Source organism: Klebsiella terrigena, assembly GCF_012029655.1.
Classification (GTDB): domain Bacteria; phylum Pseudomonadota; class Gammaproteobacteria; order Enterobacterales; family Enterobacteriaceae; genus Klebsiella; species Klebsiella terrigena.
Window position 1 is genome coordinate 1,191,245 of record NZ_CP050508.1, and the last position, 56,550, is coordinate 1,247,794.

Annotated in this window: 54 protein-coding genes and 1 pseudogene (2 of these 55 only partly in view); 16 read left to right on the forward strand and 39 right to left on the reverse strand. The window is 58.6% G+C overall.

What is annotated here, in order from left to right:
• The 10 genes from emrA to HCK03_RS05760 all read right to left on the reverse strand — a co-directional run.
• Positions 1–28, reverse strand: the 5' portion of a protein-coding gene (gene emrA / locus HCK03_RS05705) for a multidrug efflux MFS transporter periplasmic adaptor subunit EmrA (protein ID WP_167691258.1). It extends 1,145 nt beyond the left edge of the window; only the first 28 of its 1,173 coding nucleotides appear in the window; the start codon lies at positions 26–28; its stop codon lies off the left edge, out of view.
• Between the two features lie 129 nt (positions 29–157).
• A complete protein-coding gene (mprA, locus tag HCK03_RS05715) occupies positions 158–688 on the reverse strand; it encodes a transcriptional repressor MprA (protein WP_041146855.1) in 531 nt (176 codons plus the stop codon).
• 294 nt (positions 689–982) lie between these two features.
• Positions 983–1,978: a glycine betaine/L-proline ABC transporter substrate-binding protein ProX gene (gene proX, locus HCK03_RS05725; RefSeq protein ID WP_041146854.1), complete on the reverse strand. Its 996-nt coding sequence runs from the start codon at positions 1,976–1,978 to the stop codon at positions 983–985.
• A gap of 71 nt (positions 1,979–2,049) precedes the next feature.
• Entirely contained in the window at positions 2,050–3,114 is a 1,065-nt protein-coding gene (gene proW / locus HCK03_RS05730; RefSeq protein WP_076946065.1) for a glycine betaine/L-proline ABC transporter permease ProW, read from the reverse strand.
• A complete protein-coding gene (gene proV, locus HCK03_RS05735) occupies positions 3,107–4,309 on the reverse strand; it encodes a glycine betaine/L-proline ABC transporter ATP-binding protein ProV (RefSeq protein WP_167691259.1) in 1,203 nt (400 codons plus the stop codon). The genes proW and proV overlap by 8 nt, the downstream gene beginning before the upstream one ends.
• A 356-nt stretch (positions 4,310–4,665) precedes the next feature.
• Entirely contained in the window at positions 4,666–5,628 is a 963-nt protein-coding gene (nrdF, locus tag HCK03_RS05740; RefSeq protein ID WP_041146851.1) for a class 1b ribonucleoside-diphosphate reductase subunit beta, read from the reverse strand.
• 10 nt (positions 5,629–5,638) lie between these two features.
• On the reverse strand, positions 5,639–7,783 hold the full coding sequence (gene nrdE / locus HCK03_RS05745) for a class 1b ribonucleoside-diphosphate reductase subunit alpha (RefSeq protein ID WP_167691260.1): 2,145 nt from the start codon (positions 7,781–7,783) through the stop codon (positions 5,639–5,641).
• On the reverse strand, positions 7,756–8,166 hold the full coding sequence (gene nrdI / locus HCK03_RS05750) for a class Ib ribonucleoside-diphosphate reductase assembly flavoprotein NrdI (protein ID WP_167691261.1): 411 nt from the start codon (positions 8,164–8,166) through the stop codon (positions 7,756–7,758). The genes nrdE and nrdI overlap by 28 nt, the downstream gene beginning before the upstream one ends.
• Positions 8,163–8,405 (reverse strand): glutaredoxin-like protein NrdH, encoded by a 243-nt coding sequence (gene nrdH / locus HCK03_RS05755; RefSeq protein ID WP_041146848.1) that lies wholly within the window; start codon positions 8,403–8,405, stop codon positions 8,163–8,165. Before nrdH ends, nrdI begins: the two co-directional genes overlap by 4 nt.
• Positions 8,406–8,589: 184 nt before the next feature.
• Positions 8,590–9,021 (reverse strand): carboxymuconolactone decarboxylase family protein, encoded by a 432-nt coding sequence (locus tag HCK03_RS05760; RefSeq protein ID WP_041146847.1) that lies wholly within the window; start codon positions 9,019–9,021, stop codon positions 8,590–8,592.
• Positions 9,022–9,179: 158 nt separating this feature from the next.
• Between HCK03_RS05760 and pdxR the strand changes: the two genes are divergently transcribed.
• On the forward strand, positions 9,180–10,535 hold the full coding sequence (gene pdxR / locus HCK03_RS05765; RefSeq protein ID WP_167692395.1) for a MocR-like pyridoxine biosynthesis transcription factor PdxR: 1,356 nt from the start codon (positions 9,180–9,182) through the stop codon (positions 10,533–10,535).
• 67 nt (positions 10,536–10,602) lie between these two features.
• Here the strand turns inward: pdxR and HCK03_RS05770 are convergent, their stop codons facing one another.
• Positions 10,603–10,929: a DUF883 family protein gene (locus HCK03_RS05770; protein WP_041146846.1), complete on the reverse strand. Its 327-nt coding sequence runs from the start codon at positions 10,927–10,929 to the stop codon at positions 10,603–10,605.
• A gap of 215 nt (positions 10,930–11,144) precedes the next feature.
• Between HCK03_RS05770 and HCK03_RS05775 the strand changes: the two genes are divergently transcribed.
• Entirely contained in the window at positions 11,145–11,507 is a 363-nt protein-coding gene (locus tag HCK03_RS05775) for a DUF2002 family protein (RefSeq protein ID WP_041146845.1), read from the forward strand.
• Between the two features lie 109 nt (positions 11,508–11,616).
• On the opposite strand, the gene alaE is transcribed toward HCK03_RS05775, so the two are convergent.
• Positions 11,617–12,066: an L-alanine exporter AlaE gene (gene alaE, locus HCK03_RS05780; RefSeq protein ID WP_041146844.1), complete on the reverse strand. Its 450-nt coding sequence runs from the start codon at positions 12,064–12,066 to the stop codon at positions 11,617–11,619.
• Between the two features lie 789 nt (positions 12,067–12,855).
• On the opposite strand from alaE, the gene stpA reads away from it, so the two are divergent.
• Positions 12,856–13,251 carry a DNA-binding protein StpA gene (gene stpA / locus HCK03_RS05785; protein WP_167691262.1) on the forward strand — a complete coding sequence of 132 codons (396 nt, stop codon included), beginning with the start codon at positions 12,856–12,858 and terminating at the stop codon, positions 13,249–13,251.
• A 68-nt stretch (positions 13,252–13,319) separates the two neighbouring features.
• On the opposite strand, the gene HCK03_RS05790 is transcribed toward stpA, so the two are convergent.
• The 3 genes from HCK03_RS05790 to HCK03_RS05800 form a co-directional block, all read right to left on the reverse strand.
• Positions 13,320–13,499: a hypothetical protein gene (locus tag HCK03_RS05790; RefSeq protein ID WP_041146842.1), complete on the reverse strand. Its 180-nt coding sequence runs from the start codon at positions 13,497–13,499 to the stop codon at positions 13,320–13,322.
• Between the two features lie 129 nt (positions 13,500–13,628).
• Complete coding sequence (locus HCK03_RS05795; protein ID WP_115192073.1) at positions 13,629–14,150, reverse strand: rhodanese family protein; 522 nt, start codon at positions 14,148–14,150, stop codon at positions 13,629–13,631.
• 9 nt (positions 14,151–14,159) lie between these two features.
• Entirely contained in the window at positions 14,160–14,459 is a 300-nt protein-coding gene (locus HCK03_RS05800; protein ID WP_041146840.1) for an ArsR/SmtB family transcription factor, read from the reverse strand.
• 152 nt (positions 14,460–14,611) lie between these two features.
• On the opposite strand from HCK03_RS05800, the gene HCK03_RS05805 reads away from it, so the two are divergent.
• Complete coding sequence (locus HCK03_RS05805) at positions 14,612–15,211, forward strand: undecaprenyl-diphosphatase (protein ID WP_167692396.1); 600 nt, start codon at positions 14,612–14,614, stop codon at positions 15,209–15,211.
• 30 nt (positions 15,212–15,241) lie between these two features.
• On the opposite strand, the gene HCK03_RS05810 is transcribed toward HCK03_RS05805, so the two are convergent.
• On the reverse strand, positions 15,242–17,023 hold the full coding sequence (locus HCK03_RS05810) for a sigma-54-dependent Fis family transcriptional regulator (protein WP_041146838.1): 1,782 nt from the start codon (positions 17,021–17,023) through the stop codon (positions 15,242–15,244).
• A 262-nt stretch (positions 17,024–17,285) separates the two neighbouring features.
• Here HCK03_RS05810 and exaC point away from each other — a divergent pair, with 262 nt between their 5' ends.
• From exaC to HCK03_RS05835, 5 genes are all read left to right on the forward strand, one after another.
• Positions 17,286–18,806, forward strand: coding sequence for an acetaldehyde dehydrogenase ExaC (gene exaC, locus HCK03_RS05815; RefSeq protein WP_041146837.1), 1,521 nt, complete (start codon positions 17,286–17,288; stop codon positions 18,804–18,806).
• A gap of 738 nt (positions 18,807–19,544) precedes the next feature.
• Entirely contained in the window at positions 19,545–20,141 is a 597-nt protein-coding gene (locus tag HCK03_RS05820) for a fimbrial protein (RefSeq protein WP_148251236.1), read from the forward strand.
• Between the two features lie 71 nt (positions 20,142–20,212).
• Positions 20,213–20,878 (forward strand): fimbrial biogenesis chaperone, encoded by a 666-nt coding sequence (locus HCK03_RS05825; protein ID WP_167691263.1) that lies wholly within the window; start codon positions 20,213–20,215, stop codon positions 20,876–20,878.
• Positions 20,879–20,956: 78 nt separating this feature from the next.
• On the forward strand, positions 20,957–23,455 hold the full coding sequence (locus HCK03_RS05830) for a fimbria/pilus outer membrane usher protein (RefSeq protein WP_167692397.1): 2,499 nt from the start codon (positions 20,957–20,959) through the stop codon (positions 23,453–23,455).
• Positions 23,456–23,472: 17 nt separating this feature from the next.
• Positions 23,473–24,579, forward strand: coding sequence for a fimbrial protein (locus tag HCK03_RS05835; protein ID WP_115192075.1), 1,107 nt, complete (start codon positions 23,473–23,475; stop codon positions 24,577–24,579).
• A gap of 19 nt (positions 24,580–24,598) precedes the next feature.
• On the opposite strand, the gene HCK03_RS05840 is transcribed toward HCK03_RS05835, so the two are convergent.
• From HCK03_RS05840 to HCK03_RS05895, 12 genes are all read right to left on the reverse strand, one after another.
• The gene (locus HCK03_RS05840; RefSeq protein WP_167691264.1) at positions 24,599–25,618 is read right to left on the reverse strand and encodes a fimbrial protein; all 1,020 of its coding nucleotides are present in this window, start codon (positions 25,616–25,618) and stop codon (positions 24,599–24,601) included.
• Positions 25,618–28,161, reverse strand: coding sequence for a fimbria/pilus outer membrane usher protein (locus HCK03_RS05845; protein ID WP_167691265.1), 2,544 nt, complete (start codon positions 28,159–28,161; stop codon positions 25,618–25,620). Before HCK03_RS05845 ends, HCK03_RS05840 begins: the two co-directional genes overlap by 1 nt.
• Positions 28,162–28,193: 32 nt before the next feature.
• The gene (locus tag HCK03_RS05850) at positions 28,194–28,862 is read right to left on the reverse strand and encodes a fimbrial biogenesis chaperone (RefSeq protein ID WP_041146832.1); all 669 of its coding nucleotides are present in this window, start codon (positions 28,860–28,862) and stop codon (positions 28,194–28,196) included.
• Positions 28,863–28,902: 40 nt separating this feature from the next.
• Positions 28,903–29,454: a fimbrial protein gene (locus HCK03_RS05855; protein ID WP_134527342.1), complete on the reverse strand. Its 552-nt coding sequence runs from the start codon at positions 29,452–29,454 to the stop codon at positions 28,903–28,905.
• Positions 29,455–29,567: 113 nt separating this feature from the next.
• Complete coding sequence (locus tag HCK03_RS05860; RefSeq protein ID WP_143717382.1) at positions 29,568–30,179, reverse strand: LuxR C-terminal-related transcriptional regulator; 612 nt, start codon at positions 30,177–30,179, stop codon at positions 29,568–29,570.
• A 325-nt stretch (positions 30,180–30,504) separates the two neighbouring features.
• Complete coding sequence (locus HCK03_RS05865) at positions 30,505–31,470, reverse strand: oligopeptide/dipeptide ABC transporter ATP-binding protein (protein ID WP_167691266.1); 966 nt, start codon at positions 31,468–31,470, stop codon at positions 30,505–30,507.
• On the reverse strand, positions 31,463–32,449 hold the full coding sequence (locus HCK03_RS05870; protein ID WP_167691267.1) for an ABC transporter ATP-binding protein: 987 nt from the start codon (positions 32,447–32,449) through the stop codon (positions 31,463–31,465). Before HCK03_RS05870 ends, HCK03_RS05865 begins: the two co-directional genes overlap by 8 nt.
• Positions 32,449–33,342 carry a D,D-dipeptide ABC transporter permease gene (gene ddpC, locus HCK03_RS05875; RefSeq protein ID WP_167691268.1) on the reverse strand — a complete coding sequence of 298 codons (894 nt, stop codon included), beginning with the start codon at positions 33,340–33,342 and terminating at the stop codon, positions 32,449–32,451. The genes HCK03_RS05870 and ddpC overlap by 1 nt, the downstream gene beginning before the upstream one ends.
• Positions 33,343–34,362 (reverse strand): ABC transporter permease, encoded by a 1,020-nt coding sequence (locus tag HCK03_RS05880; protein WP_041146826.1) that lies wholly within the window; start codon positions 34,360–34,362, stop codon positions 33,343–33,345. It lies immediately after the preceding gene.
• Positions 34,363–34,421: 59 nt separating this feature from the next.
• Entirely contained in the window at positions 34,422–35,978 is a 1,557-nt protein-coding gene (locus tag HCK03_RS05885) for an ABC transporter substrate-binding protein (RefSeq protein ID WP_041147723.1), read from the reverse strand.
• Between the two features lie 2 nt (positions 35,979–35,980).
• Positions 35,981–36,565 carry a D-alanyl-D-alanine dipeptidase gene (gene ddpX / locus HCK03_RS05890; RefSeq protein ID WP_041146825.1) on the reverse strand — a complete coding sequence of 195 codons (585 nt, stop codon included), beginning with the start codon at positions 36,563–36,565 and terminating at the stop codon, positions 35,981–35,983.
• 37 nt (positions 36,566–36,602) lie between these two features.
• Positions 36,603–37,475 (reverse strand): MurR/RpiR family transcriptional regulator, encoded by an 873-nt coding sequence (locus HCK03_RS05895; protein WP_041146824.1) that lies wholly within the window; start codon positions 37,473–37,475, stop codon positions 36,603–36,605.
• 316 nt (positions 37,476–37,791) lie between these two features.
• Between HCK03_RS05895 and HCK03_RS05900 the strand changes: the two genes are divergently transcribed.
• Positions 37,792–38,553 (forward strand): transporter substrate-binding domain-containing protein, encoded by a 762-nt coding sequence (locus HCK03_RS05900; RefSeq protein WP_143966578.1) that lies wholly within the window; start codon positions 37,792–37,794, stop codon positions 38,551–38,553.
• An 83-nt stretch (positions 38,554–38,636) separates the two neighbouring features.
• On the forward strand, positions 38,637–39,830 hold the full coding sequence (locus HCK03_RS05905; protein ID WP_167691269.1) for an MFS transporter: 1,194 nt from the start codon (positions 38,637–38,639) through the stop codon (positions 39,828–39,830).
• Here HCK03_RS05905 and HCK03_RS05910 read toward each other — a convergent pair.
• The 9 genes from HCK03_RS05910 to speB form a co-directional block, all read right to left on the reverse strand.
• Entirely contained in the window at positions 39,827–39,979 is a 153-nt protein-coding gene (locus HCK03_RS05910; protein ID WP_167690983.1) for a hypothetical protein, read from the reverse strand. The two genes, HCK03_RS05905 and HCK03_RS05910, sit on opposite strands and share 4 nt — an antisense overlap.
• A 47-nt stretch (positions 39,980–40,026) precedes the next feature.
• Entirely contained in the window at positions 40,027–40,821 is a 795-nt protein-coding gene (locus HCK03_RS05915) for an SDR family NAD(P)-dependent oxidoreductase (protein WP_041146821.1), read from the reverse strand.
• Positions 40,822–40,905: 84 nt separating this feature from the next.
• Positions 40,906–41,838 (reverse strand): 2-hydroxyacid dehydrogenase, encoded by a 933-nt coding sequence (locus tag HCK03_RS05920; RefSeq protein ID WP_167691270.1) that lies wholly within the window; start codon positions 41,836–41,838, stop codon positions 40,906–40,908.
• A 5-nt stretch (positions 41,839–41,843) separates the two neighbouring features.
• The gene (locus HCK03_RS05925; RefSeq protein ID WP_167691271.1) at positions 41,844–42,572 is read right to left on the reverse strand and encodes a class II aldolase/adducin family protein; all 729 of its coding nucleotides are present in this window, start codon (positions 42,570–42,572) and stop codon (positions 41,844–41,846) included.
• Positions 42,573–44,093 carry an amino acid ABC transporter permease/ATP-binding protein gene (locus HCK03_RS05930; RefSeq protein ID WP_141335340.1) on the reverse strand — a complete coding sequence of 507 codons (1,521 nt, stop codon included), beginning with the start codon at positions 44,091–44,093 and terminating at the stop codon, positions 42,573–42,575.
• A gap of 33 nt (positions 44,094–44,126) precedes the next feature.
• Positions 44,127–44,930, reverse strand: coding sequence for an ABC transporter substrate-binding protein (locus tag HCK03_RS05935; protein ID WP_041146817.1), 804 nt, complete (start codon positions 44,928–44,930; stop codon positions 44,127–44,129).
• Between the two features lie 9 nt (positions 44,931–44,939).
• Complete coding sequence (locus HCK03_RS05940; protein WP_041146816.1) at positions 44,940–46,016, reverse strand: isopenicillin N synthase family dioxygenase; 1,077 nt, start codon at positions 46,014–46,016, stop codon at positions 44,940–44,942.
• Positions 46,013–46,876: a sugar phosphate isomerase/epimerase family protein gene (locus HCK03_RS05945; RefSeq protein ID WP_115193899.1), complete on the reverse strand. Its 864-nt coding sequence runs from the start codon at positions 46,874–46,876 to the stop codon at positions 46,013–46,015. The genes HCK03_RS05940 and HCK03_RS05945 overlap by 4 nt, the downstream gene beginning before the upstream one ends.
• Positions 46,877–46,910: 34 nt before the next feature.
• Positions 46,911–47,861 (reverse strand): agmatinase, encoded by a 951-nt coding sequence (gene speB, locus HCK03_RS05950; RefSeq protein ID WP_041146815.1) that lies wholly within the window; start codon positions 47,859–47,861, stop codon positions 46,911–46,913.
• 112 nt (positions 47,862–47,973) lie between these two features.
• On the opposite strand from speB, the gene HCK03_RS05955 reads away from it, so the two are divergent.
• Positions 47,974–48,885 carry a LysR family transcriptional regulator gene (locus HCK03_RS05955; RefSeq protein ID WP_041146814.1) on the forward strand — a complete coding sequence of 304 codons (912 nt, stop codon included), beginning with the start codon at positions 47,974–47,976 and terminating at the stop codon, positions 48,883–48,885.
• A gap of 214 nt (positions 48,886–49,099) precedes the next feature.
• On the opposite strand, the gene surE is transcribed toward HCK03_RS05955, so the two are convergent.
• Entirely contained in the window at positions 49,100–49,975 is an 876-nt protein-coding gene (gene surE, locus HCK03_RS05960; protein WP_148251241.1) for a 5'/3'-nucleotidase SurE, read from the reverse strand.
• Positions 49,976–50,491: 516 nt separating this feature from the next.
• Between surE and HCK03_RS26530 the strand changes: the two are divergent.
• Positions 50,492–51,281, forward strand: a pseudogene (locus HCK03_RS26530) (histidine phosphatase family protein).
• A gap of 182 nt (positions 51,282–51,463) precedes the next feature.
• The gene (locus HCK03_RS05970; RefSeq protein WP_407692385.1) at positions 51,464–52,714 is read left to right on the forward strand and encodes an OprD family outer membrane porin; all 1,251 of its coding nucleotides are present in this window, start codon (positions 51,464–51,466) and stop codon (positions 52,712–52,714) included.
• Positions 52,715–52,898: 184 nt separating this feature from the next.
• Here HCK03_RS05970 and HCK03_RS05975 read toward each other — a convergent pair whose 3' ends face one another.
• Positions 52,899–53,753 carry a PA4780 family RIO1-like protein kinase gene (locus HCK03_RS05975; RefSeq protein WP_045857838.1) on the reverse strand — a complete coding sequence of 285 codons (855 nt, stop codon included), beginning with the start codon at positions 53,751–53,753 and terminating at the stop codon, positions 52,899–52,901.
• Positions 53,754–54,303: 550 nt separating this feature from the next.
• Here HCK03_RS05975 and HCK03_RS05980 point away from each other — a divergent pair.
• Entirely contained in the window at positions 54,304–55,479 is a 1,176-nt protein-coding gene (locus HCK03_RS05980) for an efflux RND transporter periplasmic adaptor subunit (protein ID WP_041146809.1), read from the forward strand.
• Positions 55,480–55,502: 23 nt separating this feature from the next.
• Positions 55,503–56,550, forward strand: partial view of a multidrug efflux RND transporter permease subunit OqxB gene (gene oqxB, locus HCK03_RS05985; RefSeq protein ID WP_041146808.1) — the beginning only. Its footprint extends 2,105 nt past the window's final position; 1,048 of the gene's 3,153 nt are visible here — the first part of the coding sequence; the start codon lies at positions 55,503–55,505; its stop codon lies beyond the right edge, outside the window.

Sequence of the window (56,550 nt, forward strand, 5' to 3'; positions counted from 1 at the left end):
GGATTTGGCTCTCCGCATTTGCGCTCATGTTATTCTCCACGATCTTATTATTTTACATCGGCTGGGCCGACCTGTTTATCAGAAAGGCCAGCAGAAGATCTGCTGGCCTGGTCTGTTTTTCCTTGTCAATTCAGAAAGATTTCGAGCGGTTCCGCGCCTAGCGCAGTGACTCCGCAAGCACACCGTCTTCTTCCATCTGGTCAAGACGACCAAGCAGTTTACGGGTGATGTGCTCGAGCTGATCTTTTTCGCTGGTGCTTAAAGAAGACCAGAGCTGATGCAGGCAGTTGTGCTGCGGAGGCAGAACCTCGCGCAAAAACTGATGACCTTTGTCGGTAAGCTGCAGATGCAGACAGCGGCGATCGTTATCGCTTTCACGGCGTTCAATCCAGCCGCGTTTTTCCAGCTCGTCGGCAATGCGCGTGGCGTTGGTGCGTGATGACCCCAGGGCGCAGCTCAGCTCAGAGGGCTGAATGCTGTGGTTTTCCTGAGATTCCAGGGTTATCAACGCCATAAATAATGTCTCGTTAATTCCCTGCGCTTTCAGCATTTTATTGCGATTTTCCAGTAGCTTACCTTGCATGTGCATGCAGAGGCGAGTTAACAGAATCTCCTGGAAAGGGAAATCTTCGTGACGGCTGGCGCGGAATTTGAGCATTTGCTCAATGGGAGTAAACGAACTATCCATTTGGGTATGACCTCATTAATTACAGCCGATATAATAACTATTGTGACAAATAAATCAAATGAATTATTGACTAAAATTGATACGTTAAACCTATAGCCAGAAGAGAAATCTCTTTGCCGGTTCGTAGGTTAGCGCACATGGGTGACGGGAGATAGAGAGGCGGCGGGAGCGAAGAAGATTTGCTGGAACAACAGCAAAGGAGGCGGTACCCGGGCAGGGCGCAGAAGGCACAGCCCGGGAACCTCCGGCGGCGTGATGCGCGCCGGAGCTGCATGGCAATCTGATGAGGGCAGATTATTTCTGCGCCGCCAGCGCCTCTTTCAGCCAGCCGTCAAACTGCTGCTGGTGGGCTTTAATCCAGCCGTCAACGTGGCCCTGGATATCCGCTTCTGAAGCGTGACCTTCGTGCATCATCGCGTTCTCGGCGTTAATGTCGGCAATCGGCAGCTTCATGATGCTGAACAGCTTCGCCGCCGCCGGGTTTTTCTCGGCCCAGGCTTTGTTTGCCACAATGTGCATGGTGCTCACCGGGAAGCCGTAGTTGGCGCCGTTAGCCAGTTTGGTATCGATGTTCTTCTGCACGCCCGGCAGGGAGGAGAACGGCACCTGCAGCCAGACCACATCTTTACCCGGCTTCAGCACGTCGCTGACCCAGTACGGCGTCCAGGTGTAATAAATCACCGGCTTGCCTTCTTTATAGCGGGCGATGGTATCGGCCATCATCGCGGCATAGTTACCCTGGTTGTGCACCACGGTGTTGCTCAGGCCATAGGCATCAATCTGATGGTTAATCACCGCTTCACAGCCCCAGCCCGGCGTACAGCCGGTGAGATCGGCCTTGCCATCGCCGTTGGTATCAAACAGTTTGGCGATTTTCGGGTCTTTCAGCTGATCGATGGATTTAATGTGATACTGCTCGGCGGTTTTCTTATCAATCAGGTAGCCCTGCGCCGCGCCGTTCACAAAAACGCCTTCGCGGTAGAAGCTCTTGTCACCGCCTGCCGCGGCGTACATGTCGTCATGCAGCGGCTGCCAGTTAACGGCGGTAAAGGTGGCGTCGCCGGAGGCGAGCGAGGTGTAGCCGACGTTATAGTCAACTTCACTCGGCTTATCGACGGTGTAGCCCAGCTTCTCCAGCGCGCGGCTGACCAGCAGGGTCTGGAAAGTCTCTTCGGTGATGGTGCTCTGAATCGGTTTGACGGTGATGCCTTTACCCGGCAGGTCGGCGGCAACGGCGCCGGTAGAAATGAGAGCGGTGAACGCTGTGGCAAGAATCGCTGTATGTCGCATCGTTGTTCCTCATAAATAAGAAAGGATGACTGCTGGCCCGGCAGGCGCAATGCCGCCGGGCAATGAGATGATTATTTACTGAAGGGACGGGTGATTAGCCCCAGCGGGCCGGTGGTGTACCAGCGGCGGCTGCCGCGGCTGCGCGAGTCGCGCCCAACGGCCTGGGTCAGGCGGTCAAGAATGATGGCGAGGATAACAATCCCGACGCCGCCCACGCTTGCGAGGCCCATATCAAGGCGGCCGATCCCGCGCAGTACCATCTGGCCGAGACCGCCGACGGCGATCATCGAGGCGATTACCACCATCGACAGCGCCAGCATCAGCGTCTGGTTGACCCCGGCCATAATGGTCGGCATCGCCAGCGGCAGCTGAACTTTAAACAGCAGCTGGCGCGGGCTGGCGCCGAAGGAGCGCGAGGCTTCAATCAGATCCGCCGGCACCTGGTTAATCCCCAGAATGGTCAGACGCACGATGGGCGGCAGGGCAAAGATAATGGTCACCACCACGCCTGGAACGTTACCGATCCCGAACAGCATAACGATGGGCACCAGGTAGACGAACGCCGGCGTGGTCTGCATGGCATCGAGCAGCGGACGAATAATTTTGGCCGCGCGCGGGCTCCGCGCCAGCCAGATCCCAAGCGGCAGGCCGATCAGCATACAGAACAGCAGGGCGGTCAGCACCAGCGCCAGGGTGACCATCGCCTGCGACCAGGCGCCGATAGCGCCGATAGCCACCAGCGAGATCAGCGTGGCGACGCCCATGCCGACGCTGGAGATCTGCCAGGCGATCAGGGCGAATATCACAATCGCCACCGGCGCGGGCATCCCTAACAGCAGCTGCTGGAAGGCGCTGAGTATATAGTCAACCGGCACGCGGATCCCCTGGAACAGCGGACGGAAGTGCATCACTATCCAGTCGATACCGTGCGTCACCCAGCTGTCCAGCGGGATCAGCGTTTTATGGAACGGATCCATAATGTTGAAATGTTCCGGCTGCGGCGCCGGGGCGCTGGTCAGCCAGTCTGCACCGCCGCCGTCGGCAGGTGCGGCGGCCGGAGTGCCCCAGGCATCGGCAGATTGTGCGGCGCTATCCGCCGCCGGTGCGGTATCCCACGGGTTAGATTGATCAGCCATTGTTTGCCCCCTCGCGATCTAAAGCCTGCAGCAGCATTCGTTTAGAAATGATGCCGATATACTGTTGCCCTTCATCCACAACCGGCACCGCGCACGGTGCCTGGCCTACGTGGGAGAGCAGGTCGCTAAGCGACGTTTGCGCATCCACCGCCAACGGGGAGTCGAGTAACGCCGCGTCAATTCCCTGACCTTCGCTCAGCGCGGATTTCAGCGAATCAATGGAGACAATGCCGACAAACTTATTACCGCGCTCAATTACATAACCATATTCGCGGTCTTCATCCTGGAGTAATTTCAGCGCCGAACGGGGGCCAAAGCCCGGCGTTTTACGAATTAAGCCAACCGGGCTACGGCGGGCAATATCTTTGGCGCTGAATACCTGGCTAATATCGACGCCGCGGAAGAAGGTTTTCACATAATCATTGGCCGGATTATTGAGGATTTCATCGGGAGTACCGACCTGAATAACCTCGCCATTTTGCATGATGGCAATCCGGTCGCCGATGCGCATGGCTTCATCAAGATCGTGGGAAATAAAGACCACGGTGCGCTGATGTTTGGCCTGTAATTTGGTCAGCTCATCCTGCATTTCGGTGCGAATTAAGGGATCGAGGGCCGAGAAGGCTTCATCCATTAACAGGATATCGGGGTTAATCGCCAGCGCGCGGGCAAGCCCGACGCGTTGACGCATCCCGCCGGAGAGTTCATCCGGATAAGCGTGTGCGTAGTTTTCCAGACCGACCTGGCGCAGCGCCTCCAGCGCTTTCTCCTGGCGCTGCTGGGTGGAAAGACCCGCCAGCTCCATGCCAAAGGCGGCATTGTCCAGCACGGTCATGTGCGGCATGAGCGCAAATGATTGAAAAACCATTGCGATCTTTTTTCTGCGCACCTCGCGCAGCTCGGATTCTGAGATTTTGGCGATATCCACGCCGTCAATCAGCACCTGTCCGCGGGTGGGTTCAATCAGGCGATTGAGAAGGCGAACCATGGTGGATTTTCCCGAACCGGAAAGCCCCATGATGACGAATATCTCGCCTTCTTCAATGGTCAGACTGGCATCTTTGACGCCAAGTGAAAGCCCCGTTTTTTCCAGCAGTTGTTCTTTGGTAAATCCTTTTTCAATATATTTGAACGCTCGCTGTGGATGCTCGCCAAATATCTTATAGAGATTCTTAATTTCTAATTTAATTACCATGCAATAGAAAGTTTCCCGTTATTTGTATTATGTCGATATGGTACCTGGTGGAGATAATTACCTTTTTACACCCTAACATACTCAGATTCTGTGACAACCCTCAATGTCCACGAATGGCCGATATGGCGCGGGGCCAATGCCGGCGCACTCCCCGTGATATAAGGGCTGAGCGTTGATTGCGCAGCGGTAATATTTTTAACATTCACCGGGTAATTATTGCCAAAACTGTGGGGTTTGGGATGAATATGACAGGCAGATTTCGCGAGAATAGCAGAACGGATAATGGTGTGATGAATAGAAATAATGTGAAATAGATCACCAGGAATTGAGTGAATATATTCCTGGTGAAAGTAAGGTTAAAAGTCCCAGTCGGCGTCGGCGGTCTCTTCCGTTTTACCCATCACGTAGGACGATCCTGAGCCGGAGAAAAAGTCGTGGTTTTCATCGGCGTTCGGCGAGAGCGCGGCGAGGATCGCCGGATTGACCGCGGCCATTTCCGCCGGGAACAGCGCCTCATAGCCCAGGTTCATCAGCGCCTTGTTGGCGTTGTAGCACAGGAAGGCCGTGACCTCCTCAGCCCAGCCGCTGTCGGCGTACAGCTGCTGGGTATAGGCCAGCTCGTTATCGTAGAGATCCATCAGCAGGTCGAGGGCGAAATTCTTCAGCTCCTCCCGCTTTTCGGCGCTGACTTTTTCCAGCCCCTTTTGATATTTGTAGCCGATGTAATAGCCGTGCACCGCCTCGTCGCGGATGATCAGGCGAATCAGGTCGGCGGTGTTGGTCAACTTGCCGCGGCTGGAGAAGTACATCGGCAGCCAGAATCCGGAATAGAAGAGGAAGGATTCGAGGAAGACGCTGGCGATTTTCTTCTTCAGCGGCTCGTCCGCCCGGTAATACTCCAGCATCAGCTCGGCTTTGCGCTGAAGCGGGGCGTTCTCTTCACTCCAGGCGTAGGCAGCATCGACGTCTTTGGTCTGGCACAGGGTGGAGAAAATCGAGCTGTAGGAGCGGGCGTGCACCGCCTCCATAAAGCTGATATTCGACATCACCGCCTCCTCATGCGGAGTGAGGGCGTCGTTCATCAGCGCCGGCGCGCCGGCGGTGTTCTGAATGGTATCGAGCAGCGTCAGGCCGGTGAAAACGCGGATGGTCAGCTGCTGCTCCATCGGGCTGAGGGCCTGCCACGCGGGGATATCGTTGGACAGCGGCACCTTCTCCGGCAGCCAGAAGTTGCTGGTCAGGCGGTTCCACACCTCCAGGTCCTTGTCGTCCTGAATCTTATTCCAGTTAATGGCGCTAATGCGCGATAGATGGGTCATCGGGTTCTCCTTACAGCGCGCAGGACACGCAGCCCTCAATTTCGGTACCTTCCAGCGCCAGCTGGCGCAGGCGGATGTAGTAGAGCGTCTTAATGCCTTTTTTCCACGCGTAAATCTGCGCCCGGTTGATATCGCGGGTGGTGGCGGTATCGGGGAAAAAGAGCGTTAAAGAGAGCCCCTGATCGACATGTCGCGTGGCCTCGGCGTAGGTGTCGATAATTTTTTGCGGGCCAATCTCATAGGCGTCCTGGTACAGGGCCAGGTTGTCGTTGGTCATAAACGGCGCCGGATAGTAAACCCGCCCGGTCTTGCCCTCTTTGCGGATCTCTATCTTCGAGACGATCGGATGGATGCTCGACGTCGCGTGGTTGATATAGGAGATCGAGCCGGTGGGCGGCACCGCCTGCAGGTTGCGGTTATAGATCCCGTAACGCATCACGTCCTCGCGCAGCTGCTGCCACATTTGGCGGTCGGGCAGGGCGATACCGGCGCGGGCAAACAGCTCGCGGACTTTCGCCGTTTTCGGCTGCCAGTCGCCCTGCAGATACTGCTGGAAATAGTCGCCGCTGGCGTAGCGCGAGCGGGAGAAGCCGGCGAAACGCTCGCCGCGCTCGCGCGCCATCAGCATCGAGGTGCGCAGCGCATGCCAGGTCACGGTGTAAAAATAGAGGTTGGTGAAATCCAGCCCCTCCGGGCTGCCGTAGGCGATGCCTTCCCGCGCCAGATAGCCATGCAGATTCATCTGCCCCAGCCCGATGGCGTGAGAAGCCGCGTTACCCGCCGCCACCGAAGGTACCGAGCGAATGTCGCTCATATCGGACACCGCCGTCAGGCCGCGAATGGCGACTTCAACCGTGCGCGCAAAGTCGGGCGAATCCATGGTATGGGCAATATTTAACGAGCCGAGATTGCAGGAGATATCCTGGCCGACGCTGGCGTAATCGAGGTTTTCGTCAAAGGTCGAGGGGGTGTTGACCTGCAAAATTTCCGAGCACAGGTTGCTCATGTTGACCCGCCCGGCAATCGGGTTGGCGCGGTTGACGGTGTCTTCAAACATGATGTACGGGTAGCCGGATTCAAACTGAATCTCCGCCAGCCGCTGGAACAGATCGCGGGCGCGGATCCAGCGCTTGCTGACCCGCTCGTCGGCGACCAGCTGCGGGTACATCTCGCTGACGGCGATATCGCCAAACGCCTTACCGTACAGCCGCTCGACGTCGTAGGGCGAGAACAGCGCCATCTGCGCGTCGTCTTTCGCCAGCTGGAAGGTGACGTCCGGGATAACGACGCCGAGCGACAGGGTTTTGATGCGGATTTTCTCATCGGCGTTTTCGCGCTTGGTGTCGAGGAAGCGCAGGATATCCGGATGATGCGCATGCAGATAGACCGCCCCGGCTCCCTGGCGTGCGCCGAGCTGGTTGGCGTAGGAGAAGGCGTCTTCCAGCATTTTCATCACCGGGATCACCCCCGAGGACTGGTTCTCGATGCGCTTAATCGGCGCGCCGGCCTCGCGAAGGTTCGACAGCAGGAACGCCACGCCGCCGCCGCGTTTGGAGAGCTGCAGCGCCGAGTTAACCGCCCGGCCAATCGACTCCATGTTGTCTTCGATGCGCAGCAGGAAGCAGGAAACCAGCTCCCCGCGCTGCTGCTTGCCGGCGTTAAGGAAGGTCGGGGTCGCTGGCTGAAAGCGTCCGCTCAGGATCTCATCGGCCAGCTGGCGGGCCAGGGTTTCGTCGCCCTGCGCCAGGCTTAGGGCCACCATGCAGGTACGATCGGCGAAGTGCTCAAGGTAGCGTTTGCCGTCAAAGGTTTTCAGCGCATAGCTGGTGTAGAACTTCCAGGCGCCGAGAAAGGTCTGGAAGCGGAAACGGTAGCCGTGGGCCTGCTCAAACAGCGCGAGGACGAAACGGTGGTCGTAGCGGGCCAGCACGTCGGCGTCGTAATAGCCTTCGGCAACCAGCCACGCCAGCCTGTCGCTCTGCGTGGCGAAGCCGACGGTGTTGGCCTCGACGTGGGTCGCCATAAAGGCGTCCACCGCCTGGCGGTCCTTTTCAAACGGGATCCGCCCGCTGCTGTCGTACAGATTCAGCATGGCGTTGAGGGCGTGGAAATCCGGCGCCTCTGCGGTTAGACGTTCTGCGGTTGTTGTTGCCAAAATTCGCTTACTCCTTTGCGTACGTTAGCGACATCGTGTGGGGTACCCATCAGCTCAAAGCGATAGAGGTTCGGCACGCTGCATTTCTGCGCGACAACGTCGCCGGCCCGGCCGTAGGCGTCACCGAAGTTGCGGTTGCCTGCGGCGATGACGCCACGAATGAACTGACGATTGTGGGGATCGTTTAAAAAGCGGATCGCCTGGCGCGGCACGGCGCCTGCGGTACCGCCGCCGCCGTAGCTGGGGACGATGAGAATATAGGGTTCGTCTACCTGGATCCGCTCCCGCTCGTTAAGCGGAATGCGCACCGCGGGCAGCCCCAGACGCTGGACGAACCGATGCGTATTTTCGGAGCTGCTGGAGAAGTAGACGATGAGGCTCATGCGCTGGCCGCCGCGACGGGACGCAGGCGATTAATCATATCCGGACGGAAGCCGGACCAGCGGGTCTCGCCGGCAATCACCACCGGCAGCTGGCGAAATCCCTGCTCGCGCAGCATCTCTGCGGCGTCGGGATGCTGCTCGATGTTGACCATCTCGAAGGCAAACCCGCGGCTCTCCATGGCGCGCTTTGTTGCATGGCACTGAACGCAGTCATTTTTAGTGTAAATAGTAATGCGCATGATTCGTATTTCCATTTAAGATAACAGAACGGCGCCAAAAAGCGCAGCGGTTGGTATCGGTTAACTGTTCAGGAAATACTAGATGTAGTTGTCAAAAAGTTCAACCACGCAATATATAGCGTTTTTAAATAAGGATGACCCCCGCGGAGCGATCCTGCGAGGGCGGGGGAGGGCGGGCGTAAACCTACAGGCGCATGCTGACGGCAAGACGGTTAAAGGCGTTCATCAGGCTGATGGCGAAGGTTAAATCGCTTATCTGACGCGGGCTAAAATGATCCAGCAGCGGCAGATAAACGTCATCTTCAGCATGGCTGCTGGCGATGTGGGTTACCGACTCCGCCCACGCCAGCGCCGCGCGCTCTGCGGCATCAAAGTGGGCGCTTACCCGCCAGCCGGCCAGCGCGTCGAGGCGGCCCTGGGCGACGCCGGATTTTCTCAGCGCTTTACTGTGCATCTCGAGGCAGAAGGCGCAGCCGTTAATCTGCGAAACGCGCAGGTAAACCAGCTCCAGCAGCGTGCCGTCGAGCTCGCTTTTTTCCAGCGCAACTTTCGCCTGTACCAGCGCGTTATAGACTTCCGGACTCAGTTCGTTATAGGGCTGACGCAGTGTGTTCATTTTTCTCTCCACATGAAGAGCTATCCCTTAGGCTGCACGGGGTCCCGGGCTGACGTCAACGGCGACGTCGGGTGAGATAGTCTCTAAGACGGCAGTCAAAATAGCACTATAATGGACTGCAAAAGATAGCCATATTTTAATGGAAAAAGCAGACCATGATGGAAGCCAAAAAAGCGCCGCACTATCAGCGTATCGCCCGGCAGCTGAAATCCGCCATTGAGCGCGGCGAGCTGCCGCCGGGCAGCCGCCTGCCCGCCAGCCGGGTCTACGCTCAGGAGCTCGGCGTATCGCGGGCGACGGTGGAAAACGCCTGGGGTGAGCTGGTGGCTCAGGGATGGCTTGAGCGGCGCGGCCAGGCGGGAACCTTCGTCAGCGAGCGCCTCAGCCCGCAGCAGGCGGCGCCGACGCGCCTGGCGGCCGGCAGCGAGCCGGCCGTGCCCCTGCCGTTTAAAATGGGCCTGCCGGCGCTGGATCTTTTCCCGCGCGGCCTGTGGGCGCGGGTGATGGGCCGACGCCTGCGCACGCAAACCCGTTTCGATCTGGCGCCGGGAGAGCCCTGCGGTGAACCGATCCTTCGCCGGGCGATTGTCGATTATCTCCGCCTCTCGCGCAGCATTGAGTGCCAGCCGGAGCAGGTGCTGGTAACCGGCAGCTATGCCGCATCGATGACGCTGATCCTGCGCACTCTGGCACGGCCCGGGCAGACGATGTGGATGGAAGACCCCGGCTTTCCGCTGATCCGTCCGGTGGTCACGGGGCAAGGCGTGGTCATTAATCCGGTCCCGGTCGATGATGAAGGAATGGATGTGGCGCACGCGCTGCGCTGCTTTCCAAAGGCGCACTTCGCGCTGCTGACGCCCGCTCACCAAAGCCCGACCGGCGTTGCGCTCTCGCTTGAGAGGCGCAGGCAGCTGCTGGCCTGGGCGGCGCAAAACGCCGGCTGGATTATCGAAGATGATTACGATAGCGAATTTCGCTATCGGGGAAAGCCGCTGCCGCCGCTGAAAAGCCTCGATGCCCCGCAGCGCGTGATTTACTGCGGAACGTTCAGCAAATCACTCTTTCCCGCGCTGCGCGCCGCCTGGCTGGTGGTTCCCCCGCCGCAGGTTGACGCATTTCGTCGTCAGGCGGAGCTGATGAGCTGCAGCGTTCCGACGCTGTGGCAGCAGACGCTGGCCGATTTTATTCAGGAAGGTCATTTCTGGCGCCATCTGAAAAAAATGCGCGCCAGCTACGCCCTGCGCCGTCAGTGGCTGGAGTCGGCGCTGGCGGCCGCCGGCTTTGCGGTGATTCCGCAGCTGGGCGGCATTCAGCTGGTTATTGCGACGCGCGATGACGACCGGCTGCTGGCGCGGCGGGCAAGAGAGGCGGGGCTGGACGTTCAGGCGCTGAGCGACTGGCGGATGCAGAGCCGCGGTGAGGGAGGGCTGCTGGTGAGTTTTACCAATCTGACCTCCCCGGAGATGGCCGCTGACCTCGTGCGTCAGCTCAGGCAGGCTATCGGCGGGAAATAAAAAACCCCTGCATACCGACGGCATACAGGGGTTGACGCGTATTTGTTATCTTCGTCTTACGTTTATATTATCGACGTAAATTCAGCAATACGCCAATAAATAGCCCAACGGCGGCGGCGGCGCCGACGCTCTGCCAGGGTTTGTCACGCACGTAGGTATCGGCGCAGCCGGCGGCGTCACGGGCGGCCTGCTGTACGCGGTTGTTACCGTTAATGCGCGCGCGGGTCTCTTTCAGCAATGCCTGCGCCTTTTTGCGCGCAGCGTCCGCTTCGTCTTTTGCATCGCTGCCCCACGATTTCAGCACTTCTTCCAGCGTATCCGCTAATTGGCTGACATCGTTATGAATATCCTCAGCGCTTTCATCTACATTGTTGCGATTCACACGGTTGGCCATTGATTTCTCCCTTAATATCATCGATACCCGCCATACTTAAGGTTGTGCCTACGCTGCTGTCGTATTGCAACCAGAATTATTTAGGGTAGAGCCATTAAGTGTAGGACAAGATTTTGAATTATGCTTTAAATCGTGGTTTCTGGAATTTTCCGAAAGCCCTGCCAATCAAGAATAAGGTAAGGTAAATGTGCGGTAAAAGATAACGAGGAATGAGTATGTATTTAAGACCCGATGAGGTGGCGCGTGTTCTTGAAAAAGCCGGCTTCACCATGGATGTTGTGACGCAAAAAGCGTACGGCTATCGCCGTGGCGATAATTATGTTTATGTGAACCGCGAAGCGCGCATGGGGCGTACCGCTTTAATTATTCATCCGGCGCTGAAAGAGCGCAGCAATACGCTGGCGGACCCCGCTTCGGATATCAAGACCTGCGATCATTACGAGCAGTTCCCGCTCTATTTAGCCGGTGATGCGCAGCAGCATTATGGTATTCCACACGGATTCAGCTCTCGTATTGCGCTTGAGCGCTTTCTGAGTGGCTTATTTGGCGAAGCGCAGCCGACGATGTCCCATAGTTAACCGGCGGATTTCCGTATTAACGTGCGGGCAAATTACCGCTGAGGGATGATAACAAGGAAGTGGATACAGTGAGCGACTGGCGCGGGCCAGTCGCTGGTTGGTCACCGGCTCAGGCCTTGGCCTGGCGGTAGGCGCTGACGCGGAACAGACGGCGGCAGTAATCAAGAAAGTAGCCATACGCCGCGCCCATCAGCATTGAAACGACGATATTCGAACTCACCGCCGCGGCAATCTGATGCCAGTCGGCACCCACGACAAACAGAATCGCGACGTACACCGGCGACTGGAAGGTCACATAGGCGACAACGTCGGCAACATTCTTCATCCAGCCTGAAGGGCTGATATGGCGTGCCAGGCGCATCGCGCGGTCGCGGTAAAAACCGTAGGGCACCGCAATAATAATGTTTACCGGAATCGCCACCAGACGTGAAGATAACGACTGCTCAAAAGTCATTCCGGAGAGGAAAATCTCGATCATCATGTTTACGACGGTGCAGTACACGACCATCGCAAAGGTGTCTGCTACCGCATGACGCAAGCGGGACTGCGCAGAGAACATCGGTATGCTCCTCGAAAATAAAGTCTGTTACGCCAAAAAATGCGCGCTGTTATAGCGTTTTTGGGCTGCCTGTAATGATGCGAGTAGGTTATATCTCTGGCTTGAAGGTGGCAACTAGCTGCAAATTTTTATTTAATGGCTTTTTGTCTATAAAATACTCTGTGGAAGGCTGTTCGCTGAGCGTTTCGTTAGTTTTATGCTGGTTATTGTTTTTGTTGTTAATTATCAATAGTTTAATATTGTTGTGGTTGTGTTGCGAAAAAGATAATGCCGATGGGGTAGCCCTTAGTCAGCGCGATCTTCGCAGAGAAGCGTGATGCTCATCACTTTTAGATTTATTTGGCTATTTCTGGCGCATAACTCAGCATAAGATGCTGTTGTGAACGTTTTTTTTCATTCGTCATTAATGAATGCTTATGCAGGCCCCGGCCGACGCAGCGCGCTTCGCCCATGGCGATATTATGCTAAGGCTTTGCGCATCCCCACTATATACGCATGACGGAGCAGGCGCGCGGCTCAGGGATATTCCTGTTGCGCATCGTCGCGCCCTGAAGAGTAATTTCTGCGGGCGGTTTTCCGTTACGCTAATCTGAATAACTCGCAGCGACTGGTGCTATATTGAACCCAGCCCGTAAAAGCCTGCCGCCTGGGTTGTGTATAAATGAATTCACAACGGGATTATCTTTCTATATTTATACGGGGATATTAAAGGTGGTAATAAATAATCTCAGCTATTAAGATGGTCACGTAATTTTGTTTTATTGGTTATCCGGAGTTTTTTGAAAATTTATGTCTTTAATGTTACAGAAACTGAATAATATCCGCTCGCTGCGGACCATCACGCGTGAATTCTCCATTGACGCTCTTGACGATATGCTGGAAAAACTCAGGATCGTCACTGAAGAAAAACGTACCCAGCAGCAGGCTGAGCATGCGCAGAAAGCTGAATATCAGGAAAAAATTAGCACCTGGCTGGAGCTGATGATAGCCGATGGCATTACGCCTGATGAGCTGCTGGGCCAGAAGACATCGCCGGGAACGAAAGCGCGGCGGCCGCGTCCGGCAAAATATCGTTTTATCGATTTTAACGGTCTGGAAAAAACCTGGACGGGCCAGGGCCGCATGCCGAAGCCGATCGCCCGGGCCATCTCTGCGGGTAAAACCCTCGAGAGCTTCCTGATTTAATATTTATCCCCGCAGCGACAGGCTCTCTGCGCCAGGGGAAATAACGGTGGGGTGGCCCACCGTAAATATCAGCAAACGCCGAAATCGCCGTCTTCGGTATAGGGCGTAACGTCGATCGCTTTGAGAGTAAATTTCTCGCCCTGCTCGTTGCTGGCCTGCACGGCGACAATTTGATCGTCGTTGACGGCCACCACTTTAAGCTTTGGACCGCCCGTTCGCGGCTGTACCAGATCGCCAGGTGAATACATTATCTCTCTCCTCTGCATGAATAATCCGACGCCTCATCCTGCTACCTGCCATGACCCTGCGTCGCGATTGCGGATATTAACCATAGCTCAGCCGAACGGCAGGAGACAACTGACCTGAGGGAGTAGATATCAGCGTCGGTTCCACGGCATCACCGCCAGCAGCCGCGCCATACCGCAAAAGCCGGTGATACCGGCGAAGGTCAGCCCGGCACCGACCAACGCGCTCAGCAGGAAAAAGCCGCTGCTGAAGCCGTATCCCAGCACCACGCCGAGAAGTATTAGCCCGCCGGCGGCGATCTGCACCTGACGCATCAGCGGCAGCGGCTGCGATTTATCTTCTGTGACCGGCAGGCCCGCCGCTTTCCAGGCCTGGATGCCGCCGGCCAGCAGCCTGACCTGCGCCGGAGCGGCGGCCGCCAGCAGGCGAATGGCGTTATTTTGCGTCCGCGAGCCGGCCTGGCAGTGGAAAATAATCGTCTCATCGGCGGTGGTGTGCAGCGTCGCGCCGCCGTTCAGGGCGCTGAGCGGGACCAGCTCGGCGTTGGCAATGTGCTCGCGGGCATACTCATCGGCGTCGCGGATATCAATTAATCTGGCGCCCCGGGCGATTTGCGTCCGGGCTTCTTCTGGAGAAAGGGCGGTGATAGTCATGACGGCTCCTTAAGGGCAATAGATGGCCTTCAGCGTGGCGATAATCTGCTGGACGGCGGGATCGGTGATGAAGTAATGGATGCGCTGCGCCTCGCGCCTGCTGTCGATGAGGCCTTCGTCGCGCATACGCGCCAGATGCTGTGAGGTGGCGGAGGGGCTCAGGCCGGTGATCCGCGCCAGCTCGCCGGCGCTGGCGTGCGGTGCGTCGCAAAGCATGCACAGAATCATCAGCCTGTTGGGGTTGCTCATTGCTTTTAACAGGGCCGCGGCTTCCCCGGCGCTGACCTGCAGCTGCTGTGGTGTGTTCATCTCTTTACTTTAGCATGCTCTAAGTTTAGGTAATGCTAAAGTATATGCCCGCGATGCGCCAGCAAAATCAGAATAATTTCCCGACGGTGGTTAAGCGTAACTTAAGCCCCGGTGGTGATAATGACGACAATATTACCGTGATGAGCTATCCCATGAACTTTTTGGAAATCGTAAACCAGCGTATCTTTTTAGCGCTCAATGCTGCGCCGGGAACCTCGGCCAGCATTTTGTCGCTGGCAGACTTCTTAGCCAACGGGGTTATTTTTGTCGTCCCGGTCATTCTGCTGTGTCAGTGGTTTCTCGGTGGCCGCGGCGGCGGCCACAGGCAGGCGCTGTTTTGCACGCTGAGTATTGTGGCAGCGCTGACGATCGGCGCGCTCTGCGGCTCGCTGTGGTTCCACCCGCGACCGTTTATGATCCCGCTTGGCCATACCTGGATCGATCATCCGGCGGATAACTCCTTCCCAAGCGATCACGGCAGCGTGATGTTCAGCGCGGCGTTTGCGCTGCTCTCGCTGCGCTTACGGGCGCTCGGGTTGGCCGTCCTGCTGATGGCGCTGTCCGTCGCCTGGGCGCGGATTTTCCTCGGCGTGCACTTTCCGCTGGATATGGTGGGCTCCGTGCTGGTCTCCGCTGCGGGCGTTTACGTGGCGAGAGCGGTCTGGCAGGTCTGCGGTTTGCGGCTGGTGCAGATTTGTGAGGCCGTCGATCGCAAAGTATTCGGCTGGCTGCTGGCACGCTTCAGGTCGTAGCGGCGGCGGGGCGCGAGGCCCCGCAGAGGATTAATTTCGTCCCGATCGCGCGGCCCGGCGATAGAGCGTGCTGCGCGCCACGCCCAGCGCCTGCGCCGCCTTACTGACGTTACCGTTGTAGGTGGTCAGGGTATCGGCAATCAGCTGGCTATCGTGCTGCTGCAGCCCGCGCGGCGCGGCAGGTGCCGGCGCTGCCCGGTACTCTGCGGGCAAATCGTCAACCTCGAGGCGGGCGCCGTCGTCGGCCAGCGCCAGCAGGACCTTCATCAGGCTTTGCAGCTGGCGCACGTTGCCCGGCCAGGGCTGGCGGGCGAGGTTGTCCAGCAGGTCCGGCGACAGCTGCACCCGACGCTGCCCCGCGCCGAGCGCCTGCCATAGCCGCTGGATAAACGCCGGCAGCGCCGGCCAGCCGCGCAGCGGCGGAATGGCCAGGGCAAATTCCCGCAGGCGATAGAACAGATCCTCGCGAAACTCGCCGTCGGCGACGCGCTGGGCCAGGTTACGGTGGGTTGCGCAGATCACCGCGAAGTTGACCGGGGTACTCTGGCTGGCGCCGAGCGGAGTGACCTCTTTTTCCTGCAGCACCCGCAGCAGCCGCGTCTGCAGCAGCATCGGCATATCGCCAATCTCATCCAGGAACAGCACGCCGCCATCGGCCTCGCGGATTTTACCGATATAGCCGTTTTTACTGGCGCCGGTGAAGGCCCCCGGCTGATAGCCAAAGAGCTCTGACTCAATCAGCGATTCGGGAATGGCGGCGCAGTTGATGGCAACAAACTTACCGCTGCGCCAGCGGCTATGCTGGTGCAGCGTACGGCTGACGTACTCTTTCCCACACCCCGTTTCTCCTTCAATGCACAGCGCAATGCCGGCGTTGAGCAGGCGCACCATTTTTTCCCCTTCGCGAGGTCCGGCGAAGGGAAGGTCGACGGTGGGCGGGGCCGACACCGCCACGGCGCTGCGGGTGGGGGCGCGTAGCCGATAGTAGTAGCTTTGTCGGCGAACGGTGAGCGGCAGCGGAACGGTGACCGCGGTTTGCGTCAGCAGCGGAAAGAGCTGCTGGAAGGTGATATGGCCCAGCTGCTCGCTGCCGAGCCCCAGCTCGCGCATCGCCAGCCGGTTGCCGGCGGTGAGAACGTTATCGGAAAAGACCAGCAGCAGCTCCTCAACGCTGTCGAGCTTTTGCGGCTGCGAGTGCAGGCTCATCAGCCACTGCTGCGGGTGCAGGCTCTGTTTTACCCATAAATACTCGATCTGTTTAGCCGCCTCTTTCACCCATCCCAGGGTATGCGGGTGGGGGAAATGCGCCGGCCCGGAAATATCCAGCACGCCGGCAATTTGCCCGTCAGGGCTCTGAATGGGGATGGCCGCGCAGTAGAGATCCTGGTTGCTGGTGAGAAAATGCTGGCGGCCGTCAATTTCGCAGCTGTCGTCAATCGCCAGCGCGGTGCCGATGGCGTTAGTCCCGCGGCCGCTCTCGCTCCATAAATTTCCCGGCGCGAGGGCAAAGCTCTGCGCCTTCTGCATGGCGTGCATATTGCCGAAGGTTTGCAGCACCAGGCCGCTGGCATCGGAGAGGATCACCACCGACTGCAGGTCGGCGACTTTACGCGACAGGGCGCCAACCACCGGCTGCGTGAGCTGCTGCAGCCCGCTATGGCTGGCCAGCAGATCCGCCAGCTCGCCGGAGCGCAGGCGCGGGAACTCATCCGTCGTCGGCTGCAGGCCATACAGCTGGCTGCGAAACCACGAATCGCTGAGCAACGGATTAGCTGTTTCCTCCGGGGCGAGGGTAAACGGGTTTCCTTGCACGGAGCACCTCATGGTCGGTTGAGTTATGTTGCAACATTGTAGCTTTGCGGTTTCTTATGTGTTGCGATTTGCGACACAGAAGCAAACATCGCTGACGCAGAAGGAGACACGTCGACGAAGGTTAAGGGTTAATAAACTGATTTTATTATTTATTTTAAAGTGCGATAAAACTGGCATAACCCCTGCAATAGCCTTGTTGCAGCAGGCAAGAGCAAAAAACCAATACGCCGCTGCGCCTCAACCCTACAAGAAGGAGATTGCAATGCGTTATGCTCATCCTGGCACCCCGGGCGCGTTAGTGACGCTCAAATCCGCCTACGGCAACTATATTGACGGCAAGTTTGTCGAGCCGCTCGGCGGCGAATTCTTTATGAATACCTCCCCCGTGAACGGAAGCGACATTGCGCAATTTCCCCGCTCCGATGCCAAAGATATCGATTTTGCCCTCGATGCTGCGCACCGCGCCGCAGAGGCATGGGGAAAAACGTCGGTGCAGCAGCGCTCCAACCTGCTCCTGGAGGTTGCCGATCGCATCCAGAAAAACCTCGAGTACCTGGCGGTAGCGGAGAGCTGGGATAACGGCAAGCCGATTCGCGAAACCCTCAACGCCGATCTGCCGCTGGCGGTCGATCACTTCCGCTATTTTGCCGGCTGCCTGCGCGCGCAGGAGGGCAGCACCGCCGAGATCGACGAAACCACTGTGGCCTATCACTTCCACGAGCCGCTGGGCGTGGTGGGGCAGATCATCCCGTGGAACTTCCCGCTGCTGATGGCGGCGTGGAAGCTGGCGCCGGCGCTGGCGGCAGGCAACTGCGTGGTGCTCAAGCCGGCAGAGCAGACGCCGCTCAGCATTACGCTGCTGCTGGAGATTATCGGCGATATCTTCCCGCCGGGCGTGCTGAACGTGGTGCAGGGATTCGGCAAGGAGGCCGGCGAAGCGCTGGCGACCAGCAAGCGGATCGCGAAAATTGCCTTCACCGGCTCCACGCCGGTAGGCCGGCATATTATGGCCTGCGCCGCGGAGAATATTATTCCCTGCACCGTTGAGCTCGGCGGCAAGTCGCCAAATATCTACTTTGCCGACGTGATGGACGGTGAAGACGAATTTATTGAGAAGGCGGTGGAGGGGCTGGTGCTGGGCTTCTTCAACCAGGGCGAAGTCTGCACCTGCCCATCGCGGGCGCTTATTCATGAATCGATCTACGAGCCGTTTATGGAGCGGGTGATGGCGAAAGTGGCGCAAATTCGCCGCGGCGACCCGTTTGATACCGATACGATGATCGGCGCCCAGGCCTCGCGCCAGCAGTTCGACAAGATCCTGTCGTACATTAAGATTGCCCGCGACGAGGGCGGCCAGATCCTCACCGGCGGCGAGCGCGCCAGCATCACCGCGGAGCTGGATAACGGTTACTATATTCAGCCCACCCTGATCAAGGGGCGCAACGATATGCGCAGCTTCCAGGAGGAGATTTTTGGCCCGGTCATTGGCATCACCACCTTTAAAGATGAAGCGGAAGCGCTGGCGATCGCCAATGAGACCCAGTTTGGCCTCGGGGCCGGCGTCTGGACGCGCGATACTAACCTGGCCTATCGCATGGGGCGCGGGATTAAAGCCGGCCGCGTGTGGACAAACTGCTACCACGTCTACCCGGCCCACGCGGCGTTTGGCGGCTATAAGCAGTCCGGCGTTGGGCGCGAAACCCACAAAATGGCGCTGAACGCCTACCAGCAGACGAAAAACCTGCTGGTGAGCTACGGTACCGCGCCGTTAGGACTGTTTTAACTGAGCGACTAAGCCCACGCTGATTTATATCTGCTAAAAACCGCGCCTGCTTTTGAGGCGCGGTTTTTTTTATTAAATCGTTTACCCACGTTATTAGTGTGTGTTTGCCGCGAAGGCGCGGGATTTAATGCACCGCAGCGAGCGGGATGGCAACATGAAAGATATTCACGGGCAGGCTTTCATTTGAAATATATTCCGCTACAGGAACAGTAATTGTTATTTATTAGCATGGTTATGATTTATGTGGTGACAAAAAAATGAAGGAAATGGTTACTAAGATAATTCTTAATTTAGTCCGATACCCCTTGTGCCGGTATGGAAAAAGCAGGAGGGAGATAGGGTTATTTGATTAAATTTGTTAATTAATTCCCGCTCTTGTTGTGATTTATTGACGCGGCAGCGGATTTTTTGCGTGAAAAATTAACAAGAGAAATAATATCTTTAATCTTTATTTTATGTGTAAAGTAAAATGCCATTTCATTAACATAACAAGATATTGCGTTTTGTTTTTTGGCAGAATATGATTTAGTGCATGTTAAATACACATTTATAAATTTTACTTAATGGCTTTTCTTTTTTGAGTAAATCAGCTGAGGTGGAATTCGTCTTTGTATATTTGATAACCTGCGGATGGAACGAACGCATTATTAACAAGGAGACCCGGTAAACAGATTTTCACAGGCCAGGCTGGTGCTGTGCTTTATCTGTATTAAATCTATATTAGCAATGAGATAAATAATGAAAACCCAAGCACGCATTATGGCAATTTTTGTCGGTACTCTGGTGTCCGGCGCAGTATTCGCAAGCCCTTCTCAGCCTTCCAGCTCCGCAATTACCGTCAACCCCGGCGCTGGCGCCGGCACGCAGAACACCGGCGGTCAGGTTGAGTTCACCGGTGAAATTACCGATACCTCCTGCAATGTTGATAGCACCAGCGCTAATCAGGTCGTCGATCTGGGTAAATGGGCAAGCAGCTATTTCACCGGCGCGGGCTCAGAGACCACCAAAACCGGCTTCCATATCAAAGTGAAAGATTGCCCTGCTTCGGTAACCACCGTGGCGGTGATATTTGACGGCACTCGTGATACCAACAACAGCAACCTGCTGGCGGTAAACGGCGGCGCTCAGGGCGTGGCGATTAAGCTGTATGAAGATGATAAATCGACGGCCATCAACCTCGGCTCGGTCTCGCACCAGCAGGCGGTGACTGCCGGCACTTCCGGGGCCGCCTCCGGGACCGCCGATCTGCAATTCTTCGCCGACTATATTTCGACCAGCGCCGTGTCCGTCGGCCCGGCAAATGGTACGGCCAACTTCAATATGGTTTACAACTAATACGCTCATGAGCAGGCAACGGGCCTGCTCATTCCCTCCGGCATTCCGACTTTGGTTTAATGGTTATCAATATGAAGCAGTTTATCACTGCGGTTGCGGCCGCCTTTTTCCTGTTCTCCGCCGTGGCTCAGGCCGGCATTGTTATGGGCGGCACCCGGGTTATTTATCATGAAGGGAAGCGCGAAGCCTCCATTTCTGTGACCAACGCTGATAACCATTCTCCCTATCTGGTGCAGTCGTGGGTGGAGAATTATGCCGAAGCGGATAAAGGCCCGGTACCATTTATTGTTACGCCGCCGCTATTTCGCCTCGACCCGGAGCAGGAAAACGTATTGCGTATTAATTTCATTGGCTCACCGCTGCCCGGCGATCGCGAGTCGGTATATTGGCTGAACGTGAAAAGTATTTCCCCGACGCAAAAAGGGGAGGCCAATAAATTACAGGTCAATATTAAATCCAAATTTAAGATTTTTTATCGGCCAAACGGTTTGCACGGCGATCCGGAGAGCGCATGGCAGCAGCTGAAATTTAAACAGGCCGCTCATCGCTTAACCGTTCACAACCCGACGCCCTATTTTGTTTCATTTTTCACGGTTGCCGTTGGCGGCAAAGAAATTACAGAACCCGGAATGGTGGGGCCTTTCGCCGATAAAACGTGGCCGGCCGAAGATAGCGGAACGGTTAAATGGCGTGCCATTAACGATTTTGGCGGTATTACCGATTACGCCCAGCAGTAGCCCATCACGCTTAATAGATCGCCTGGTCAGGATATTGTGAAAAAGAAGCTCCCGATTATCCCTCATGCTCGTAGCGTGATGAAGGCCCCCAGCGGGGGGATGTTAGCGCTGGCAACCGTTCCGACGCTGCTTTTTACCCTCTGTCAAAGCGGCGCGGCGCGGGCGGACGACTACTTCGACCCGGCAGCCTTAGAGTTTGCCAATCCGCAGCAAAAGACCGCAGACCTGCGCTATTTTGCCAAATCCGGCGGCCAGCAGCCCGGCACCTACCCGGTGAGCATCTGGCTCAACGACCAGCAGGTAGGCCAGGCGCCGGTGGAGTTTGTCGAAGATAGCGGGACGCTACGCCCGGTATTAACCGCCGCGCAGCTGGCGGAGTTCGGGGTCAACGTCAGCGCTTTTTCATCCTTCAACACCCTGCGGGACGGGGAGACCTTTACCCGGATTGAGCGCTATATTCCCGACGCCAGCAGCGGCTTTGACTTTGCCAGCCAGCGCCTGAACCTGAGCATTCCGCAGGCGGCAATGAACGCGCAGAGCCGCGGCTACGTTGACCCGGCGCGCTGGGATGACGGTATTGCGGCGGCGTTTGTTAACTACAACCTGACGGGGGCGCAAACGCAGCAGTCTGAGGACCGCAGCCGCTCAAGCTATTTGAATTTACGCAGCGGCGTTAACCTTGGCGCCTGGCGCCTGCGTAATATCTCGGCGATGCAGTATGACCAGCACTATCGCTGGAGTAGCCAAAGCACCTATTTGCAGCGCGATGTAAAATCCCTCAAAAGCCTGCTGCGAATTGGCGATACCTTCACCACCGGCGAGGTCTTCGATAGCGTGCAGTTTCGCGGCGTTCAGCTGATGTCCGACGATGAAATGCTGCCGGACAGCATGCGCGGCTTTGCTCCGACGATCCGCGGTATGGCGCACAGCAACGCCAGGGTGACCATTTCACAGCATGGCTACGTTATCTACGAAACCTTCGTTGCTCCCGGAGCCTTTGCGATTAAAGATCTCTATCCCACGGCGCAAAGCGGCGATCTTGAGGTGCAGGTAAAGGAGAGCGACGGGTCGGTGCGCACCTTCACCCAGCCCTACTCCGCGGTGCCTTTTATGCTGCGCGAAGGGCGGAGCAAATTTAGCCTCAGCGGCGGCCGCTATCACGCGGGCACGAATTCGGCCCAGTCGCCGGAGTTTTTACAGGGCACCCTGTTTTACGGTCTTCCCGCCCAGTTCACCCTCTACGGCGGCAGCCAGCTGGCGCAGAAGTATCAGGCGTGGGCGCTGGGCGTGGGGCGCGGGTTCGGCGAGCTGGGATCGCTGGGGGCCGACGTCACCTGGGCCACTACCGCCACCGTCAGCGATAAACGCTACGTGGGGCACTCGATTCGCGCGCAGTACCAGAAGGATTTTACCCTCACCGGCACCTCCTTTAACCTCGCCAGCTACCGCTACTCCTCGAGCGGATACTATGACTTCAGCGAAGCCAACGCCCTCGACGACCCGAGCGAGCGGGTGGACAACAAGCGCAGCCGCGAAGAGCTGTCGATTTCTCAATCCGTTGGTGCGGCGAGCAGCCTGGCGATATCCGCCTGGTCGCAGGAGTACTGGCACAATAAAAGCAGCGATAAGACGGTCCACGTTGGTTTTTACAGCGCGTGGAAGGGCATCTCCTGGGGCGTGGGCTACTACTACACCCGCTCGTCCGACGACGAAAAGGTGGACCGCTCCTGGTCGCTGAACCTCAACGTTCCGCTGGGCGGCTGGCTGAAGGAGAGCGCGGTGAGCTACAGCACCACCACCGACAGCAACGGCCGCTCCTCGCAGCAGGTCGCGATGTACGGTGCGCTGCCGCAGCGGCCCAATCTCTACTACTCGCTGCAGCAGGGCTATGCGAACGGCGGACAGGGCAGCAACAGCAGCGCCGGGCTGGATTATCACGGCGGCTACGGCAGCGCCCAGCTGGGCTATCGGCACGACAGCGCCAGCAACCAGCTGACGTGGGGAGCGTCAGGTTCGGTGGTTGCACACCCGCATGGCGTCACTCTCGGGCAAACCGTGGGCGACAGTTTTGCCATCGTGCGGGCGCCGGGCGCGGCGGACGTGGCGATCCAGAACGGCACCAACGTGCATACCGACGGGCGTGGATACGCGGTTGTGCCGACGCTCACGGTCTATCGCAAAAACGTAATTACCCTTGATACCGCCTCGATGGCCAACGATACCGACGTGGAGCTGCAGGGACAAACCGTGATCCCCGGCGGCGGCTCCGTGGTGCTGGCTAACTATCAAACCCATATTGGCAACCGCGTGCTGTTCACCCTACGCGATAGCCGCGGGCCGATCCCCTTTGGCGCCAGCGCGCATCTGCGCCAGCAAGAAGAGGCGGAGGGCGCCGCGCCGACAGGAATGGTCGCCGACGGCGGGCAGGCCTATCTGAGTGGGATCCCGGATGACGGCACGCTTGACGTCAGCTGGGACGACCGTAATACCTCGCGAAAATGCGCGCTGCATTTTCATCTGGCTGACCACCAGGCACGGCAAAGCGCGGTAAAAACCGTCAGCGGCCTGTGCCGATAAACCGAAGAGAGATCGCCATGTATAGCGGCTATCGTACGCTGCAGTTTTTGTTCCTGCTGGCTACGGGAATTTACACGCATTACGGATGGGCCGAGAGCTGCGGCGGCAGCGTCGGTCAGATGACCATTAACGTGCAGAATATTAAGTATCTGCCCACGCTGCCGGCCAACACGCAAATGACCAGCGCCATGGCGGACAACGGCGGCGGGATCCACTTTGTCTGCGATCTGCAGCTGCCGACGGCGAGCATGAAGCGCATTATCTATAAACAGCGCAATACCGCCGGCTCGCCGCGGGTGATTAACGGCCAGCACGTCTATGACTCGGCGCTGAGCGGCATGGGTTATTCGCTGGGTTTTCAGTGCGAAGGCGGCGCGATTCGCTACATCGATGGCGGCAGCGCGCCGGCAGGAGGCGAGTCGATGACGGTTTGCGATAGCGCGCAGATGTCGACGCTGCTCGCCCAGCGCGAGACGGTGGTCAAAGCCTATATCACCTTTTATAAAACCGGCGATATTCCGCTGGTCAGCGGTAACCACACCAGCGTTGCCGCCCAGCCGCAGGTGGGTAATTTATATATTGAGAAACAGGATAGCGGGAGCGCGGGCCACACGCAGAGCTCGCCGGTCAGCATCGACCTCTCCGCCCTTAACGTGGATATTGGCGCCAACGGCAGTTGCCAGGTGACCCGCTCCTCGATTGGCGTCAATCTGGGTACGGTCAATAAGGCGGAGTTCAAAGGCAAAACGACCGTCGCCGGCGCGGCGCAGACGTTTAGCATTCCGGTATTTTGCAGCACCCCGGCCGATATCAGGATTGGCTTTTTCGGCGTCACCGCCGATCCCGGCATCGGCGACGCTTTAGCCCTCGCCCAGGTCGTCGGCGCGGCGAGCGGCGTCGGAATCAAGCTGAGCTACGGCAATAACTCCGCTCCGGCGCCCTCTGCCGGAACCCCGATAAAGATTAACGAGGCCAGCAATCTGCCGGTGCTGAAACATATCACGGCGAGCAGCGCCGCCACCGCCGAGAATATCAACTTCAGTGCCCGCTACGTGCAGACGGGAGACCGGGTGACGCCAGGGCGGGCCAATGGCCTGGCGACCTTTGCCCTGGAATATAACTAAGGGAGGGCCGTGCGCCCGGCTACTGAAAGGTGACGGTAATGGTGGCCGTCGCCGAAAATGCGCCTGTTTTGGGGGCGGTAGTGGTCCACAGCACCCCGGCGAAGTAGGGCTGGGTCAGAGGGACGCCGACTTTTATCGGGATTTTTTCCGGGGCGTTCATTTCAATGCGCGGCGTCATAGTGGTGCTTTTGGACAAGATAATGCCAAAACCGCTGTCGCTTTCGGGAAGAACGATCGCCGCATCCTGAATTTTGTTCACCGAGCTGAAGGTGGCAAACAGGTCTTCCGTACCGCAGGCGATACCTGAACCCTTCTGGCTCAGGCCATAGGTCACGGTAAAGGATCTGATTCTCTCCAGCTGGCCCGGTCGGGCGTTGCCGGTGGAAAGCGTGCCAAAATCTATTTCACTTGGGGAGATGGCCACCGTCGGCACGCAGGCCATGGCGTTAATCTGGTTAAGGCCGGTAATCAACAGGTTATAGTTATCCCCGACCCTGCCATTGCGTAACCCCCCTTCGCCGTCTACCTGGAACAGCGAGAGCTTCAGATCTTTGGCGATAACGCCGCCGTTGGTTATCGCGCTGCCCGTCGCGATGATATAAACCTGATAGTTCAAATCGAAGGTCACCGGGATCGCGGTCTGCGTGCAGTCTCCCCGGCAAATTGTCGCCGGACCGATTTCAACCTTTTGCCCGTTTTGCAGCAAATAGTCGGCGCCGTTATAGGTGATACCAATTTTGATAAAGGCGGGCAGGGTGCCGGCCTTGTTGCCCGGATCCAGCCAAAAATAGGCGCTCTCCCCCTTCGGGTGCTTGTCGGTATCGCTGCAGGTAAAGCGGGCGCTTATCGTCGGCGAGACCCATATTTTTTGCCCCGCGATCAGCTCGCTGCTCGACACCTTAATAATATTGCCGATATCAACGGTTTCGCTGATGGTCGAGGTTGTCGTGGCGCAGGTAAGCGCCCGCGCGGGGAGCGCGCTCAGGCCCAGGGCCGCGGCCGCGAAGATGAAAAGTAGATGGCGGATGAAATGCTGCATTATGGCCTCGGTAGGTTATCTGCGCAGACTAAGGTTAATTCGCGATAGGCGATCGGGGTTGGCTCATCGGGCCCGGCCGCCGGCAGCGTGATGGTGCAGCTCTCCTCCGGCAGTTCGCCCCACTTAACCCGCAGGATATCGCCCGGATTGACGCCAGAGACAAACATCTCCCCGCCGGGGCCGACCAGCCCGTTGTTACGGCCGTCGGCGGTATAGAGCAGCGCGCCCGGCGGCGGATAGTCGCCATTGGCTCGCGAACCGTGGATCAGCACGCTCTGGCCGCGGTAGGCCTCAAACTTCACGAGGGCGATCGCCCCTCGGGTCGGAACCGTGCTGCTGACGGCGTTCGGGACGTCGAGCCATTCATCGAAGTCCTGGGTATTGAGCTCAACGGCGTTTGGCCGCCAGGGCAGGGTTTGCGGGACCACCGCGTAGCCGTAGCGATTAATTTTGACGCCGGTCTGGTTACTGATGCCCACGCCCTCTGCGCCCCTGGCCTCTACCAGGCTAAAGGTGGTGCCCAGCGGCTGGCTGAGGGTAATGCCGCCGCGATGGGCAACCATGCCGCCGGCCAGGTTGGCGCTGACCTGCCTGCTGGCGTTGTTATAGGCGTAGCCGGCGTAAACATTGCCATACTGTCCCTGATAGCCCAGGCTGGCGCTGTTGGTTGATTTTGTCGCCTGGTCATAGGCGGTTGATAAGGCGTAGCTCAGGCGGCCGTCGTCGAGGAGTGAACCGTTGAGCCCGGCCTGCTCGGTCGTCCCCGCGGATTTGCTATGGCTGAGGCTCATCGAGGCAGTGATGCTGTTGCTATCGGCGAAATTAAACGGCACGGAGAGCCTGAGGTTGAGGCTGTTGTCATTCCGGGTGTAGTGATTACGGCTGTTTTGGTAATAGATACCGTAATTTATTTTGCCGATGCTGGAGCTAAACCCGCTCTGCAGGGAGAGATCGCTGCTGGCGCTGTTCCAGTACTTTTGCTGGCTGAAGTTAAGATAGAACGAGCTGTGCTTACCGATTTTCTGGCTGGCCGAGATATCCAGACGATTCTTTTTGTTATACAGCGACGTGCTGTAGTAGGTGTCGGGGCGGTCGTTTTGCCACCGGTAGGGGTCATCGTCGGCAGGCCAGCGATAGTTCGTATAGCTGCCATCGTGCCATCTGCGTCTTTCGATAACGGCATCGGAAAAGCTGTAGTAACCGGCGGTTGAGTAGCGGTAGCCCGCAACCTGGAAATCGGTGCTGGTGGCGAGAAAGGATTTGGCATACAGAAAACGGATGCTCCCTCCGTCCCGACGGCGGCCGTCCGCCAGAAGCGTAGAGGCGAAGGTATAGTCCGCCGAAACTGCGCCCGCGTTCCCCATATTGATACCGACGCCCGCAGCGCCCGCGCGATAGTTTTCTGCCGCCAGCCCGCCGCCGTACAGCGTAAAAGCGTTGTTGAGTCCAAAGGAGAGGGTGCTTTGCATAAAGTCCGGGGCGTAGCCGTCTACGCCGTCGTGGTAGCGGCCGGCGGAGATCTGATAGTTCCACATCCCGGATCGCACCAGCTTTGGCAGCGTGGTATAGGCGACGGTAAAGGTATTGTGGCTACCGTCCGCTTCGATAACCGTGACGGTGAAGTCGCCGCTGCGATTGACGGCGCTGATGTCGCTAATCTCAAAGGGCCCCGGCGGAACGTTCTCGGAGAAGATGACGTACTTGTTCTGGCGGACTTCGACCCGGGCGTTGCTATTGGCTACGCCTCTGATGACCGGCGCGTAGCCGGTCTGGCTGCCGGGCAGCATTTCGCTATCGCTACCGAGCTGCGCGCCGCGAAACTGGATGCTGTCAAAGACGCTCGCGTCGGTGCTGGTCTGGCCGATTTCCAGGCGGCTGCGCCACGCAATAATGCTGGTTTCGAGGGTGCTGGAAAGACTTTTCCAGCGATCGGTCTGGTCGCTGGTTTTATTCCAGTAGGCGCTGTTGCGCAGGCGCCAGGCGCCAAGATTGAGCCCGCTGTTTAGCGACAGGTACTGATATCTATCGCTTCCCCAATCGCCGTGAGTCTCATCGTGGGTATAGTTATAGTTAATAAAAGCGGCGTTAATTCCGTCATCAAACAGCGCTGGCGACACGTAATCATACGGGCGGGTGAGGACAAACTGCTGTGGGAGGGTGATTGCCAGGCGGTGGCTGGCGATATCGACCTCCAGCCGAGCCTGCGTCAGGTTGTCGACGAGCGGATAGCAGCGTTGGCTATCATCATTAATTTTTACGCCGTAGCGAATATATTCCTCGGCGCTGATACAGGGCGCCAGGCGGCCATTTATCGCGTCCGCCGAGAAGGTTATCTCCCTGCTGTCGACGAGCTTTTCGTTAATATAAATATTAACGTAATAGCGTCCCGGCAGGACGTCGCTTTCGCTGGCGGCAAAATCACGCAGCGCATTCTGATCTATTCCGTTAAGAAAGCGGGCATTATAACGTTCGGCACTCTCAGCGGCGGCGGTGATGGTCATCAGGAGGGCGCTAAACAGATAGCGTAATTTCACTATATCCATCACTCTATCATCCTTAAAGTGAGCGAGACGTTTTAACGCTTAACCGGAATAGCTATTGAAGCGCCGTGGTCATTAATATATTTCATGCTTTTAAGGTGCGCGCCGGCGGGTAGCGTGAGCGACTGGTGGCTATAGGGAGAGAGCATGATGCCGTTAATCGGCACCGTTTTTCCTTTATTATCCGCCAGCTCCATTTTGCTGAGAGTAATATGCAGCGGGCCGTTATTGTTAAAGGTCAGCGTCGTTGCAGAGGATGTCCACTGCATTTTTCGCACTTCATCAGCCAGCGTGGTTTTTATCTCCTGCGGTCGGTAAAAAAGCTTTAGCCGGGTGCGGATTGCGATTTGCAGGACGTTCTCCCCGGCCGCGCTCGGGGGAACTTCCTGAACGTTGACCCAGTACAGGGTCTCGCGGTCGGTCGGCAGCCCGCTGCCTGAGTAAATAAATCTCAGCAGCGCCGACTGCTCGGGGCGCAGTTTGACCAGAGGCGGCGTGACGATAATTGGACGACTCCCGTTGGGGCTCTCTGTTCCGTTATCCAGCCAGGTCTGGACGATATAGTTCCTGCTGCTGGGGTTATTTATTTTCAGGCTTGCCGAACGCTCTTTTCCGGAGTAGATGACTCGCGAAGCTTCCACCTGAATAGCGCCCTGGGCCTGAAATACAAAGGTGGCGAATAGTACTGGCAGCAGAATTTTCATCGTTTTCCCTTTTGAATATGCCGTCCCTGGCCGGTGAATATTATTGCTGAATAACGGTAAATCTCGCGGTGGCGTCAGCGATGCCCGACTTAATGTTTGCAGCCTGACCCCAGGCGTAATATGACGCTTTCAGATAAAAGGTACCGCCGCCGTTAGCCGAGGTAACGTGGACTACCGGGTCATTATCTTTATTGAGCGGCTGGTCCAGGGTGACCGGGTTATCATTACGGTCGGTCAGAATAATGCCGACATTCTGCGCGGTGCCTGGGGCGTCGGCATCATCTAAGGCCAGGACGTTAACTTTATTGGCTTCCGTGGCTGAGGTACCGTCAAGCACCAGGTAATAATCCCCCTCCTCGCAGCCGGTAATGGTAATGGTGACCCCCACTTCCGGCCCCTTGAAATCCTGGGTCAGCTTGCTGAGAGGAATTTTCCCCATCGCGACGTCAAGCTCCTGGTTATTCATGCCGTTTACCGTGCAGCTGGAGTTAACCACTTCGCCTTTAAACTTCAGCGTGCCGTCGGCCGCGTTAACGTACTGGCAGGTCGCGCCAATCAGCGCCATTGCGAGGCACAGAGATTTCATTTTCATATACAATTCCTTATGTTATATCGACATGCGTGAAGAACGGTTGTTAGCGATAGCCGGGGGCAGCGCTGCCGGCACGCTATTTTTTTATGCTGATGCTGCGTTGTTTATTTCAGTTATAAAGAGTGCAGATAGTTATACAGCCCGGTAATATTTCTGACCTTGAGCTTTTGATAAATATTTCGTCGGTAGTGGCTGATTGTCATATTGCTGATGTCGGTTGCCTGAGCGATTCTTTTATTGTTAAGCCCACAGATAATATAGGGCAGCAGCGTATCCTCCTGACGACTCAGCTTTAAATGAATATTGCGATCGACGGACCTAATGGTTTGTTTAAACGTATGGCTGACGGTATGCGGGTAAGTATGCCTGAAATAAGCGCGCAGGCGCTGCGTGGCGCTGGCATACTCCAATACCAGGCTTGACAGCGCGTTAATAACAATATTCTCAATGGGATCGAGAAGTAAATCCTCTTTGACGACAAAAATAATATCCCCGGTAATATATTTATTCTTTTGCGCAAGCAGGGATGCAAGATGCTGAATGTTGGGATAACTGTAATCAATAACGATCGTTTTGGCCGAATGCAGGTAGTCCTCAGCGGTGGCGCCGAGGTCAGGGAAAACCGCAACGGCGGTGGCGCCGGAATACGCTGATGCAGCGGAGAGTGCCGCAAGGGAGGTAATTCCGCTGGCGAAGTAACTGTTGGCTGTAATAATAACGATCATAATGTATATCCTTATACATCCTGGCTGGTAAAGAGTATGGCGATTTTCATCCGGGGTTGTAAATAGGATGATGAGCGTGATTGTAAGAATAATCTCAATGGGCGTTGTGGTGTTTTGTGCCTTATGGCAGGAAGACTTCGTGCGGGCAGAGAAATAAATAAAGATACAGGCGAGGATGTATCTTATTTATTATTCACGCCGTTTATATTGTGGTGGTTATTATAGATGAACCGCATTCTTTCACCGGGAAAACAGCGCTGTGAAAGAATGCGGCATCATCGATGCGGCTATAAGAACCGCTGCGATCTGCGGGTGATATCCGCGTTCAGCTCATCACCGCCGTGACGGCAAGGCTTTCCGCCTTCCAGCAGCGGGCGGCGCTGCCGTTGGCCAGCGGGCGTAGGGGCTGCGGTTGTTCACAGCCGGTGCTGGCGAAGGGGCAGCGCTCGCGAAAATAACAGCCCTCCGGCAGATGCCGGTTGCCGGGCAGCTCGGTGTTGCGCGGGGCGTCGCCCAGCGGCGCGCCAATCCGCGGCACCGAATCCATCAGCAGACGGGTATAGGGATGAGACGGCGCGTCGAGGACCCGGCGCGCTTCGCCCATCTCGACGATTTGCCCGAGATACATCACCGCCACGCGGTCGCTCATATGACGCACCACCGAGACGTTATGCGAGATCAGCACGAAGGTCAGGTTCTGCTGTTTTTGCAGCTCAACCAGCAGATTGAGGATCTGCGCCTGCACTGAAATATCCAGCGCCGAGGTGGGCTCATCCAGCACGATAATATCCGGCTTCGCCGACAGCGCGCGGGCGATCGCAATGCGCTGGCGCTGGCCGCCGGAAAAGGCGTGCGGCAGGCGGTCGAGATACTCCGGACGCAGCCCAACCTGCAGCGCCAGCCGCTCGGCGAGCGCGCGCCGCGCCTTCTCGCCGGGCCGGGACTGGATCCACACCGGCTCGGTGATGGTGCGCCAGACGGGCAGGCGCGGATCCAGCGAGGAGAGCGGGTCCTGGAAGACCATCTGCATGCTGCCGGCGTCGCGCCCGGCCGCGGAGTCCCCGCCGCGATCGAAGCGGCCGGACGAAGGTTTGAGCATGCCCATCAGCAGCCTGGCGAGGGTGCTTTTTCCGCAGCCGGATTCGCCAACGATACCCAGGGTTTCGCCGCGATAGGCCGTCATATCCAGGCCGTTTAGCGCATAGACGCGCTCGACGACCTTACCGCGCCAGTTCTTGCGCGCCGGGAAGTTAAGATGAACATCGCTCAGCGTTAATAATCTGTCAGACATGGGCGTTCTCCCGTTGCGGATACCAGCAGGCCGCCTGCTGTTCGGTGTGTTCTATCGGCCGCAGCAGCGGGACCGTCCCGCAGCCCTCGCCGGCGGCGAAGCAGCGTTCGCGAAAGGCGCAGCCGCCGGGCAGGCGCGCGAGATTGGGCACCGTGCCGGGAATCGATTGCAGCGGCGATCGCGGCTCACCGTTATCCGGGGCGCTGTTCAGCAGGCCAACGGAGTAGGGATGCAGCGGATGATGCAGCACCTGCGGGGTCGAACCGCTTTCGATTACCGCCCCGGCGTACATGACGTACAGCCGATCGCAAACCTGGGAAACGACCGCCATATCGTGGCTGATAAACAGCACCGCGGTTCCCGTGGCCTGCGCCTTCTGTTTTAGCAGGCGCAGAACCTGGCGCTGGACGGTCACGTCCAGGGCGGTGGTGGGCTCATCGGCAATCAGCAGGTCAGGCTCGCAGGAGAAGGCGATGGCGATCATCACCCGCTGGCGCATTCCGCCGGAGAGCTCAAACGGGTAGCGATCCATCACCCGCTGCGGGTCGGCTATCTGCATATCTGCCAGCAGCGCCACCGCCCTGGTGCGGGCCTCGCGGGCGGAGAGCGGACGGTGCTGGCGGATAACGTCCACCATCTGTTTGCCAATCCGCCGCGTCGGGTTCAGGGCGGTCATCGGCTCCTGGAAAATCATCGCCACCCTGCGGCCGCGAATAGCGCGCATCTCTTTTTCCGTTGCGCCGAGGATATCGTTGCCCATCAGGGTCACCTGGCCGCTGTGGATCTGATAGCTCTCCGGCGGCAGCAGGCGCATCGCCAGCATTGCGGTGACGGATTTTCCCGAACCCGACTCGCCCACCACGCCAACAATTTCGCCGCGGTCGATATGCATGGAAACGGCGTTCAGGACGTGCACCGCGCCCTGGTAGACGGGGAAGCTTAAGCGGACGTTATCGATAGTTAAAACCCGGTTATTCATTAGCTGCGTCCTCCGGACTTCGGATCCAGTAAGTCCTGAATCCCGTCACCAAACAGATTAAAACCGACGGCGGTGATCAGGATGGCGGCGCCGGGGAAGGCGCAGTACCACCACTGGTCGAGAACATAGTTACGGCCGTTGGCCACCATCGCTCCCCATTCGGCGGTCGGTTGCTGGGCGCCGAGGCCGATAAAGCCTAACGTCGCCGCCATCAGAATGGCGCTGCCGATATCGAGCGAAGCCTGCACCACCAGCGGCGGCAGCGCATTGCGCAGAATATGCCAGCTGATCAGATGCCAGCGGGAGGCGCCGAAGGTGACGGAGGCCTCAACGAAGCTGTGCTGGCGCACGATCAGCGTTTGTCCGCGCGCCAGGCGCACGTAAAAGGGGATCCGCACGATAGCGATCGCCAGCATGGCGTTGAACAGGCTGGGGCCTAACGCGGCGGCCAGCGCCATCGTCAGCACCAGCGAGGGGATCGACAGCATGATATCCATCAGCCGCATGATCAGCGCGTCGCTGCGCCCGCCGAGGATGCCGGAGAGGCAGCCGAGCAGCGAGCCGCCGATCCCGGCGATCAGCACCACCGCCAGCCCGGTGGCGATCGACTGCTGGCTGCCGATCAGCACCCGGCTAAACAGATCCCGACCCACTTCGTCGGTGCCAAACCAGTGGATCGCCGACGGCGCCTGCAGGCGGGCGGTGAGATCGATGGCGTTAGGATCGTGCGGCACCAGCCACGGAGAGAAGATCATCAGGAACAGCATGATCAGCATAATGCCGCCGCCGATCAGCGTCAGCGGGCTTTTACGTACCAGCCACAGGCGGCGTTTCCACGCGTGGCTGCGGCTGATTTTCACGCCGACGGCGGGGCTTTCCTGGGTCATCATCACTTAGCTTTCTCCCCGACCCATACGCGGGTCTATCCACAAATAGAGCAGGTCAACGAGCAGGTTGACCAGCACGTAGGCAAACGACACCACCACGGCGAACCCCATTACCGCCGGGAAATCGAGCGCCTGAATGGAGGAGACCACGTAGGCGCCCATCCCGGGCCAGGCGAAGACGGTTTCGGTCAGCACCGCGCCGTACAGCAGGTCCCCCAGCGCGAGGCCGAGCACGGTGACCGAGGGGATCAGCGCGTTGGGCAGGGCGTAGCGCATCACGATGGTCCACTTCGGCAGCCCGCTGGCCAGCGCGGTGCGGATATAATCTTCGCTAAGCTGCTCCAGCATCGCCGATCGAATCTGCCGGGCGACGATCCCCAGGTGGACGAAGGCCAGAGTGGTGGCCGGTAAAATCAGGTGCTGAAGGGCGTTAAAGAACACCTCGAGGTTGCCTTCCAGCAGCGAGTCGATCAGGTAGAAACCGGTCACGTGGGTTGGCGGGTCAAACCAGTCGTCAAGTCGTCCGCTGCCCGGCAGCCAGTTCAGCTTGCCGTAGAACAGAACGATCGCCCCCAGCCCCAGCCAGAACGCCGGGGTAGAAATGCCGGTCAGCGCCATCAGGCGCACCAGATGATCGGTCCAGCGGTTGCGGTACACCGCCGAGAGCACGCCGAGCGGAATGCCGACCACCAGCGCGATGAACAGCGCGCATATCGCCAGCTCCAGCGTCGCGGGGAAAAAGGTTTTAAGATCTTCCAGCACCGGGCGCCCGGTACGGATAGAGGTGCCGAGATCGCCGTGCAGCAGGGCGTTGACGTAGTGTAAAAACTGCTGCCAGAGGGGGAGATCCAGCCCCAGCTGCTGGCGAATATGGCGCACGATCTCATCGCTCGCGCGATCGCCCGCCAGCAGCCGCGCGGGGTCGCCGGGAATGAGGTGCGAAATAATAAAGGTGATTGCGCATACGCCGGCGACGACGAGGATCAGTCCCCAGCTGCGTTGTCGTAGTAAACCCCAGAAACTCATCATGGCGTCCTCTGCCGGGCCGATGGCTGCCCGGCATCACAAGGTTAAGGTGCGGCCCGCTATTTGTGCATCTCGGCAATATTGAAGATCTGCTCGAGCATCGGGTTAAAGACGAAGCCTTTGACCTCTTTGTTCATCGCCACCTGATAGTTCTTCTGGAACAGATAGACGTAGGCGGCCTCATCGATAACCGTTTTCTGCGCCGCCTGATAATCCGCGGTTCGCTGCCCCTGATCGGCGGTGGAGACCGCCTTCTTGAGCAGGGCGTCAACCTGCGGGTTCTCGTAGAATGAACGGTTGCCCGGCAGCCCTTTCTTATCCGACTCAAACCAGTAGTTCATGAACATATAGGGGTCGGCGAAATCCGGGCTCCAGTTGCCGATGGCGATGTCGTAATCCCCTTTGCCAATCCGCTCGCGCATGGTGGCGTTAGCCAGCTTTTCGAGCTTCACCGGGATGCCCAGCGCCTGCAGATTCGCCTGGGTGGAGAGGGCGATAGGTTCCCAGTTAGGGTCATTATCGGAGTAGAGGAACGACAGGGTTTTGGGCTTATCCGCCACTTTTTCCAGCGCGGCTTTGGCTTTGTCCATATCGAGGGAGTACTGCATGGCGCTGGCGTCATAGCCCCACATGCCGTCCGGGATCGGGCCGCGCATCTGCTTGCCGTTGCCGCCGAGGATGCCGTTGACCATCCCTTTATAGTCGGTGGCCCAGGAGACGGCGCGGCGGAGATCGACCTGATTCATCGGCGCCTTGCTGTTGTTGAGGTACAGGTAGGTCACCCGCAGCGCCGGATAGTCATACACCGTGACGCGATCCTCTTTCTTCAGCGCCGCGAACTGGTCTACCGGCAGCGCATCGGCAATATCCAGATCGCCCTTGGTCAGCTGCAGGCGGCGGGCGGAGCTTTCGCCGATAATCTTCACCGTGACCCGCTTAAAGACCGGCTTAATGCCGCTGTAGTGCGGGTTGGGCACCAGCACCAGCTGCTGGCCTTTCTGCCAGCGCTGCAGCATATAGGCGCCGGATCCGGCGGTATGCTCCGCCAGCCAGCCGCGGGCGTCGTCGGCGGCGTTGGCCTTCAGCACCGCCGGGTTGACGATCGACGCGCCGTCGTTGGCGAGAGTGTGCAGGAACGGGGCGAAAGGCTCCGGCAGGGTGAAGCGGACCGTAGTGGGATCGACGGCATCAATTTTCAGCCCGGTCGGGAAGGCTTCCGAAGGACCTTGCTTAATGCGCATCAGGCGTTCGAAAGAGAGCTTGACCGCCTCGGCCGTCACCGGCGAGCCGTCGGCAAACTGCATGCTTTTGTGCAGCGTAAAGGTCCAGGTTTTACCGTCATCGGAGACCTGCCAGCTCTCCGCCAGCTCGCCCTCGACGTCCGTCGAGCCTTTCCCGTCATCGGTTTTATATTTCACCAGCCGCTGATAGGCCGGGTAGGTGACCGTCCAGTCGTTGTTATCGATGGTCACGGCCGGATCGAGGGTCTGCGGGTCGGCGGCTTTACCGATCACCAGCATATCTTTGGGGACCGCGGCATAGGCCGGCGCAACGGCGGCAGCCAGCGCGACGGCCAGCAGCAGCGGACGAAAACCGGTTAAGGGGGTACGAATCATTTTCATGGAATTACTCCGTCAGTCTTAGCGGGAGCCAGGCAGGCAAAAACATCATCAAGGAGCGGATAACCGGCCGCGTCCGGTAGTTCGAAGTGCCACCATTCCGTGGAAATACCCTTAAAGCCGCCGCCAAACATCACGGCGTTCAGCAGCAGGCGATGACGCTGAGCGGCGGGGGGAACCGCCGGGTGGTAAGGGTGAGAGAGATCGTCCATCTCATCGAAGGCGGTGCCCATATCCAGCGGCTGGCCGCTTTCGTCGAGCAGCGTCACGTCGATAGCGGTGCCGCGGCTGTGGTTCGACCCCAGCGCTATCGGTACCACGTAATCCTGATTCGGACAGGCGTTCCACAGCAGCTGCTGAGCCTGCTGCGGACGATAGGCATCGAGAACCTGCAGATGCAGGCCTGCCAGCCGGGCGATGCGCAGAGACTTCTCCAGCGCCGCCGCCGCGTCCGGGTGCAGCAGGCAGCGGGCTTCGGCATAGATCGGCTGGCCGGTAATGTTATCGGCGCTGGCGTACTTGAGATCGATAGCCAGCGCCGGAAACCGCGCGCGGATATCGACCAGGGTGACTTGCTGATTCATCTGTTATTTCCTGTCCTGAAGCCTGGCGAGCAGGCGCTTATTCACGTTCAAATTGACCAAACTCCTGCTGCAGCGCCCGGTTCTCGGCCAGGCGCTGCGACAGCGACGGGCCGAGTCGCTCGACGACCGCCGAGAGCAGCAGGTTGAAAAGGCAGCCGATCGGTGCGAGCGAATCCCAAAAGTGGCCGGTATCGGTTTTAACCTGCAGCAGATCGAGCGGATAGTCGCGGGCCCACGGGCACCAGATATCGGTGACCAGCGCGGTGGCGATGCGCCGTTCGGCGGCCACCCGGCAGAACTGCCTGGCGGTGCTGGAGTAGGCGCGGGTATCGGTGATCACCACGTAGGGATGCTCATATTCAGAGTTCAGCGCCTCCAGCCAGCTGCCGGAGCTGCCGTCGGCGTAGGTCACCCGCGGACGCAGATATTCGAGGTGGCTAAAAAAGGCGTTGGCAAGACCGCGCGTGGACTGGATGCCGATCACAATCACCGCGTCGGCTCGCGCAATCCGCTCGCTGATGCGGGCGAAGGTCTCCTCCTGCGCCAGCTGGTAGACGTAGCGGATAGCGTCGAGCTCCATCTGCAGCGACAGGCTGGCGCGGTCGGGCTGCGCCTGCTGCTGCGCCCAGGAGTCGAGGCGATCGATGACGCCCCAGTGTCTATAGGGCACCGGCGCGCGATCCTTCAGGCTGTTTTTAACATCATCGAGGTTGCGGTAGCCCAGCTTGCGCAGATAGCGTCCGACGGTGATCCCGCTGGTGCCGGTTGCCTGAGCAATGCTGTCCGCGGTCTCAAAGGGGATATGCTGGCGATGGCTCAGCAGCCAGCTGCCGATGCGCTTTTCGCTAGGCGTAAGCTGGCTAAAGGTCGCCTCAATGGTGCGAAACAGCTCGTCGCTACTCTCGTTCATCCTGACCCCCGGTGATATTTGGCTCTCATAAACCATTCCGCTGTTACTCAGCTAACAAAGCACGATGCATGCCATCTATTACGGAACACCGTCGTTCCGCGGTATGACGGGGAAAAGGCTGGAGGCAGGCGAACTATGAGCGTAGATTTTCGCCAAAACATGCACAAAGAAGGTGCAACGTTTCCTGGTTGTGCATCACAAAAATAAAACATATGGTTAACAAAGTTGTCATTAATGCCGGCGACCGAAAAGAGAAAAACGGCGGGCATCGGGCGCGCACAATTAACATAACTGACTAATTAATAAGGATGATGGTATGAAGGTTAAGGTTTGTATTGCTCTGGCGCTGGCAAGCATTGCCTGCAGCAGCCTGGCACGTGATATGCAAACAATTCAGCACAGCGGCGAGCTGAAGGTCGGCGTGCCGGGAGATTACGCCCCGCTGGCGTTTCATAATGGCGTCGGCGAGCTGCTCGGTTATGACGTTGATATGGCAAAGGATCTTGGCGAGAAGCTGGGGCTGAAGGTGACGTTTGTGCAGACCAGCTGGCCGACGCTGTCGGGCGATCTGCAGGCCGATAAGTTTGATATCGCCATGGGCGGCGTCACCGAGACGCCGGAGCGGGCGAAAGATTTCGCCCTCAGCCATCCGGTGGTTGCCAACGGCAAAATTGCCCTCGCCAGCTGCATGGCGGCGCCGGCGCTGGGGAGCCTTGAAAAAATCGATCGCCCGAACGTGAAGGTGATCGTCAATCCAGGCGGCACCAACCAAAGCTACGTCGATGCGCATATTAAACATGCGCAGATTATCCGGGTGAAAAACAACGTCGATAACCTCGAAGCGCTGCGGCAGAAAACCGCCGACATGATGGTGACCGACCTGATTGAGGGCATCTATTATCAGAACAAAGAGCCCGGGGTCTTTTGCGTCGCCAACGAGCAGCCCTTCCCGGGAACCGCCAGCTTTAAGGTCTACATGATGAAAAAGGATAATCAGCCGCTGCTGGATAAGGTCAACCGCTGGCTGGATAGCCAGGATAAAAATGTGCTCAAGCAGAAGTGGAAAATTCACGAATAGGCGGTGGCGATTGTCTCGTTGCCGGGTAAAGTGGCTGTTTACACGCCGCGCAGGCGCGCAGCGAAACCGGATAACGAGAATTGATGAACGCTGAGATAACCCTGCCTGTCAGGCAACAGAACAACAATATTATCCGCCTGGCGACCGCCCAGGCGCTGGCGGGGGCCAACTCGGTGGTCTTTTACGCCACCGGGGCGATTGTCGGCAACGCCATTGCCCCGGATCGCGCCCTTGCCACGCTGCCGATCGCCATTTTCGTCCTCGGCATGGCGGCCTGTATTTTACCCTTTGGCGCCCTGGCCAGAAGGCGCGGGCGCCGGGCGGTATTTATGCTGGGCACCGGCGCCGGCGTTCTCACCGGCCTGCTGGCCGCTCTGGCGGTGGTGACCGGCTCCTTCTGGCTCTTCTGCGTGGCGGCATTTTTGGGCGGTGCCTACGCGGCGGTGGCGGTCTCGTTTCGCTTTGCCGCCACGGATGGCGTTGGCGCCGAGCGTCGCGCCCGGGCGCTGTCGCTGGTGATGGGCGGCGGCGTGGCCGCCGGGGTGATTGGCCCGATGCTGGTGACCGGGACGATGAACCTGTGGCCGGCGCATACCTTCGCCATGACCTTTCTTGCCCAGGGCGCGGTGGCGGCGGTTTCGGCGCTGGTGCTGCTGGGGGTCACGTCCGCAGAGCCGGTGGCCCAGGCGAAGAGCGGCGGCCGTCCGCTCGGGGAGATCGTGCGCCAGCCGGGTTTTGCCCGCACGGTATTCAGCGGGGCGGTGGCCTATATGGTGATGAACTTCCTGATGACCGCCGCGCCGCTCTCCATGCATCTGCACGGTATTTCTCAGCAGGCGTCGAACCTTGGCATTCAGTGGCACGTGGTGGCGATGTACGGCCCCGGCTTTTTTACCGGCAGGCTTATCACCCGCTTCGGCGCCAGGCGTATTAACGCGGCGGGGCTAGCGCTACTCGCGCTGTCGGTGCTGGTCGGGCTGGCCGGCACCGAGGTGATGCACTACTGGGTATCGCTCATTCTGCTGGGCATCGGCTGGAACTTCGGCTTCACCGGCGCTTCGACGCAGATTATGGATTTCCACCGTCCGGAAGAGAAAACCCAGGTGCAGTCGCTGAACGACTTTATCGTCTTCGGCGTGATGATGGTGGGGGCGTTCGCCTCTGGCGCGCTGATGAACCTCTTCGGCTGGAACGCCGTGCTCTGGGGCTCGCTGGTGCCGGTGATGGTCGCCCTGGCGGCACTATTGTTCGGCGTGCGCGCTCGGCGCCAACGCTAAAGCGGGGCGGTCAGGGCGATGCGCCCCGGCTCCAGCTTGATAATGCGGTCAGCGAGGTGAAAGTTGCGATCGTCGTGGGTGAGGGCGACGATGGTTTTGCCCTCGGCCTTCAGCATCGGCAGGCGCTCAAGATAAAACAGCGCCAACAATAGCGGGCGATCGCCCTCCTGCCGATCGGCGGAAGGGCGTCGCGCTATCAGACGATATCGTCCACCACGCCGCCGTCAACGCGCAGCGCCGCACCCGAGGTCGCCGAGGCCTGGGTCGAGCAGACGTACACCACCATATTCGCCACCTCTTCCACCGACGCCGCGCGCTGAATCACCGACGCGGGGCGGTGGGCCATGACAAACTCTTTCGCCAGCTGCTCCAGCGGTTTTCCGGTCCTGGCGACCTCGTCCTTCATCATTTCGGCAAAGCCGTCGGACAGGGTGGGGCCCGGCAGCACGCTGTTGACGGTGACGCCGCTGCCGGCGACGTATTTCGCCAGCCCGCGCGCCAGCGACAGCTGGGCGGTTTTGGTCACCCCGTAGTGGATCATGTCCGCCGGCACGTTGCGCGCCGATTCGGAAGAGATAAACACCACCCGACCCCAGCCTTTTTGCACCATCCCCGGCAGCAGCGCCCGCGATAAGCGCACGCCGGACATCACGTTGGTCTGCCAGTAGTTTTCCCAGGTTTCGTCATCGGTTTCATAGAAATCCTGCGGGCCATAGATGCCGGCGTTGTTGACCAGAATATCGATGCCGACCAGCGCCTGCAGCAGCTGATTCACGCCCTGGGCGCCGCTCAGATCGGCCACCGCCGGACGCGCGCTGGCGCCCGGGACTTCATTTTGCAACCGGGCGATGGCCTCGTTAACGCTGCGCTCGCTGCGTCCGTTAATCACCACCTCCGCGCCGCTCTCCGCCAGCCCTTTGGCGATGGCAAAGCCAATCCCCGCGGTTGATGCGGTCACCAGCGCGACCTTCCCCGATAAATCAATCTTCATAACCCTGGCCTTAATGTGTAAGCAACAGACCATTAAGCGTAGCAGCTGACGCCGGCGCAGGGCGGGGAGAGAGGTTGCAAGGTGTTAATAGCCCATCTGCTTATCGACCAGATTTTTCAGCGGCAGCGCCTGCTGCTGGCGCTGAATATTTTCCAGCAGCTGGCGGGCGATCACCTGCGCCGGGGCGATGGAGGCGATATGCGGGGTGATGACCACCCGCGGATGCGACCACAGCGGGTCGGCGTCCGGCAGCGGTTCGACCGGGAAGACGTCCAGCAGCGCGCCCGCCAGCCGGCCGCTGTCCAGCGCCTGCAGCACGTCGTGATTCACCATATGCTCGCCGCGCCCGCAGTTGATCAGCACCGTGCCTTCCGGGAGCTGGTCGAGCAGGGGCCGCGCGAGGATGCCGCGAGTCTGCTCGGTAAGCGGCAGGACGTTGATCAGCGCGTCCAGCTCGCCGAGGAAGCCGGCGGCCTGCGCATCGCCGTGGTAGCATTGCACGCCCGCCAGGCGCTTTTCGCTCCGCGCCCAGCCGGAGACGCGGTACCCCAGCCCGGCAAGGCGGGTAGCGATGTAGCCGCCGATTTCACCGAGCCCCATCACCCCGACGCGAAAATCGGCGGCGGCCCGCTGCGGGTAGGCCTGCCACACCCGCTCGCGCTGATGCGCCAGCGCGCGGTCAAAGTGGCGCTGAAACCACAGCACGCCCCACAGCGCGTATTCGAACATCCCGTGACGAAAATCTTCATCCACCACCCGGCATAGCGGCACCTGGCTGGCGAACACTGATTCTGGAAGGTGGTCAACCCCGGCCGAGGCGGCCTGGATAAGCTTTAGCCCCGGCGAGCGGGCCAGCAGCTGAGGGTCGGGAAACCAGCAGCTGGCATACTCCGCGCGCCCTGCCGCCGGATGGTCGGGCAGGACCGCCGTGACGTGGGGAAAAAGGCGCAGCGCGTCGCAAATCTCGCGGGCGTAGTTTGGGTCATTGCAGTCGACAACGATAGTCAGGTTAGGCATAGGCATTACTCTTGATAAGCGGTGTCGAGGTGGTTAAGGCGGCGCAGCCACGCCTGCCAGACCTGCTGACGCTCGTGCTCCACGCCCATCAGCTGTTCGCAGGCGTGCTGGCTCAGGTGCACCGGGATGTGGTGAATCGGGCTGAGCGGGGCGAGCTGGGCGGTCGCCATCTGAATTTCGCAGGCGCGGTTGAGGTAGTACATGATGTAAAACGCATCGGCGACGGTGCGCCCGACCGACAGCAGGCCGTGGCTCTGCAAAATCATGGCGATATTATCCCCCAGCGAGCGCTGAATGCGCGCGCGTTCGTCGAGGTCAAACGCCACCCCTTCATACGGGTGATAGCCGACGCGCTGATAAAACTCGGTGCTGATCTGGTTGAGCTGCAGCAGGCCGTCCTGGCAGGCGGCGACCGCCATGCCCGGCAGCGTATGGGTGTGGATCACGCAGTGGGCATCCTCCCGTGCCATATGCACCGCGCTGTGGATGGTAAAACCGGCCGAGTTCGCCGGGGCGGAGCCTTCCACCACCTTGCCCTGCATATCGACGACAATCAGATTGCTGGCGGTCACCTCGTCGAACATCATGCCGAACGGGTTAATCAGAAAGCGCGGCTCGCCGTCGCCGGGCAGGCGCACGGAAAAGTGGGTATAGAGGGTATCTTCCCAGCCAAACAGCGCCGCCAGGCGGTAGGCGGCGGCCAGATCCTGGCGCAGTTCACGTTCAGTAGCCATTTATTGTACTCCCATAAATTCACGGATGCGGGTCAGCCCCGGATCGCTGGCGCCGTCACGGATGCGCGGTGGCGGCACGTCGCTCACCACCACGCCGTTCTCCATCATCACCACCCGGTCGGAAATGGATAACGCGAAGTCCATCTCATGGGTGACGATCAGCATCGTCATCCCTTCGCGGGCGAGAGACTGAATCACCTTCAGCACTTCACCGACCAGCTCAGGGTCCAGCGCCGAGGTGGGTTCGTCAAACAGCATGATGTCCGGTTTTAAGGCCAGCGCCCTGGCGATGGCAACGCGCTGCTGCTGTCCGCCGGAGAGCTGCCAGGGGTATTTTTCGCCATGGGCCAGCAGCCCGACGCGGTCCAGCAGATAGAGGGCCTGCTCTTTTGCCACGCGGCGATCGACCAGCTTGTGATACAGCGGGGCGAGCATCACGTTGTCGAGCACCGTGCGGTGGGGAAAGAGGTTGAAGCTCTGGAAAACCATGCCGATACGGCGCACGCCGGCGCGCATCTGCGGCTTATCGACGATCGCCGCGCCTTTCAGGTAATCCTCGCCGTAGAGAATAATCTCCCCGCCATCGAGACTTTCCAGGGCGTTGATGGTGCGGATAAGGGTGGTTTTGCCCGACCCGGATGGCCCGATGATGCTGATGACCTCGCCGTTATCGACCTTCAAATCGATGCCTTTCAGCACCTGATGCTGGCCCCAGGATTTTTCGATCGCCCGCAGATCGAGAGCCGGTGGGCTGCCGCTGGTGGGTTCGGCCTTCGCCGCCTGCGGCGGCGCTTTCAGGCTCTGGCGCAGGGCCTCGCATTCGGCGTCGTTGAAGGTTTGCGGGCGCTTTTGCTGAATATCGAGCCGGTTTTCCAGCGCCCGGAACAGCCAGGTAAACAGCGTTACCACCATCACGTAGTAGACCGCCACCGCCAGCAGGGTCTCCATCACGAGGAAGTTCTGCGCGTACAGACGCTGGCCGGTAAGCAGCAGCTCCGGTAGCGAGATCACCGACAAAATCGAGCTGAGCTTAATGATGGTGATGTATTCATTAATCAACGTGGGCAGCGAAATGCGGAACGCCTGCGGGATAATAATCAGGCGCTGAATGCCGATAAAGCTGAAGCTTAAGGCGTGGCCGGCTTCGCTTTGTCCCTTCGCCACTGAGATTAATCCGCCGCGATGAATCTCCGCCATATAGGCCGCCTCGGTGACGGTCATCGAGACCAGGCCGGCAATAAACGGCACCCCGAGCAGCGGCTGGGTCAGCGGAAAGAGCTGCGGCAGGTTATAGACAAACACCAGCAGCACCATCAACGGCACGCTGCGGAAAAACCAAATATAGAGTTCGACGGGAACCTTCAGCCAGCGCGGGCCGGAGAGCTTCGCGCAGGCTAAAAGAAAACCTAATACCAGGCCAATAAACCATGACAATGAACTGACGACGATGACGGTAACGCACGCCTGCCAGAATGCCCCAATGCTAAATAACGAGAAAAAGTATCCCCAATCGAACTCCATACCGACTCCTGTTGCGCATTGGCTTAAGCGTATTTAATCGATGCGTTCTAAGTTGTATTTCTTGATGATGGCGTCATATTTGCCGTTGGCTTTTAAGGTGGCTAACGTCGATTTAATCGCCTCCACCAGTTCGCTATTGCCTTTGCTGACGTAAATCCCCAGCGGCAGGGGGTAGACCAGGCGGGTGGAGCTAATCGCCAGCCGTCCGCGGCTCTTGTCGACAAGAATTTGCGCCGCCGGAGCGATCTCTAACTGCGCGCTAATATTTTTCGATATCAGGGCCTGGGAGACTTCCGGGGCGGTCGGGAACTCCTGAATGCTGATGGCCGGTTTGCCGTTTTTCAGGCAGTACTCGTCGGAGTGATTCTTCAGGCTGGCGACCCAGCTGGTGCCCTGCTGCAGCCCCACCTTGACGCCGCACAGCTCGTCTTCCGTTTTCGGCTGAATCTCGCCGCTCTTCAGGGCGATAATTGACGCGCCGGAGAGGGCGTAAGGTACCGCGTCGGCCTGCTTAAGGCGCTCCGGCGTGATGTACATCCCGGAGATCACCGCGTCATATTTCTTGCCAATCCCTAAGATCAGGCTGGTGAATTTGGTATCGATCAGCTGCGGTTTGGCCTTCAGGTGCTCGGCAATCAGCGCGGCGAACTCCGGGTCGAGGCCGACGATATTGTTATTGCTGTCGTAAGATTCAAACGGCGGATAGGTCACCTCCATCCCGACTTTAAATACGCCGTCCGTCAGCAGCTCTGCGGCCTGGGTCAGCGGAGAGAAGCAGGCGGCGATGGCGATGCCCACCGCCACGCGGCGCGAGAGCTTATGGATCGTTTTTTTCATCATGTATCCTCACGGGTTAGTAACGGTTTTTTGCTGGGCTTGTTTTTTCAGATGACCAAAGGTGTTGGTGCCTCGGGCGCGTTCCGGGAGCTGCAGCTCGCCTTTGTTGACCTTCTCGCGCAGGTAGCGATAGGTCTGCAGCGCCTGGCTCCACATATGCTCGCCAATGCTCAGCTCCTGGTAGTCGCTGGCCTCTCCGGCGGTTAAAAAGCTGGGCAGCGGGCGGATCAGGGTGTGGTAATCGCAGGCGAAGAACAGCGGGAAGGAGTAGCGCTCCTGCGGCACCTTGCGGACACGGTGGGCTGTAGCAACAAATGTGCCAGCGCTTAACACTTCCAGCATGTCGCCGATATTGATAACGAAAGCCTCTTCTCCGGCAGCGCTCTTCGCCGGCGGTGCGTCGATCCAGGCGCTATCTTCATTCAGCACCTCAAGGCCCGGCTGGTCGGCGAGCAGCAGGGTGAAGCACTCGTAATCGGTGTGTGCACCAATACCGGGAACGTCTTCGGCGCTGGCGTCAAAGGGGTAGTGGATCAGGCGCAGCTTCGACGGCGGGCAGGTCACCATCGCCTTGAAATAGCCTTCCGGCAGGCCAAGGGCGAGGGCGAAGGCGTCAAACAGGCGATGGCCGAGTGCAAATACCGCTTCATAGTAGGCCAGCACCCGGGACTGAAACTCGGGCAGCTGCGGCCACTCGTTGGCGCCAATCAGCGGCGTTCCGGCCAGCACGAACGGGTGGTCATCCGCGGCCTGAAAGCCAATATCAAACGCTTCTTTGTGGTCCGGCTTGCCGGAGCCGTAGATCTCTTCCCCTTCCGGGACGTAGCCTTTATGGCTGCGGGAGTGGCCGATGTAGTACTGCATCTTTTGATCCATCGGCAGGGCGAAGAGCCGTTTGGCTGCCGTGCGGATCCCGGCGATCAGCTCGGGGGCAATGCCGTGGCCGGTGATGTAGAAAAAACCGACTTCCCGCGCCGCTTTGCCGATGGTGTCGGCGACGGCCTGGCGCTTCGCCAGACTGTCGCTGGCCAGGTCGCTGATATCGATGGTCGGTAACTCGGTGAAAGAACTTTTTGCGACGTTCATGGCTGCGGATCCTTTTCGGTTAGCGATAAAAACTCGGCAAAATGCTGCTGTTCATGTTCCGCCATCCACGCATTCAGCGACCACAGATCGGCCACCGGAACGTTGGTAAACGGCAGGTGGTGCAGATAGCCGTCGGGGCCAAACTCGGGGGTCAGCGTGGTCTGCTGATATCCGCGCCGGCGCTGCGACTGCCAGATCTGCTGCCAGAAGCGCTGCTGAAACTGCAGCGCGGCCTGATATTCCGGCGCCGCCGGATGCGGCACCTGCGGCCCCTGGTCGTAGCCGGCGCGGGCCTGAACGTGGTGCACGCGGTCGATAAAGGCGCTGAAATCATCGCAGGGGTCATCCAGCAGACGCTCGCTCACCACAATCCAGTGGCTGATATCGGCGGTAAAGCGCAGCTGCGGCAGCTGCTGGATAATCTCGAGGGTCAGCCACGGGCTATACAGCGAGGTGGCGCGATGGGTTTCAAAGCTGCAGGTCACCTCACAGTCGGCGGCCAGCTCGTGGGCCCGGCCGAGAAAATCCACCTGCTGCGCCAGCGGCCAGCGGTCGTTGCCGGCCAGCAGATTGACAAAGCGCGGGTTCAGCGACTTCGCCTCGGCAAAGCGGCTTTTTAAGCGCTCCAGATGCTGATCCGGCGTCTCGGCCTGCGCCGGGATCACGCTGCCGCCGCTGAAGAGGATGGCGATATACTCCAGTTCGGACTCCTGCAGGCGCCGGGCCAGCGTCTGCCGCTCGTCGGCGCTCGGCGGAACCCGCGCCTCGATGCCGCAGCAGCCGACGCTTTTTAGCTCGCTGAGGGTCTGCTGCCACGGGGTGGTCACGCCCCAGAGGGTGCGAAAAACCTTGAGCTGCAGGGTGGGCTGGGCGGTTGGCTGCATTCTGAATCTCCTATGGATATTTCACGCCCGGCAGGACGCAGAGCATTTCATACAGCAGGTTGGCCGCCAGCTGGGAGGTATTGCCGCTGACGTCGTAGGGCGGAGAGACCTCAACCAGATCGCAGCCAATCAGGTCCAGGCCGCGGCAGCCGCGGACGATCTCCAGCGCCTGAATGGAGGTCAGGCCGCCGACTTCCGGCGTGCCGGTGCCGGGCGCCCAGATCGGGTCGAGGCTGTCGATATCGAAGCTGAGATAGACCGGGCCATCGCCCATCTGCTGGCGAACCTCGGCCATTAGCGGCGCCAGCGACCGGTGCCAGCACTGCTCCGCCTGTACCAGACGAAAGCCCTGATCGACCCCCCACTGGAAGTCGCCGGCGGCGTAGCCCTGCGCGCGCTGACCAATCTGCACCACCCGCTTGAGATCCAGCAGCCCCTCTTCGACGGCGCGGCGGAAGGTGGTTCCGTGGGCGATTTTCTCGCCGAACATCTCATCGTTGGTGTCGGTGTGGGCATCCACGTGAATCAGCCCCACCGGGCCGTGCTTTTTGGTCAGGGCGCGCAGAATTGGCAGGGTGATGGTGTGGTCTCCCCCGAGGGTCAGGGGAATGAGCGGGAAACTATTTAAAGCGGTGTAGTAATCCTCGATGATCTGCACCGATTTGAGCAGGCTGTAGGTATTTATCGGCACGTCGCCGATATCGGCCACCGACAGCGACTCAAAAGGCGCCGCGCCGGTTGCCATGTTGTAGGGGCGAATCATCACCGATTCGGTGCGAATATAGCGCGGCCCGTAGCGGGTACCGGAGCGCTGGGAGGTGCCGATATCCAGCGGGATGCCAACGAAAGCGGCATCAAGGCCCTGTAAATCTTCGATAAAAGGCAGGCGCATCATCGTTGCGCGGCCGCCGAAGCGCGGCATCTCGTTGCCACTCTGCGGTTGATGAAAGACGTTATCCATTTCAGCTCCTGAATCTGAGTCACCAATGCTCGATGAGGAGATAGTGCGAAAGATGTGCTGGACTTTAAATCGCCTGCTGTAAATACTTAGTTCATTTAATGGTGAACTAAGCATGCACAACGACGGCAGTCTCAACATTCGTCAGCTGCAGATTTTTGAGGCGGTGGCCCGCCTGGAAAGCTACGGCAGAGCCCAGCAGGAGCTGGGGATTTCGGTGTCGGCGATCAGCAACGCGATGTCCCAGCTGGAAGGTCAGCTCGGATTTAGCCTGTGCCAGCGCGGGCGCGGCGGCTTTGCTTTGACCGAGAAAGGCCAGCAGTTTTTACAGCAGTCGATTCGGGTACTGGGCGAGCTGAACGAGCTGGAGCGCCAGTCGGCGCTGCTGAAGGGCGAGCACAGCGGCACGATTTGCATCTCGACCCTCGACTCGATTGAAACCGAAACCGCGCTGTCGCTGCCGGTGGTGTTGCGCAGCTTCAGCGATAAGTTTCCTCACGTGCACATCAAACTGATTATCCGCACCCCGGCGGAGCAGCTGAACGGCGTGCTCAACAACCATATCGATCTGGCGATCGGCAGCTACAACTCCCAGGTGCATAACATCATCAGCGAGCCGCTCTATCGCGAGCAGCACTGGCTCTACTGCAGCGACCTGCACCCGATGTTCTTCAGCCGCCAGCTCGATAAAGAGCAGATCAGCCAGTGTCCGCTGGTAACCCGCAGCTACTGGAATACCAGCGATCTGCGGCGGCGCGGCTTCAGCAAAGGCAGCGCCACCGTGGAGACGGTCGATGCGCAGCTGCTGCTGATCCTCTCGGGGAAATATATCGGCTACCTGCCGGAGCACTACGCCTGGCCGTGGATCAAGGAGAACCGGCTGCGGGTGCTGCTGCCCAACGAGTTCGGCTTCCAGTCGCCGTTCTCGGCGATTTGCAAACGCGGGCGCAGCAACGAGCCCTATCTGAAAGAGTTTCGTAATTTACTCAAGAAGAATACCGTCGCCAGGCCGAAGTGGAACTACTAGAGGCCGGATCGGGCGCTGGCCGCGCCGAGGAAAAAGAGAAAGCTTCTGAGTACAGACATTAGCACCCCGTTATATATTGAAAAACAATATGGTAAGTGCCGTATTTATAACTTCCTCTTCACTTCGTGCGCCTTCTCCGCCGTTTTTAACCAATCGAGCTTTTTCCGCTCTGCCCGGCGACGTTCAGCGTCAGGGGGCCGTGCGGGGCGCGCGTTTACTGACCTAACAGCGCTTTGTACTGGCCTGTAAACTGCGGGGCGTTCCACGCGCCGTCAAAAAGGGTATAGGTGATATAGCCCTTGTTGAGCCAGCCGGAGTCGGTATCGTCCAGGGTTGGCGCGAGCGCCGCCGGGTTGAGGATCTGTTTCGCCTTGCCGTCGGCCGTCAGCTCATAGCCGATCTGCGGCGTCGGGAACGCTTCGTTATCGACGTAGCGCACGCCTTTGATCTCGGCTTTTGCCAGCGGCGGATAGTTAATGCTCAGCCCGGAACCTTTGGGTAAGAGGGGCGCGCCCGGGGTTCGTTTGGCGCTAAGGGTTTCGACTACGCCTACGACGTAATCGATCGACTCCGGCCAGTATTGATGCGTCGCCGGCCAGCCGTTTTTCATCTCCTCATCGCTAAAGATGTAGCCGATGCTGGCGGCGATCGCCGGGATGCCGTAGCGCACGGCGCGGGCGGCGGCGCTGACGGTACCGGAATTGACCTGCGCCATGCCGGTGTTGGGGCCGTCGTTCACGCCGGAGATAACCAGATCCGGCGGCGCGTCCTTCAGCAGGCCATGAAGCCCAAAGTCAACGGCGTCCGCCGGGGTGCCGGGGAAGCAGTAGCGCCTGTCGGCGACCTTTTGCAGGTCGAAGATCTTACCGGGTTTAAAGGTGATGGCGGAACCTATGCCGCTTTGGTTGGTGGCGGGGGCGACCATCCAGACGTCATAGCCTTTGGCTGCCAGTTTGTCCTGCAGCGAGGTGCTGCCCGGCGAGGCGCAGCCGTCGTCGTTGACGATGAGTATTTTCAGCGCGGGCCGGGCCGCCCCGGCGGAGAAGGCGACGGCGGAGAGCAGCGCGGCAGTAAGGATGATTTTTTTCACTTTGGATCCTTGTGTTTGATGGAAGGGCTGAATCGGACGCAAAAAAAAACCTAAGACTCCTGCCAGCAGCGCCGCTGCGACGGATATCTTAGGTTTTGCCTGCGTTCAGTAACAATCCCGGATAGCCACGAAAATACGCCAGGCGGCGGCTATCGTCCAGGCAAAGACTATTTTTTGTGAGCGGCTTCAATAAATAAAATCGTTATTAGCGAGGTTCCCGAACGGGCCTTTTGCAGCTGGATATGTTTATTCATGGGGCTTATTGGCTGATGCGAGAATATATAATGGAATATATGGCGTTGCCGCGGCTTAATCTGCGAGCGATCACATTTATTAATTTGCCATGCAAAAGTGTGTGGCGTTATTTCGCAAGGGTGATATGGTCGGCGTAATTGGATTGTTACTGTGTATACAGGCAAAACCTACGTTAGATAGCGAAAGCGGTGATTGTCACTTTCGTTATTGAGCGTGGTTTTTTTGTTTTTATTACAGATGTAAATAACGCAAGGATATAACATGAAAAGATGGCTATTAGCTTTAATCGCGGTGACCTGCAGCGTAGCCTGGTCTGCGGAAAATAAAGTTCAGGACGCCGATAACGATACCGTGAATATCTATTTTTCGCGCCACGGAAAAACGCTGCTTAATACCTTTGACCGCGTTCAGGGATGGGCCGATTCTCCGCTGACCGAGGAGGGACGGCGTGTGGCGCGCTATTTAGGCGCCGGGCTCAAGGGGATTAAATTCGACAGTTTCTACACCAGCGATGCCGGGCGGCAGCGCGAAACAATGGCGGTTATTATGACCCAGGCGGGGATCGCCGGGCTCTCGGCCGACCGAGCTGGCGGGCCTTCGTGAAGCGTTCTTCGGCGGGTTTGAGGGCGGCTTGAACCGGGATATGGCCGCCGCGGGAGCCCGCCAGCTGGGGCTTGCCGATGCAGCGGCGCTGTACCGGGAGATGAAAGCCGGAACGCTGTCGGTGCGCGATAGCCAGAACGCGCTTGCCAGCGCCGATCCCAGGGGGATGACGGAGAGCTACGACCAGGTGAAGCAGCGCGTTCAGGCGGCGCTGGCGACCATGCTTGCGCAGGCGAAAGCCAACGGCGATAAAAATATTCTGGCGATTTCGTCCGGTACGGCGATGCAGATAATGATCTCCGATCTCACCGACGACCCGGCGAAAAATAAGCCGTTAGCCAACGCGGCGGTGGTCAAAATTAGCTATCACAACGGCCGCTATTGGGTAGATGAGATCGGCTCGTTAAAATACGTTGAGGCAGGAAAGCAGGCGCTCGGCGAAAAATAAAATAACGCTTACCACACTCTTTTTGGGCCGCATCTCATTATTACCCGCCGTCGGTAAGGATGCGCTTCGGCCCGACTCTGGGGAATGCTATGAATCTGACTCGCGTTACCGCAGCGCTTATCTTTCTTAGCGCTTCGACAGCCGCCTGGAGCGGTAATAATAATGAAGATAATCAGCCTTCGATGCTAATGAACAACATTGTTAGTGAGCCTTTTTTCCGCGATTCGCACATGACCTTATCGTTAAAAAACTACTGGAAATATCTTAAGGAAGAGAACGACAATCCTAAGCGTGTACATAATGCATGGGGGCAGGGGATCGCCGTGGATTATCAGTCGGGTTATTTTAACGATATATTCGGCGCCGATATTATCTATTATGGCGCCGTTAAGCTGGGAGCCAGCGATTACTTTAACTCCCGCGGCGTGCTCTACAATAACGGTCCCGGCAATAGTAAACATAATGCCGAAGGCTTCTCTAAATTTGGCCAGCGTAATCTTAAGCTGAAGTACAGCGTCGCGGATATACAGCTTAACGCCCGCTGGGGCTGGCAGGTGCTGAAAAACTATGGCGTCATCTCGACCTCGACGCGGCTGTCGCCGACCACCTACTCCGGCTGGAGCGGCGCTCTGAGCTATGACGACCTGACGCTGCGCGGCGCGTACGTGGAAAGCTCCATGGCTCGCAACTCGCCGGATAAGACGCATTTCCAGACCAACGCCGGGCGCGAAATTAACCACCTGGCCAGCGGCGAGCTGCTGTGGAAAAGCCGCTATCTGGATCTGCAGTATGGCTATGGCGAAAGCGATAACTATCTGCGCCGCCAGCTGCTGTTTGCCAATCTCAGACCGCTAGCGCCGCTGAATATCGGCATGCAGATATACGCCACCCGCGCGCTTGATGAGTATCGCGCGATGCCCGCGAGCAAGCGCGACTTCGATGATAGCGCCCGGCATTTCGCCCTTGATGCCAGCTGGAAAGCGCAGCGCTGGAGCAGCAGGTGGGGCATCGGCTATACCGAGGCTAAAAAAGCGAACGAGGTGGGGTTTTACCCGCGGCATATGAGCAAAAACTCGCGCGGCACGTTTATCTCAATGGCTTCTGCGGGCGATGACTACATGCGCGACCGGGAGCTGGTGCTGGCGAATATCTCGGACTACCAGCTGACCCCGGAGCTGGCGATCGGCCTGGCCGGCAATATTGCCCAGTTTAGCTATCGGGGCAATCATGTGCGCAGCGGCGAAATTAGCGCTTTCAGCCGCTGGGTTTCTTCCGATCCGCGCTTTAAGAACCTGACGGTATGGCTGATGTTTGGCCCGGGCTGGTCGTACAAAAGCAGCGGAAAAACGCCGGTGCTGACCGACGGCCACTACACCCGAACCCACACTCTGGCTTCAGAAGCGATCGTTGAATATCGCTTCCGCCTGTTCTGATTAATTGAGGGCTTCATTTGCCGGGCTAAAAATCAGCCCGACGGATTACTGGCTCATGCTTAATATCGTGCGAATGTTGCGGGCGCTGGTGGCGATGTAGGGCCAGAGCCCGTCTGCGAGGAGATGCGCCTGCCTGCCCCTTAGCCTGGGCTGCCGTGCGGCAGCGCAAAGGCCTACAACTATTCTATTCGTCGTCGCGTTCTTTGGCGGCGCGCTGGCGGTCGTAGAACTCATCTTCCGCGGCGATGATTTCATCCATCAGCGAGTCCATATCGACCGCGTGGACCTCTTCAACAAAGAGGCCGGTTAGCGGCGTTTCCGGCGTTAATTTTCCGTCTTCATACAGCATCCATATCTCTTTCGCATAGCGCGTTTTTAAGAGCTGCGGGGCGAACTGGCCGTAGTAGGCGGTGATGTTATTCACGTCGCGTTCGAACATGGATTGCGCATGGTTGTTTGCTGCGGCATCTACCGCCTGCGGCAGGTCGATAATGACCGGCCCTTGCGCATCGAGCAGGACGTTGAACTCCGACAAATCACCGTGAACAAGACCGGCGCACAGCATGCGCACGATATTGCGGATCATGGTCGCGAAATCAGCAACGGCTTCCTCTTCCGTCAGGGCGACATCGCTCAGGCGCGGGGCGACCGCGCCCTCGGCGTCAGTGATAAGCTCCATCAATAATACGCCGTCAATGCAGATATAGGGCTGAGGTACGCGAACCCCGGCGTTAGCCAGCCGGAACAGGGCGTCGACCTCGGCCATTTGCCAGGTCTCCTCCTGCTGCTTGCGTCCGAACTTTGAGCCCTTTTGCATCGCGCGGTTATTACGCGAATTGCGGACCTTACGCCCTTCCTGGTACTGCACGGCCTGCTTAAAGCTGCGCTGTGCCGCCTCTTTGTACACTTTGGCGCACTGGATCTTATCACCGCATAAAACAGTGTAAACGTCGGCTTCTTTACCGCTTTTCAGCCGCTGAAGCACTTCGTCTATCAGGCCGTCATCGACCAGAGGTTGGATTCTGTTTGGGATTTTCATGCGGCTTTATACCTTATTTCAGACACTTTTCGTACTGATAATACGGGACAGTCATCGTGTTCCATCCGGGTCAAAATCATGACATTGCTCAGTAAGTGCGATGTTTTCTGCAATCGGTCACAAGGTTAACTGGAATCAGGGAAATTGTCCCGCAGGAATGCAGGTACAAAATGGCCGCAGGGCATACAGGGTGGGGCTCTTAGGGTTTCATCTAATGCCGCCGGCCCTCTCCGAGGGCGGATTTAGGGCGGGCTGGGGCAGCGAAACGGCCCTGAAGGCGCCAGGCGGTTGCGGTAAATCCAGAAAAAACAATGGACCTTAACAAATGGTCATACTTCACTCGCGCGAATAGCACATAAAGTGCAACAATTATTCTTGTACTTAATTTAGCGCCTCCCTACAATCGCCGCGATAGTGTATTCGTAATTGATACATATTTTGTGGCGATGAGCGACACAAATGGCCTTCAGCCAGCCCGAACAAAGGAAGTGGCGCTGCGTCCCCCGCGGCGTCTTGTTCGGCGGCAACAACAACCAGCGGAATAAAAATAATGAGCCTGCAAAAACCTTGGGTTAACTTTCATCGGCGTTTGTTGGGGACGGCGCTGCTCGCGGCGCTGCTTGCCGGATGCGATAACGGTGTCGCGCAAAATGCCGCGCCGCAGGCGCCTGCCGTCAGCGCCGCCGACGTCGTGGTTAAGCCCGTCAGCCAGTGGGACAGCTTCAACGGCCGAATCGAAGCGGTAGAGAGCGTCCAGCTGCGCCCGCGCGTCTCCGGCTATATCGATAAAGTGAACTACACCGATGGCCAGGAAGTGAAAAAGGGCGAGGTGCTGTTCACCATCGACGACAGAACCTACCGCGCCGCGCTCGAGCAGGCGCAGGCGGAGCTCTCGCGCAGCAAAACCCAGGCCAGCCTGGCGCGCAGTGAAGCCGGCCGTACCGACAAGCTGGTAAACACCAACGTGGTCTCCCGCGAAGAGTGGGAGCAGCGGCGCTCGGCCGCCGTCCAGGCGCAGGCCGATATGCGGGCGGCGCAGGCGGCGGTTGACGCGGCGCAGCTGAATCTTGATTTTACCAAAGTGATTGCGCCTATCGACGGCCGCGCCAGCCGCGCGCTGATCACCAGCGGCAACCTCGTCACCGCGGGCGACAGCGCCAGCGTGCTCACCACCCTGGTATCGCAGAAGACGGTGTACGTCTACTTTGACGTGGATGAATCAACCTATCTTCACTATCAAAACCTTGCCCGCAGCGGGCAGGGGGCGTCCAGCAGCCATCTGGCCCTACCGGTAGAAATTGGCCTGGTTGGGGAGGAGGGCTATCCCCATCAGGGCAAAGTGGATTTCCTCGACAATCAGCTCACGCCGAGTACCGGCACGATCCGCATGCGCGCGGTGCTGGATAACGCCCAGCGCCTGTTTACGCCGGGACTCTTCGCCCGCGTGCGCCTGCCGGGCAGCGCCGAGTTCAGCGCCATGCTGATTGACGACAAGGCGGTATTAACCGATCAGGACCGTAAATACGTTTATATCGTTGATAAAGATGGTAAAGCGCAGCGTCGTGATATCACGCCTGGCCGCCTGGCGGCGGGCCTGCGCATCGTGCAGCAGGGGCTCAACCCCGGCGATAAAGTCATCGTAGACGGCTTACAAAAAGTGTTTATGCCGGGCATGCCGGTTAACGCGAAAACCGTTGCCATGACCGCCAGCACCGCCCTTAACTGATCCCTTACCAGAGAATCCGTCGTATGGACTTTTCCCGCTTTTTTATCGACAGGCCGATTTTTGCCGCGGTGCTGTCGATTTTGATTTTCGTCACCGGGCTGATCGCGATACCGCTGCTGCCGGTCAGCGAATATCCTGACGTCGTGCCGCCGAGCGTGCAGGTGCGCGCGGAGTATCCGGGCGCCAACCCGAAGGTTATCGCGGAAACCGTGGCGACGCCGCTGGAAGAAGCGATCAACGGCGTTGAAAACATGATGTACATGAAATCCGTCGCCGGCTCCGATGGCGTGCTGGTGACCACCGTGACCTTCCGCCCGGGTACCGATCCCGACCAGGCGCAGGTTCAGGTGCAAAACCGGGTATCGCAGGCCGAAGCTCGCCTGCCTGAGGATGTTCGCCGCCTCGGGATCACCACCCAGAAGCAGTCCCCCACGCTGACCCTGGTGGTGCATCTGTTCTCGCCCGGCGGCAAGTACGATTCGCTGTATATGCGTAACTACGCCACGCTGAAGGTCAAAGATGAGCTGGCGCGCCTGCCCGGCGTCGGCCAGATTCAGATTTTTGGCTCCGGCGAGTACGCCATGCGCGTCTGGCTGGACCCTAATAAGGTGGCGGCGCGCGGCCTGACCGCCTCTGACGTCGTTGCGGCGATGCAGGAGCAAAACGTGCAGGTTTCCGCCGGCCAGCTCGGCGCCGAGCCCCTGCCGAAAGAGAGCGATTTCCTGATCTCGATTAACGCCCAGGGGCGCCTGCATACCGAGGAGGAGTTCGGCAATATCATCCTCAAAACGGCCCAGGACGGATCGCTGGTGCGCCTGCACGACGTAGCGCGCATTGAGATGGGCTCCGGCAGCTACGCCCTGCGCTCGCAGCTGAATAATAAAGACGCGGTCGGGATTGGTATCTTCCAGTCGCCGGGGGCGAACGCCATCGACCTCTCTAACGCCGTGCGCGCGAAGATGAGCGAGCTGTCGACGCGCTTCCCGGAGGATATGAAGTGGGCGGCACCGTACGACCCAACGGTCTTCGTGCGCGACTCCATCCGTGCGGTGGTACAAACCCTGCTGGAAG

Excerpts from the sequence above, each read along its gene's own strand:
- mprA (WP_041146855.1), bottom strand. The coding sequence starts at position 688 with ATGGATAGTTCGTTTACTCCCATTGAGCAAATGCTCAAATTCCGCGCC.
- proX (WP_041146854.1), bottom strand. The coding sequence starts at position 1,978 with ATGCGACATACAGCGATTCTTGCCACAGCGTTCACCGCTCTCATTTCT.
- proW (WP_076946065.1), bottom strand. The coding sequence starts at position 3,114 with ATGGCTGATCAATCTAACCCGTGGGATACCGCACCGGCGGCGGATAGC.
- proV (WP_167691259.1), bottom strand. The coding sequence starts at position 4,309 with ATGGTAATTAAATTAGAAATTAAGAATCTCTATAAGATATTTGGCGAG.
- nrdF (WP_041146851.1), bottom strand. The coding sequence starts at position 5,628 with ATGACCCATCTATCGCGCATTAGCGCCATTAACTGGAATAAGATTCAG.
- nrdI (WP_167691261.1), bottom strand. The coding sequence starts at position 8,166 with ATGAGCCTCATCGTCTACTTCTCCAGCAGCTCCGAAAATACGCATCGG.
- nrdH (WP_041146848.1), bottom strand. The coding sequence starts at position 8,405 with ATGCGCATTACTATTTACACTAAAAATGACTGCGTTCAGTGCCATGCA.
- HCK03_RS05760 (WP_041146847.1), bottom strand. The coding sequence starts at position 9,021 with ATGAACACACTGCGTCAGCCCTATAACGAACTGAGTCCGGAAGTCTAT.
- pdxR (WP_167692395.1), top strand. The coding sequence starts at position 9,180 with ATGGAAGCCAAAAAAGCGCCGCACTATCAGCGTATCGCCCGGCAGCTG.
- HCK03_RS05770 (WP_041146846.1), bottom strand. The coding sequence starts at position 10,929 with ATGGCCAACCGTGTGAATCGCAACAATGTAGATGAAAGCGCTGAGGAT.
- HCK03_RS05775 (WP_041146845.1), top strand. The coding sequence starts at position 11,145 with ATGTATTTAAGACCCGATGAGGTGGCGCGTGTTCTTGAAAAAGCCGGC.
- alaE (WP_041146844.1), bottom strand. The coding sequence starts at position 12,066 with ATGTTCTCTGCGCAGTCCCGCTTGCGTCATGCGGTAGCAGACACCTTT.
- stpA (WP_167691262.1), top strand. The coding sequence starts at position 12,856 with ATGTCTTTAATGTTACAGAAACTGAATAATATCCGCTCGCTGCGGACC.
- HCK03_RS05790 (WP_041146842.1), bottom strand. The coding sequence starts at position 13,499 with ATGTATTCACCTGGCGATCTGGTACAGCCGCGAACGGGCGGTCCAAAG.
- HCK03_RS05795 (WP_115192073.1), bottom strand. The coding sequence starts at position 14,150 with ATGACTATCACCGCCCTTTCTCCAGAAGAAGCCCGGACGCAAATCGCC.
- HCK03_RS05800 (WP_041146840.1), bottom strand. The coding sequence starts at position 14,459 with ATGAACACACCACAGCAGCTGCAGGTCAGCGCCGGGGAAGCCGCGGCC.
- HCK03_RS05805 (WP_167692396.1), top strand. The coding sequence starts at position 14,612 with ATGAACTTTTTGGAAATCGTAAACCAGCGTATCTTTTTAGCGCTCAAT.
- exaC (WP_041146837.1), top strand. The coding sequence starts at position 17,286 with ATGCGTTATGCTCATCCTGGCACCCCGGGCGCGTTAGTGACGCTCAAA.
- HCK03_RS05820 (WP_148251236.1), top strand. The coding sequence starts at position 19,545 with ATGAAAACCCAAGCACGCATTATGGCAATTTTTGTCGGTACTCTGGTG.
- HCK03_RS05825 (WP_167691263.1), top strand. The coding sequence starts at position 20,213 with ATGAAGCAGTTTATCACTGCGGTTGCGGCCGCCTTTTTCCTGTTCTCC.
- HCK03_RS05830 (WP_167692397.1), top strand. The coding sequence starts at position 20,957 with ATGAAGGCCCCCAGCGGGGGGATGTTAGCGCTGGCAACCGTTCCGACG.
- HCK03_RS05835 (WP_115192075.1), top strand. The coding sequence starts at position 23,473 with ATGTATAGCGGCTATCGTACGCTGCAGTTTTTGTTCCTGCTGGCTACG.
- HCK03_RS05840 (WP_167691264.1), bottom strand. The coding sequence starts at position 25,618 with ATGCAGCATTTCATCCGCCATCTACTTTTCATCTTCGCGGCCGCGGCC.
- HCK03_RS05845 (WP_167691265.1), bottom strand. The coding sequence starts at position 28,161 with ATGGATATAGTGAAATTACGCTATCTGTTTAGCGCCCTCCTGATGACC.
- HCK03_RS05850 (WP_041146832.1), bottom strand. The coding sequence starts at position 28,862 with ATGAAAATTCTGCTGCCAGTACTATTCGCCACCTTTGTATTTCAGGCC.
- HCK03_RS05855 (WP_134527342.1), bottom strand. The coding sequence starts at position 29,454 with ATGAAAATGAAATCTCTGTGCCTCGCAATGGCGCTGATTGGCGCGACC.
- HCK03_RS05860 (WP_143717382.1), bottom strand. The coding sequence starts at position 30,179 with ATGATCGTTATTATTACAGCCAACAGTTACTTCGCCAGCGGAATTACC.
- HCK03_RS05865 (WP_167691266.1), bottom strand. The coding sequence starts at position 31,470 with ATGTCTGACAGATTATTAACGCTGAGCGATGTTCATCTTAACTTCCCG.
- HCK03_RS05870 (WP_167691267.1), bottom strand. The coding sequence starts at position 32,449 with ATGAATAACCGGGTTTTAACTATCGATAACGTCCGCTTAAGCTTCCCC.
- HCK03_RS05880 (WP_041146826.1), bottom strand. The coding sequence starts at position 34,362 with ATGAGTTTCTGGGGTTTACTACGACAACGCAGCTGGGGACTGATCCTC.
- HCK03_RS05885 (WP_041147723.1), bottom strand. The coding sequence starts at position 35,978 with ATGATTCGTACCCCCTTAACCGGTTTTCGTCCGCTGCTGCTGGCCGTC.
- ddpX (WP_041146825.1), bottom strand. The coding sequence starts at position 36,565 with ATGAATCAGCAAGTCACCCTGGTCGATATCCGCGCGCGGTTTCCGGCG.
- HCK03_RS05895 (WP_041146824.1), bottom strand. The coding sequence starts at position 37,475 with ATGAACGAGAGTAGCGACGAGCTGTTTCGCACCATTGAGGCGACCTTT.
- HCK03_RS05900 (WP_143966578.1), top strand. The coding sequence starts at position 37,792 with ATGAAGGTTAAGGTTTGTATTGCTCTGGCGCTGGCAAGCATTGCCTGC.
- HCK03_RS05905 (WP_167691269.1), top strand. The coding sequence starts at position 38,637 with ATGAACGCTGAGATAACCCTGCCTGTCAGGCAACAGAACAACAATATT.
- HCK03_RS05915 (WP_041146821.1), bottom strand. The coding sequence starts at position 40,821 with ATGAAGATTGATTTATCGGGGAAGGTCGCGCTGGTGACCGCATCAACC.
- HCK03_RS05920 (WP_167691270.1), bottom strand. The coding sequence starts at position 41,838 with ATGCCTAACCTGACTATCGTTGTCGACTGCAATGACCCAAACTACGCC.
- HCK03_RS05925 (WP_167691271.1), bottom strand. The coding sequence starts at position 42,572 with ATGGCTACTGAACGTGAACTGCGCCAGGATCTGGCCGCCGCCTACCGC.
- HCK03_RS05930 (WP_141335340.1), bottom strand. The coding sequence starts at position 44,093 with ATGGAGTTCGATTGGGGATACTTTTTCTCGTTATTTAGCATTGGGGCA.
- HCK03_RS05935 (WP_041146817.1), bottom strand. The coding sequence starts at position 44,930 with ATGAAAAAAACGATCCATAAGCTCTCGCGCCGCGTGGCGGTGGGCATC.
- HCK03_RS05940 (WP_041146816.1), bottom strand. The coding sequence starts at position 46,016 with ATGAACGTCGCAAAAAGTTCTTTCACCGAGTTACCGACCATCGATATC.
- speB (WP_041146815.1), bottom strand. The coding sequence starts at position 47,861 with ATGGATAACGTCTTTCATCAACCGCAGAGTGGCAACGAGATGCCGCGC.
- HCK03_RS05955 (WP_041146814.1), top strand. The coding sequence starts at position 47,974 with ATGCACAACGACGGCAGTCTCAACATTCGTCAGCTGCAGATTTTTGAG.
- HCK03_RS05970 (WP_407692385.1), top strand. The coding sequence starts at position 51,464 with ATGCTAATGAACAACATTGTTAGTGAGCCTTTTTTCCGCGATTCGCAC.
- HCK03_RS05975 (WP_045857838.1), bottom strand. The coding sequence starts at position 53,753 with ATGAAAATCCCAAACAGAATCCAACCTCTGGTCGATGACGGCCTGATA.
- HCK03_RS05980 (WP_041146809.1), top strand. The coding sequence starts at position 54,304 with ATGAGCCTGCAAAAACCTTGGGTTAACTTTCATCGGCGTTTGTTGGGG.